The 51562-nt window shown below is 66.4% G+C and carries 49 protein-coding genes, 1 tRNA gene and 2 pseudogenes (1 of these 52 cut by a window edge); 32 read left to right on the top strand and 20 right to left on the bottom strand.

The window, feature by feature from the left end; all coding sequences use genetic code 11:
• Nucleotides 1-416, bottom strand: a pseudogene (locus ACP69S_RS05145) (IS481 family transposase); the annotation flags it as partial.
• Between the two features lie 219 nt (nt 417-635).
• On the opposite strand from ACP69S_RS05145, the gene ACP69S_RS05140 reads away from it, so the two are divergent.
• From ACP69S_RS05140 to ACP69S_RS05120, 5 genes are all read left to right on the top strand, one after another.
• Entirely contained in the window at nt 636-1022 is a 387-nt protein-coding gene (locus tag ACP69S_RS05140; RefSeq protein WP_425995484.1) for an IS630 transposase-related protein, read from the top strand.
• A gap of 53 nt (nt 1023-1075) precedes the next feature.
• Nucleotides 1076-1441 carry a transposase gene (locus ACP69S_RS05135; RefSeq protein WP_425995483.1) on the top strand — a complete coding sequence of 122 codons (366 nt, stop codon included), beginning with the start codon at nt 1076-1078 and terminating at the stop codon, nt 1439-1441.
• Nucleotides 1442-1858: 417 nt separating this feature from the next.
• Entirely contained in the window at nt 1859-2086 is a 228-nt protein-coding gene (locus ACP69S_RS05130) for a hypothetical protein (RefSeq protein WP_425995482.1), read from the top strand.
• A 78-nt stretch (nt 2087-2164) separates the two neighbouring features.
• Entirely contained in the window at nt 2165-2590 is a 426-nt protein-coding gene (locus ACP69S_RS05125) for an Hsp20 family protein (protein ID WP_425995481.1), read from the top strand.
• 97 nt (nt 2591-2687) lie between these two features.
• A complete protein-coding gene (locus tag ACP69S_RS05120; RefSeq protein WP_425995480.1) occupies nt 2688-2957 on the top strand; it encodes a DUF1150 family protein in 270 nt (89 codons plus the stop codon).
• Between the two features lie 49 nt (nt 2958-3006).
• Here ACP69S_RS05120 and ptsN read toward each other — a convergent pair whose 3' ends face one another.
• The 9 genes from ptsN to ACP69S_RS05075 all read right to left on the bottom strand — a co-directional run bounded on the left by ptsN (nt 3007) and on the right by ACP69S_RS05075 (nt 9467).
• Nucleotides 3007-3471, bottom strand: a complete 465-nt coding sequence (gene ptsN, locus ACP69S_RS05115) for a PTS IIA-like nitrogen regulatory protein PtsN (RefSeq protein WP_425995479.1) — start codon at nt 3469-3471, stop codon at nt 3007-3009.
• A gap of 83 nt (nt 3472-3554) precedes the next feature.
• Nucleotides 3555-4187: a ribosome hibernation-promoting factor, HPF/YfiA family gene (gene hpf, locus ACP69S_RS05110; RefSeq protein ID WP_425995478.1), complete on the bottom strand. Its 633-nt coding sequence runs from the start codon at nt 4185-4187 to the stop codon at nt 3555-3557.
• A 50-nt stretch (nt 4188-4237) separates the two neighbouring features.
• Nucleotides 4238-4849, bottom strand: a complete 612-nt coding sequence (locus ACP69S_RS05105; protein ID WP_425995477.1) for an exopolysaccharide biosynthesis protein — start codon at nt 4847-4849, stop codon at nt 4238-4240.
• A gap of 76 nt (nt 4850-4925) precedes the next feature.
• The gene (rpoN, locus tag ACP69S_RS05100; RefSeq protein WP_425995476.1) at nt 4926-6425 is read right to left on the bottom strand and encodes an RNA polymerase factor sigma-54; all 1500 of its coding nucleotides are present in this window, start codon (nt 6423-6425) and stop codon (nt 4926-4928) included.
• A gap of 180 nt (nt 6426-6605) precedes the next feature.
• A complete protein-coding gene (gene lptB / locus ACP69S_RS05095) occupies nt 6606-7367 on the bottom strand; it encodes an LPS export ABC transporter ATP-binding protein (protein ID WP_425995499.1) in 762 nt (253 codons plus the stop codon).
• A gap of 16 nt (nt 7368-7383) precedes the next feature.
• Nucleotides 7384-7932 (bottom strand): LptA/OstA family protein, encoded by a 549-nt coding sequence (locus tag ACP69S_RS05090; RefSeq protein WP_425995475.1) that lies wholly within the window; start codon nt 7930-7932, stop codon nt 7384-7386.
• 49 nt (nt 7933-7981) lie between these two features.
• Nucleotides 7982-8584, bottom strand: coding sequence for an LPS export ABC transporter periplasmic protein LptC (lptC, locus tag ACP69S_RS05085; protein WP_425995474.1), 603 nt, complete (start codon nt 8582-8584; stop codon nt 7982-7984).
• A gap of 20 nt (nt 8585-8604) precedes the next feature.
• Nucleotides 8605-9222, bottom strand: a complete 618-nt coding sequence (locus ACP69S_RS05080; protein WP_425995473.1) for a ribonuclease D — start codon at nt 9220-9222, stop codon at nt 8605-8607.
• Nucleotides 9223-9380: 158 nt separating this feature from the next.
• A tRNA-Leu gene (locus ACP69S_RS05075) sits at nt 9381-9467 on the bottom strand.
• A 144-nt stretch (nt 9468-9611) separates the two neighbouring features.
• Here ACP69S_RS05075 and ACP69S_RS05070 point away from each other — a divergent pair.
• The gene (locus tag ACP69S_RS05070) at nt 9612-10577 is read left to right on the top strand and encodes a complex I NDUFA9 subunit family protein (RefSeq protein WP_425995472.1); all 966 of its coding nucleotides are present in this window, start codon (nt 9612-9614) and stop codon (nt 10575-10577) included.
• Nucleotides 10578-10653: 76 nt separating this feature from the next.
• On the opposite strand, the gene ACP69S_RS05065 is transcribed toward ACP69S_RS05070, so the two are convergent.
• The gene (locus ACP69S_RS05065) at nt 10654-11454 is read right to left on the bottom strand and encodes an undecaprenyl-diphosphate phosphatase (RefSeq protein WP_425995471.1); all 801 of its coding nucleotides are present in this window, start codon (nt 11452-11454) and stop codon (nt 10654-10656) included.
• 247 nt (nt 11455-11701) lie between these two features.
• Between ACP69S_RS05065 and ACP69S_RS05060 the strand changes: the two genes are divergently transcribed.
• Both ACP69S_RS05060 and gltB read left to right on the top strand, forming a co-directional pair.
• A complete protein-coding gene (locus ACP69S_RS05060) occupies nt 11702-13150 on the top strand; it encodes an NAD(P)-dependent oxidoreductase (protein WP_425995470.1) in 1449 nt (482 codons plus the stop codon).
• A gap of 5 nt (nt 13151-13155) precedes the next feature.
• Nucleotides 13156-17673, top strand: coding sequence for a glutamate synthase large subunit (gene gltB / locus ACP69S_RS05055; protein ID WP_425995469.1), 4518 nt, complete (start codon nt 13156-13158; stop codon nt 17671-17673).
• 124 nt (nt 17674-17797) lie between these two features.
• Here gltB and ACP69S_RS05050 read toward each other — a convergent pair whose 3' ends face one another.
• A complete protein-coding gene (locus tag ACP69S_RS05050) occupies nt 17798-18946 on the bottom strand; it encodes a citrate/2-methylcitrate synthase (RefSeq protein ID WP_425995498.1) in 1149 nt (382 codons plus the stop codon).
• Nucleotides 18947-19022: 76 nt separating this feature from the next.
• Here ACP69S_RS05050 and ACP69S_RS05045 point away from each other — a divergent pair, with 76 nt between their 5' ends.
• The 5 genes from ACP69S_RS05045 to queG all read left to right on the top strand — a co-directional run bounded on the left by ACP69S_RS05045 (nt 19023) and on the right by queG (nt 24497).
• Nucleotides 19023-20108 (top strand): citrate synthase/methylcitrate synthase, encoded by a 1086-nt coding sequence (locus tag ACP69S_RS05045; RefSeq protein ID WP_425995467.1) that lies wholly within the window; start codon nt 19023-19025, stop codon nt 20106-20108.
• Nucleotides 20109-20152: 44 nt separating this feature from the next.
• On the top strand, nt 20153-21082 hold the full coding sequence (locus ACP69S_RS05040) for a cation diffusion facilitator family transporter (RefSeq protein ID WP_425995465.1): 930 nt from the start codon (nt 20153-20155) through the stop codon (nt 21080-21082).
• Between the two features lie 37 nt (nt 21083-21119).
• Entirely contained in the window at nt 21120-22577 is a 1458-nt protein-coding gene (gene rfaE1 / locus ACP69S_RS05035; RefSeq protein ID WP_425995463.1) for a D-glycero-beta-D-manno-heptose-7-phosphate kinase, read from the top strand.
• Between the two features lie 119 nt (nt 22578-22696).
• Nucleotides 22697-23383, top strand: coding sequence for a glutathione S-transferase family protein (locus tag ACP69S_RS05030; protein ID WP_425995461.1), 687 nt, complete (start codon nt 22697-22699; stop codon nt 23381-23383).
• Entirely contained in the window at nt 23364-24497 is a 1134-nt protein-coding gene (gene queG, locus ACP69S_RS05025; protein ID WP_425995459.1) for a tRNA epoxyqueuosine(34) reductase QueG, read from the top strand. The genes ACP69S_RS05030 and queG overlap by 20 nt, the downstream gene beginning before the upstream one ends.
• 15 nt (nt 24498-24512) lie before the next feature.
• On the opposite strand, the gene ACP69S_RS05020 is transcribed toward queG, so the two are convergent.
• A complete protein-coding gene (locus tag ACP69S_RS05020) occupies nt 24513-25385 on the bottom strand; it encodes a UTP--glucose-1-phosphate uridylyltransferase (RefSeq protein WP_425995458.1) in 873 nt (290 codons plus the stop codon).
• A 166-nt stretch (nt 25386-25551) separates the two neighbouring features.
• Here ACP69S_RS05020 and ACP69S_RS05015 point away from each other — a divergent pair, with 166 nt between their 5' ends.
• The gene (locus ACP69S_RS05015; RefSeq protein ID WP_425995456.1) at nt 25552-26028 is read left to right on the top strand and encodes an FKBP-type peptidyl-prolyl cis-trans isomerase; all 477 of its coding nucleotides are present in this window, start codon (nt 25552-25554) and stop codon (nt 26026-26028) included.
• A gap of 28 nt (nt 26029-26056) precedes the next feature.
• Here the strand turns inward: ACP69S_RS05015 and ACP69S_RS05010 are convergent, their stop codons facing one another.
• The 4 genes and pseudogenes from ACP69S_RS05010 to rfbC form a co-directional block, all read right to left on the bottom strand.
• A complete protein-coding gene (locus ACP69S_RS05010; RefSeq protein WP_425995454.1) occupies nt 26057-27259 on the bottom strand; it encodes a threonine ammonia-lyase in 1203 nt (400 codons plus the stop codon).
• An 87-nt stretch (nt 27260-27346) separates the two neighbouring features.
• On the bottom strand, nt 27347-28231 hold the full coding sequence (locus ACP69S_RS05005) for an alpha/beta fold hydrolase (protein ID WP_425995452.1): 885 nt from the start codon (nt 28229-28231) through the stop codon (nt 27347-27349).
• A gap of 18 nt (nt 28232-28249) precedes the next feature.
• Nucleotides 28250-28352: pseudogene (locus ACP69S_RS05000) on the bottom strand (hypothetical protein); the annotation flags it as partial.
• Nucleotides 28353-28366: 14 nt separating this feature from the next.
• Entirely contained in the window at nt 28367-28924 is a 558-nt protein-coding gene (gene rfbC, locus ACP69S_RS04995; RefSeq protein ID WP_425995450.1) for a dTDP-4-dehydrorhamnose 3,5-epimerase, read from the bottom strand.
• Nucleotides 28925-28956: 32 nt separating this feature from the next.
• On the opposite strand from rfbC, the gene ACP69S_RS04990 reads away from it, so the two are divergent.
• Nucleotides 28957-29988 carry a glycosyltransferase family 2 protein gene (locus tag ACP69S_RS04990; RefSeq protein WP_425995448.1) on the top strand — a complete coding sequence of 344 codons (1032 nt, stop codon included), beginning with the start codon at nt 28957-28959 and terminating at the stop codon, nt 29986-29988.
• A 151-nt stretch (nt 29989-30139) separates the two neighbouring features.
• On the opposite strand, the gene argE is transcribed toward ACP69S_RS04990, so the two are convergent.
• Entirely contained in the window at nt 30140-31315 is a 1176-nt protein-coding gene (argE, locus tag ACP69S_RS04985) for an acetylornithine deacetylase (RefSeq protein WP_425995446.1), read from the bottom strand.
• 189 nt (nt 31316-31504) lie between these two features.
• Here argE and purU point away from each other — a divergent pair, with 189 nt between their 5' ends.
• The 7 genes from purU (at nt 31505) to ACP69S_RS04950 (ending at nt 39582) form a co-directional block, all read left to right on the top strand.
• Entirely contained in the window at nt 31505-32347 is an 843-nt protein-coding gene (purU, locus tag ACP69S_RS04980; RefSeq protein WP_425995444.1) for a formyltetrahydrofolate deformylase, read from the top strand.
• Between the two features lie 69 nt (nt 32348-32416).
• Nucleotides 32417-33481, top strand: coding sequence for a dTDP-glucose 4,6-dehydratase (rfbB, locus tag ACP69S_RS04975; protein WP_425995442.1), 1065 nt, complete (start codon nt 32417-32419; stop codon nt 33479-33481).
• Nucleotides 33481-34380, top strand: a complete 900-nt coding sequence (rfbD, locus tag ACP69S_RS04970) for a dTDP-4-dehydrorhamnose reductase (protein WP_425995440.1) — start codon at nt 33481-33483, stop codon at nt 34378-34380. Before rfbB ends, rfbD (ACP69S_RS04970) begins: the two co-directional genes overlap by 1 nt.
• A gap of 98 nt (nt 34381-34478) precedes the next feature.
• A complete protein-coding gene (gene rfbA / locus ACP69S_RS04965) occupies nt 34479-35348 on the top strand; it encodes a glucose-1-phosphate thymidylyltransferase RfbA (RefSeq protein WP_425995438.1) in 870 nt (289 codons plus the stop codon).
• Nucleotides 35349-35589: 241 nt separating this feature from the next.
• On the top strand, nt 35590-36387 hold the full coding sequence (locus ACP69S_RS04960) for an ABC transporter permease (RefSeq protein ID WP_425995436.1): 798 nt from the start codon (nt 35590-35592) through the stop codon (nt 36385-36387).
• 4 nt (nt 36388-36391) lie between these two features.
• Nucleotides 36392-37138, top strand: a complete 747-nt coding sequence (locus tag ACP69S_RS04955) for an ABC transporter ATP-binding protein (protein ID WP_425995434.1) — start codon at nt 36392-36394, stop codon at nt 37136-37138.
• Nucleotides 37135-39582, top strand: a complete 2448-nt coding sequence (locus ACP69S_RS04950) for a glycoside hydrolase family 99-like domain-containing protein (RefSeq protein WP_425995432.1) — start codon at nt 37135-37137, stop codon at nt 39580-39582. The genes ACP69S_RS04955 and ACP69S_RS04950 overlap by 4 nt, the downstream gene beginning before the upstream one ends.
• A 33-nt stretch (nt 39583-39615) precedes the next feature.
• Here the strand turns inward: ACP69S_RS04950 and tkt are convergent, their stop codons facing one another.
• Entirely contained in the window at nt 39616-41580 is a 1965-nt protein-coding gene (tkt, locus tag ACP69S_RS04945; protein WP_425995430.1) for a transketolase, read from the bottom strand.
• Nucleotides 41581-41746: 166 nt separating this feature from the next.
• Here tkt and ACP69S_RS04940 point away from each other — a divergent pair, with 166 nt between their 5' ends.
• Complete coding sequence (locus ACP69S_RS04940) at nt 41747-43783, top strand: NAD(+) synthase (protein WP_425995428.1); 2037 nt, start codon at nt 41747-41749, stop codon at nt 43781-43783.
• 102 nt (nt 43784-43885) lie between these two features.
• On the top strand, nt 43886-45178 hold the full coding sequence (locus ACP69S_RS04935) for a mannose-1-phosphate guanylyltransferase/mannose-6-phosphate isomerase (RefSeq protein ID WP_425995426.1): 1293 nt from the start codon (nt 43886-43888) through the stop codon (nt 45176-45178).
• Here ACP69S_RS04935 and ACP69S_RS04930 read toward each other — a convergent pair.
• The gene (locus tag ACP69S_RS04930; RefSeq protein ID WP_425995424.1) at nt 45162-46319 is read right to left on the bottom strand and encodes an AGE family epimerase/isomerase; all 1158 of its coding nucleotides are present in this window, start codon (nt 46317-46319) and stop codon (nt 45162-45164) included. The genes ACP69S_RS04935 and ACP69S_RS04930 overlap by 17 nt on opposite strands.
• 100 nt (nt 46320-46419) lie before the next feature.
• Between ACP69S_RS04930 and ACP69S_RS04925 the strand changes: the two genes are divergently transcribed.
• From ACP69S_RS04925 to ACP69S_RS04890, 8 genes are all read left to right on the top strand, one after another.
• Entirely contained in the window at nt 46420-46956 is a 537-nt protein-coding gene (locus ACP69S_RS04925; protein WP_425995422.1) for a D-glycero-alpha-D-manno-heptose-1,7-bisphosphate 7-phosphatase, read from the top strand.
• Entirely contained in the window at nt 46953-47834 is an 882-nt protein-coding gene (gene rfbD, locus ACP69S_RS04920; RefSeq protein ID WP_425995420.1) for a dTDP-4-dehydrorhamnose reductase, read from the top strand. Before ACP69S_RS04925 ends, rfbD (ACP69S_RS04920) begins: the two co-directional genes overlap by 4 nt.
• A gap of 76 nt (nt 47835-47910) precedes the next feature.
• On the top strand, nt 47911-48564 hold the full coding sequence (fsa, locus tag ACP69S_RS04915; RefSeq protein ID WP_425995418.1) for a fructose-6-phosphate aldolase: 654 nt from the start codon (nt 47911-47913) through the stop codon (nt 48562-48564).
• 131 nt (nt 48565-48695) lie between these two features.
• The gene (locus ACP69S_RS04910; RefSeq protein WP_425995416.1) at nt 48696-48929 is read left to right on the top strand and encodes a hypothetical protein; all 234 of its coding nucleotides are present in this window, start codon (nt 48696-48698) and stop codon (nt 48927-48929) included.
• A gap of 150 nt (nt 48930-49079) precedes the next feature.
• Nucleotides 49080-50489, top strand: coding sequence for a pyridoxal-phosphate dependent enzyme (locus tag ACP69S_RS04905; RefSeq protein ID WP_425995414.1), 1410 nt, complete (start codon nt 49080-49082; stop codon nt 50487-50489).
• Nucleotides 50490-50545: 56 nt separating this feature from the next.
• Nucleotides 50546-50818 carry a type II toxin-antitoxin system ParD family antitoxin gene (locus ACP69S_RS04900; protein WP_425995412.1) on the top strand — a complete coding sequence of 91 codons (273 nt, stop codon included), beginning with the start codon at nt 50546-50548 and terminating at the stop codon, nt 50816-50818.
• A gap of 12 nt (nt 50819-50830) precedes the next feature.
• Nucleotides 50831-51139, top strand: a complete 309-nt coding sequence (locus ACP69S_RS04895; RefSeq protein ID WP_425995497.1) for a type II toxin-antitoxin system RelE/ParE family toxin — start codon at nt 50831-50833, stop codon at nt 51137-51139.
• A gap of 14 nt (nt 51140-51153) precedes the next feature.
• Nucleotides 51154-51562: the start of a trans-sulfuration enzyme family protein gene (locus tag ACP69S_RS04890; RefSeq protein ID WP_425995410.1), read on the top strand. Its footprint extends 767 nt past the window's final position; 409 of the gene's 1176 nt are visible here — the first part of the coding sequence; it begins with the start codon at nt 51154-51156; its stop codon lies off the right edge, out of view.

Here is a 51562-nt window from a genome sequence, read left to right as displayed (position 1 = left end):
ATGTCGATGTGAAAGTAGCCGATCGGATAGGTCTTGAACTTGCGCCAGTTGGGCTTGTCACCCTCGACCTGCGGCAGACGGGAGATGTCGTGACGCTGCAGGCAGCGATGCAGCGACGAGCGCGTCAGATGCGGGATGGTCGGCTGCAGGGCATACAAGCAGTCGTCCAGCGGCAGCAGCGTGTGCCGCCGGAAGGCGACGATGATCGCCTCCTCTTCGACCGTCAGGACCGTCGACCTGGGATCCTTCGGTCCGGTTCGCAGATCTTCAACCGAGGCCCGTCCCTTCCACTTGGCGACGGTCTTGGGGTTGATCCCATGACGCTTCGCCAGGCCCCTCAGGCTCTCTTGACTATGCTGTATCGCTCGACGGACCGCCGCTGTCGTTGTGGCGCTCCCGTGGTGTACCTGCCCCATAGCGCATCCTTCCAACCATCGGAAAACAGTGCACCATCAAAGTCCGGGACCAAACATCTCTAGAGCAGAAGACAACCGCCCGGTCGGCGTGCTGCATGTCCACGACCTGCTTCGGGCCGGGATTATCTAGAGCATTCCCCGAGCTGATTGGATCGCCGGGGATTCCCAAGGAGCTGGCTTTCTGATTCAAGCTCTGTGCTGGATAGGAGGCCAGCATGGATGAGCAAGGCGCTTTCTCTGGATCTTCGCAAGCGGGTGATCGCCGCGATCGACGGTGGGCTGTCGTGCCGCGCGGCGGCGGCGCGGTTTGGGGTTAGCGCGGCCAGCGCGATCCGATGGCGGCAGCTCATCGTCAAGCAGGGAGACGCGCGGCCCGGTCCGTTGGGCGGCGATCGTCGCTCCGGCTACATCGAGAAGCACGCCGATCTCATCCTGACGCTGATGGACGCCAAGTCGGACATCACCCTGGCCGAACTCCAGGCGGCCCTGGCCGAGCGCGGCGTGGGTGTCAGCGGCGCCTCGCTCTGGCGGTTCTTCGACCGTCGGCGGATCACGCTCAAAAAAAGTCGGCGCACGCGGACGAGCAGAACCGGCCCGACATCCTGAAGCGCCGGCAGGCCTGGTTCGACGGGCAGCTGGATCTGGACCCGGCCAAGCTGGTGTTCCTCGACGGGACAGGGGCCACTACCAAGATGGCTCGCCGCCATGGCCGCGCCCCGCGCGGTGAGCGCCTACGCTGCAGCGTGCCGCACGGGCACTGGAAGACCACCACCTTCATCGGCGGCTTGCGCCTATCGGGCATGACCGCGCCGATGGTCTTGGACGGCCCGATGACCAGCGCCTGGTTCCTGGCCTATGTCGAGCAGATCCTGGTCCCGACCCTGCGGCCCGGAGACATCGTCATCCTCGACAATCTGGGCGCCCACAAGAGCGCCGCCGCCCGCCGCGCCATCGAGGCGGCCGGCGCCAGCCTCCTCTTCCTGCCGCTCCTCGACCGCCCGGTTGAACCAAGCCGCCGTGCCTAAACCATCGGAATGAGGGGTCCCTTTTAGGCGCCTATCACCCCGCTAAGGGGGTCCTTCTTCCACGCCGCTGCACAGCTCCGACCTCGAACGAGCACGATCCAAAGGCGTCCGGCTCGGTCGGCCAACCATTCCACCGATCCGCATCTAAAAGGTCGAACAGGGCCTTCAGGCTGGAGGGTCTATCCGGGTGGTAACAAAAGCGACCGGCGTGTCCACGGCCACTGTGATGAAGGTGAAACGGTCCATGCAAACGGTCCAGGGTGACCGTGACGAGACCGGCGCGACAGCGTGATCCAGATTTAACGGCCGTTAAATCGGCCCGGTCGCTATGACGCCGACCCCAACATCATTGACCTCGACCCAGACAGATCGGCAGCCTGACGGCCAATCCAGAACCTGAGTCTAAGAGGTCCAAACATGGCCGACGACGCCATCATCAACGCTACCGCAGGCACGGTTCAGGACGGTCAGGCTGCACCGTTGGGCGACCATGCTGGCCATCCGCTAAGCTCCACCAAGACGGCCGCTTCCCTAAAGGGAGCGGCCGTTTCCATGTCGGGCTTCGGCTGCGCTCGCACCTCTCCGCAGAGATTGTCAGATCGGCATTCCACCGCCTTGAACGGCGCCGCTCAAAACGCCACCTAAGTCTGGCGTCGCGCAGCTTGAGCGCCCATCAGGGGCTGAAGCTGCGCGGACGAAGTCGCTTAAGCGAAGGACTTCGCGATGACCCGGACCATCCTGTTCGACAGCCCCTTTCTGCTGGGCTTCGAGCACACCCGAGACCTGATCGAGCGCGCCGCCAAGGCGGCGTCGGAAAGCTATCCGCCCTATAATGTCGAACAGGACGACGAAGGTGGGGTGCGCATCACCTTAGCCGTCGCCGGCTTCTCGCCCGAGCAGCTTCACGTCACGGTCGAGGGCGGTCAGCTGATCGTCGCTGGCAAGCGCGAGGCTGAGGCCAAGCCCGAAACCGACCGCGCTTTCCTGCATCGCGGTATCGCTGCCCGAGGCTTTGTCCGCACCTTCGTGCTGGCCGAGGGCATCGAGGTGACGGCGGCGACTCTGGAGCACGGACTGCTCCACATCGACCTGGCCCGTCCGCGTCCAGAGCGACTGGTCAAGCGCATTCCTATCCGCTCGATCGCCTGACACGGTCGGCCTTTTCACGCCCCATCCCGTTGCGTCGTCAAATGCTCGCTGAACCGGGCCGGACCCGGCGCGTTCCCTATCCAAGGAGGTGGTCAACATGACACCTGGTATCCCTAACTCAGTCTTTACGGCGGAAGCCTTCGCGGCGCTCGGCGCGCCCGATCTGGTCTATGTCCGCCCGATAAAGGCGGCCGAGATTCTGGCCGATGCGCCCGTGGGCGCGGCTGACGACTTCGACCTGCTGCCCGATCAAACACTCTACGCCGTGTGCCGCGCCGACGGCGCGCGCCTGGCGGTAATGGTCGATCGCGACACAGCGATCGCCGCCGCCCTCGCCCATGAGCTGGCGCCGGTCTCGGTGCACTGATCGACGGAGCGGCGGCCTGAACGGCCGTCGCATCCGACCCTTCCGAAAATCAGGCTGCCGTGCTGGTCGCTTCTTGCGCCAGCAGCACGTGTACGGCGTCGGCCGAGCGAGCCTGGCGCAGATGCTCGCGCAGCTCGGGTCGACGCATCATCCGCGATACGCGAGCCAGGGCTCGCAAGTGCTGGGCGTTAGCGTCGCGCGGCGCGAACAGGGCGACCAGAAGATCGACGGGCTTGTCGTCTACCGCATCGAACGCCACCGGCGTCTCCAGGCGTACGAAAACCGCGCGGATACGATCCAGGCCGTCGATCCTGGCGTGGGGAATAGCCACACCCTGACCAACGCCGGTGGAGCCGGCGGCCTCGCGCTCGAGCAGGCCGTCGAGGACGGCGGTGGCGTCAACGCCGAGCACCCGCGCGGCGACGTCGGCGATCACGCCGAGAACCTGCCGCTTGCCTGGAGCGCTGACGCGCAGCGCCACCGCTCCAGGATCCAAAAGATCGCCTATAGTCATGGACTTAACCGCTCGCTCGCTGTGGCCACCGCAACGCCCTCGCTGGGAGCCGTCCAGAACGTCCAGGATCCTGACAGGATCCCTTAGCTCGCGGTTGACCCGTTCCCGTTAAGCGACTTGGTGCGTTCGGGATCGATCCAGCCGATATTTCCGTCTGGCCGCCGGTACACCACGGACAATCCGTCATGGGCGGCGTTCCTAAACACGATTGCCTGGGACTCGGTCAAGTCCAGTTCCATGACAGCCATGGAAACAGTCATTACCTTCAGCGACGACTGCGTTTCGGCGATGATCATGGCCGAGGGTGCGCCGGCGGGGTGAGCGTCGTCGCCGCCCCAGTCGTCGTCCTCGTGATCATCGACGTCCGGCGCCCGCAGAACATACATCGAGGCGTTCTCGGCCTGCTTGGCCGTGGCCGCGATGGAGTGGCTTTTTAATCGTCGCTTGTAGCGACGTATGCGCGTCTCGATCTTGGCCAAGGCGGCGTCGAACGCCGCATGGGCGTCGCCGCCCGCTCCATGGCTAAGAAGCTGCTGGCCCGAAGCCAGCTTTACGGAACAGTCGGCCCGGAAGGCGTGGCCCTCCTTGCTGATGACCACGTCGGCGTTACCGCCGCGGTCAAAATACTTGCCGATGCTCAGGGTGATTTCGTCGGAGACTCGCGCTCGCAGAGCCTCGCCAACGTCGACATGCTTGCCGGAGATTTGGACTTGCATGCCGTAACAACGCGCCTGTCCCGGGTCGGTGTCAAGCGGCGCTAGTGGGTTCAGAAAAAGCCTGAAAAAAGACCGATCAACTTGTGAACGGCGGCGGTCACGACACCCGCGCTGACGAACAGCAGACCCAGGCTGATCAGAGCCATCAGATAGCCTAGCAGGGCGAGCAAACCGTCTCTTTGCAGCAGGGCCAAAGACAGCACCGCCACCGTCGCCCCGGGGGCCAGGTTGCCCAGGGGAATGGGCAGGATCAGCACCAGGGCCAGCAGGGTGCAGACCACGCCGATCATCCGCTCGCCCAGCGGCGTGAAGATCCAGGTCAGGCGCGGCCGCGTGACGAGTTCCATGTATTTGACGATCGGAGTCAGCTTGCGAAACAGGCCGCGCAGGTCGTCGCGTTTCAGGGGCCGCTCGACCATCTTGCGCGGCAACCACGGGGCATCGGCGCCCAAAGCCACCTGAGGGGCCAGCAGCAGGATCGGCAGGCTCAGAATCGTCGATGACCCCGGCGGCAGCGGCAGGGTGTTTAGCGCGCCGAACACGAACAGCATCGCTCCGAAAGCGCGGCTGTCGAAGGCGTCCAGCATTTCACCGACGGTCAGGGAAGGACGCGCGTCCTCGCCAAAGCCCTCGATTACATTGGACAGACTGACAACCGCCATGCGTGCTCCTCGTCGGTCCGACTATAACGCCGTACCGTGAGGAAAGTGTGGCCTATCCGCGATGAACGGGAGCCTTTCAGCACGCTTCTTTCATCAAACGCCGGCGTTCCACCGATGAGGGGATACGCATGGCTTCGCGATATTTGGCCACGGTGCGGCGAGCAATGTCGACGCCGGCCGTCTTGAGGATCTCGACGATCGCGTCGTCGGAATGAACATCGGCTTCGCGGCGCTCGGCCTCGACCAGACCCTTGATCTTGTGGCGCACACTGGCGGCCGAGTGGGCCTCGCCGCCTTCCGACGACTGGATGGCCGAGGTGAAGAAGAACTTCAGCTCGAACACGCCGCGCGGGGTTGCGATGTACTTGTTGGAGGTCACCCGGCTGACCGTGCTTTCGTGCATGCCGATGGCGTCTGCGACGGTCTTCAGGTTCAGGGGCCGCAGGTGCTCGACGCCGAAGGCCAGGAAGCCATCCTGCTGACGCACGATCTCGCTGGACACCTTGAGGATGGTCTTGGCGCGCTGATCGAGGCTTTTGACCAGCCAGTTGGCGGTTGCCATGCAGTCGGAGACGAAGGTCTTTTCCTGGTCGGTGCGCGCCCCCTTGGAAACCCGGGCGTGATAGCGCTGATCGACCAGAACCCGGGGCAGGGTGTCGGTGTTGAGTTCCACATGCCACATGCCGCCCAGGCCCTCGCGGACATGAACGTCGGGCACCAGGGTCTCGGCGGTCTCGCTGGCATAGGCCGCGCCGGGGCGCGGGGTCAGGGAGCGGATCTCGGCGATCATCTCGCGCAGATCCTCCTCATCGACACCGCAGACCTTGCGCAGGCCGTTCATGTCGCGGCGGGCCAGCATGTCGAGATTGTCGAGCAGAGCGGCCATGGCCGGGTCGTAGCGGTTCTGGTCCTTCAACTGCAGGGCCAGGCATTCGCGAACGTCGCGGGCGCAAACCCCGGTCGGCTCGAAGCCCTGAAGCACGGTCAGGACGCGCTCGACCATCGTCTCGGCGCAACCCAGTCGCTCAGCGGTCTCGGCCAGATCCAGGCGCAGATAACCGCCCTCGTCGACGCCGTCGATCAGGACATTGGCCACCAGCTGCTCGGTCGCCGACAGGCCCGACTGAGCCAGCTGGCTTTGCAGATGTTCCGACAGGGTCGGGATCGCCGTCAGGGCGCCTTCATAGTCGCCGTCGTGTTCGAAAGAGCCGCCGCCGCCCGCGCGGGACCAGTCGATCTGACCGCCGGCTTCCTGGGCCTGCTCGCCGTCGCCCGAGGCGCGCTCGCCTGGCGAGACATCGTCTGGCGTAGCGTCCATCTCGGAATTGGCCGAGCCGTCGGCCACCACATCGACGCCCAGGTCGCTGGCGACCGGCTCACGCTCGATCTCGGCTGGCGCTTCGCTCTCGCCCTCGCCCTCATCGCGCTGCAGGAGCGGATTGCGTTCCAGCTCGGCCTCGACGAAGGCGTCGAGCTCGATGTTGGACAATTGCAGCAGCTTGATCGCCTGCTGCAGCTGCGGCGTGATGACGAGGCCCTGGCCTTGCCGAAGTTCCAATCTGTGGCCGAGAGCCAAACCGCCCTCCTGGGCAAAATCGAAATGTTCGGTCCCCATTGAAGGCCAACTAGGTTAACGGCTCGCCAACGCGTGCAATATCCGGGCCGGTGCGACTTTCAGTCCTGTCGCCTGACAACGAAAACCCCGCGAAGCCGGAGGGCCGCGCGGGATAAGTCGTTCGTTCAAAAGAGATTTTCTTTAGACGCGCTCGGCGAAATGATCGCCCAAATAAACTCGGCGCACTTCCGGATCCTCGATGATTTCCTTCGGGGAGCCCTCGAACAGCACTTCGCCCGCGTGAATGATTGACGCGCGATCGATGATATCCAGCGTCTCGCGGACATTGTGGTCGGTGATCAGAATGCCGATTCCACGCTTCTTCAGATAGCCGATGACCTCGCGGATATCGGCGATGGCCAAGGGGTCGATGCCGGCGAAGGGCTCGTCCAGCAGCATGAAGGACGGCTCGCTGGCGAGAGCCCGGGCGATTTCCACCCGGCGGCGCTCGCCGCCCGACAGGGCCACGGCCGGCGACTTGCGGATATGGCTGATCCGCAGTTCCTCAAGGATGTTGGTCACCGTCTCGGCGGCGGCCCGCTGGTTCTTCTCGCGCATCTCGACCACGGCCATGACGTTCTGCTCGACGGTCATGCCGCGGAAGATCGAGGCTTCCTGCGGCAGATAGCCGACGCCGAGGCGGGCGCGCTGGAACATGGGCTGGGCGGTGATGTCTTCGCCGTCCAGATAGATCGAGCCATAGTCGACGGCGATCAGGCCGGTGATCATGTAGAAGCAGGTGGTCTTGCCGGCCCCGTTGGGGCCCAGCAGGCCCGCGACTTCGCCGCGCTTCAGGCGCAAGGAGACGCTCTTGACCACCGGGCGGTCGCCGAACGACTTGCCGACGGCGTCTACGAACAGGCCGTCGGCTTCAGGGCGATCGGAACCGCCAAGGGGCGTCATCTTCATTCGAACGAGCCTAGCGGTTGGCCGGAGCCGGGGTCGGGGACTTTTCGGGGTAGATCACCGAGCGCACGCGCCCGGCCTTGCCCCGTCCCTTGGCGTTGGATTCCAGCTTCACGTCATTGGTCTTGGTGTTGACCGTCATGCGGTCGCCGCGCGCCACGTCCTGGCCGCGCACGACAATGACATTGCCGGTGATGACGATGGTGTCGTTGGCATAGGTGAAGACGGCGCGGTCGCCCCGGACCGTCTGGGCCTGGTTGACGAAATAGACGTCGCCTTCGGCTTCCACGTGATCGACATCGCCGCAGGCGTTGGCGCCGGCCTGGGCGCCGGGCTTGCGGGTCGAGTAGGCGTTGACCACGCTGGCCCGCAGCCGGCTCTTGTCCTGCAACATCTCGACATTGCCGCGGAAGATGGTCCGGCACTGGCTGTTGATGTTCTCCTGCTCGTCCGCGGAAATATCCACGGGCGCGCTGGAGTCGCTGGCGACCTGAGCGAAGGCCGCTCCGCCGCTCGCCAGGATCAGTGCGGTCGTCGCCGCCGCTGCAATCCAACGCTGCATCAAGTCAGAGTCCTTATCTGCGAAGCGCGGCCATGCCGCGCGCCTCTACTTACTTCCGTTCGAGCCGGGTGCGAACCCCACCCCTGAACACGATGCGATCACCCTTGTCATATACGGTGTAGGCGTTGGATTTCACCTGCCCCGTCGGACCTTCGCCCAACATTGCCGTCTCACCGCTGATATTTCCGGTCTTGGTGTCGACCACCGCCTCTTCCGACGCGAAGCGATAACCGCTGCCGTCGTCGATGCGAACATCGCCGCTGAGGGACAGTTTCATGGTGTCCTCGCGATAGATTCCCGACTTGGCCGTCACCCGACTGGGCTGGGGTTCGTCGAAACCCAAGGTCAAGGTTGGAGAGTCGAGACGAACGTTCATGAGGTCGTTGTCGTCCCTCAAAGCTGAACGTGCGGTGATCATGAAACTGCGACCATCGCCGGACTGGCCGTAAAAGCGCGGCGCGATCATGCGGATGTGGGTCTTGGCCTCAGCCGGCGGCCGGGCAGCGGCGCGCATCGAGCGCCAGCCGACCTGGCCGCCTACGCCGATCAGGATCACGGCGATCGCCGCCGGCAGCACCACGCGCATCAACCGAACCCGGCGCGAGCGCCGGCGCCACCGCCCCAGATCCTGAGCGATAGATCGTCCAGCCATGGTCGCGGCCGCGGTCATCCCTAGGTGTGCGCGAAGATGTCGACGTCTTCCCAACCGGCCAGGTCAAGCGCGGCGCGATGGGGCAGGAAATCGAAGGAGGCCTGGGCCAGCGCCATGCGGCCCTCGCGAACCAGCATGGCGTTCAACTTGTCGTGCAGGCCGTGCAGGTGCAGCACGTCCGAGGCCGCATAGGCGATCTGGTCGGGGCTGAGCGTCGCCGCGCCCCAGTCCGAGCTCTGCTGGGCCTTGGAAAGCTCCACGCCCATCAGTTCGCGCGTCACGTCCTTGAGGCCGTGGCGATCCGTATAGGTGCGGGCCAGCTTGGAGGCGATCTTGGTGCAGTAGACGGGCGTGGTCATCACGCCCAGATGCAGCAGGAACATGGCGATATCGAAGCGGCCGAAGTGAAAAAGCTTCAGGATCTGCGGGTCGGTCAACAGGCGCTTCAGGTTCGGGGCGTCATAGGCCTCGCGGTCCAGCTGAACGAGATGCGCGTCGCCGTCGCCGCTCGACAGTTGCACGACGCACAGCGGATCACGGCCCAGGCGCAGGCCCATGGTTTCCGAATCGATGGCGATCGCGGTCGCGCCGGCGAAGGCGCCGTCGGGCAGGTCGCCCACATGAACAAAATTGGCCAAGGTTTCAGAGCTCTCCGGCGACACGCCTGACGACAGTCGTCGCCGAGGCTCGCGCGCCCAAACAGGTGCGCGCGACACTATAATCACGATGAACGAGATATCTATTCGGAAGGATCTATCGGCGCCACCCCGACCTTCTTTCGAAGGTTGGTAGGGGGTGGTGCCCAGGAGAGGACTCGAACCTCCACGACCTTACAGTCACTGGCACCTGAAGCCAGCGCGTCTACCAATTCCGCCACCTGGGCCCGCAGAGCAATCCGTGGATCGCCGCGAGGCGGGGACGTTTATGCAAAGGTTCCGGCCCCGTCAATCGGCAAATCGCGCATTTCGTTGCGAACGCTCGCGCGGTCGTCTATCCCCGGCGTCAACGCAAGCGTCGAGGATTGAGAATGCAAGGTCTGGTCACGGTGTTCGGCGGCTCCGGCTTCGTCGGCAGCCAGGTCGTGCGGCAGCTCGCCAAGGCGGGTCACCGCGTTCGGGTGGCGGTGCGCCAGCCCAACCTCGCCTACAAGATGCGCATGCTCGGCGATGTCGGGCAGATCGAGGTCGTCCAGGCCAATGTCCGCAACGTCGCCTCGGTGACGCGAGCGCTGGAAGGCGCCGAGGCCTGCGTGAATCTGGTCGGGCTCCTGTGGGAGAACGGCCGCCAGAAATTCCAGGCCGTCCATGTCATGGGCGCCAAGACCATTGCCGAGCGCGCCAAGGTCGCTGGCGTCACCCGCTTCGTGCAGATCAGCGCCATCGGCGCCGACGTCAGCTCCGAAGCCAAGTACGCCCGCACCAAGGCCGAGGGCGAAGCCGCCGTCCGCACCGTGTTTCCGGGCGCCGTGATCGTCCGCCCGTCGGTGGTGTTTGGTCCCGACGACAGCTTCTTCAACAAGTTTGGCCAGATGGCCGCGATGAGCCCTGCCCTGCCGCTGGTGGGCGGCGACACGCGCTTCCAGCCAGTATTCGTCGGCGACGTGGCCGCCGTGATCGCCAAGGCCGCCAGCAATCCGGCCGCCGAGGGCGTGACCTACGAACTGGGCGGCCCCGGCGTCTATACGATGCGCGAGATCCTGCAGCTGATCCTGACCGAGACCGGTCGCGACCGCGTCCTGCTCCCCCTGCCGTGGTTCGCCGCGTCGCTTCTGGGCCAGGTCGGCGACGTGATGGCCGGCCTTCTCCCTATCGCGCCGCCGATCACCAGCGATCAGGTCGAGATGCTGAAGTCCGACAACGTCGCCGACAAGGGTCTCCCGGGCCTGGCGGAAGCCGGCGTCGTTCCGACCAGCATCGAGGCTATCGTGCCGTCCTACCTCTATCGCTATCGCAAGGGCGGCCAGTACGCGCCAACCCCGACGGGGGCGTACTAGGCTCGCAGAGCGCGAATGAAAAAAGGGGCGGACACCGTGGCGTCCGCCCCTTTTCTTTTGACCGCACGCCGAAAGGTCAGCGCGGAACGTAAAGCAGTCCCAGTCCCACCACGCCCACGGCGATCCGCCACCAGGCGAACGGCGCGAAGCCGTGCCGGGTGATGAAGTCCAGCACCGTTCTGACCACGAAGACGCCGGAGACCAGCGCCGCCAGAAAGCCCAGGCCGATCAGGCCAAGGTCGTTGGTGCTCAGCTTGTCGATGTTCTTGTAGAGGTCATAGGCAAACGCGCCGGCCATCGTCGGCATGGCCAGGAAGAAGCTGAACTCAGCCGCCGAGCGCTTGTCGCACTTCAGCAGCAGGGCCCCGGCGATGGTTGCGCCAGAGCGCGAGACCCCCGGCACCAGGGCCAGGCACTGGAACAGGCCGATGATGAAGGCGGTCTTCAGCGGATAATCGGCCACATCGGTGTGCTGCGGCTCGATCTTCATCCGGTCGAGGGCCAGCAGGGCGAAGCCGCCCACGATCAGGGTAATGCAGACAAGGGTCGGCGACTCGTAGAGCACCGTCTTGATGTAGTCGTGCGCCAGCACCCCGACGAAAACCGCCGGCAGGAAGGCCAGAAGGACGCCGAGGATGAAACGGCGCGAGCCAGGATCGGTCGGCGCCGTGGTCAGCAGTCCCCACAGGCGGCCGAAATAGACGCCGGTAATGGCCAGGATCGCACCCAGCTGGATCAGGACCTGAAAGGTGTTGCCCGGACTGTGGAAGCCCAGAAAATGCCCGACTAGCAGGAGGTGTCCGGTCGAGGAGACGGGAATGAATTCGGTCAACCCCTCGATCAGGCCCAACACGATCGCGATCAGCCAATCCGGCATCGGCACTCCCCCAAGACACAGGCCCTCGGCGTGCGCCCGACACGGTAAACAAGGCGTTCATCCACAAAGTGGACTAATATGAGGCTGCATTGCGAGAGCTTCGCAATAACCCCGCGGCGGATCGGGATATAACTGTCAATTATTTTGACCACCGCATTCTTCTTGCCCCAAAGAGTCCGTATGAGGCCGCCATACGCAATTTTTCTCCCAAACACGGGGGGCCAAAACTGAAGACTGGGGAAGTCGCATGGCCGAGCGCATGCTGAAATTCACCACGGTGGCCCGCAAGACGCCCGAAAAGCGTGCGGCGGAAGCCCGCAACGGTGACTTCCACGAGATCTATGCCGACTTCATCGATGCGAAAGCGACTGAGCAGTCCTCGCGTTGCTCGCAATGCGGCGTGCCGTTCTGCCAGACCCACTGCCCGCTGCAAAACAACATCCCCGACTGGCTGCGGATGACCGCCGAAGGCCGGATCCAGGAAGCCTATGAGCTGTCGCAGGCCACCAACTCGATGCCCGAGGTCTGCGGTAGAATCTGCCCTCAGGATCGTCTCTGCGAAGGCAACTGCGTCATAGAGAAATCGGGTCACGGCACGGTGACGATCGGTTCGGTCGAGCGCTACCTGTCCGACAAGGCCTGGGAGATGGGCTGGGTGAAGCCGCTGGTCGCCGGGCCCGCCACCGGCCAGTCGGTCGGCATCATAGGCGCGGGTCCCGCCGGCCTCTCGGCCGCTGAGCTTCTGCGCGAGCGCGGCCACGAGGTCGTGGTCTATGACCGCCACGACCGCGCCGGCGGCCTGCTGATCTACGGCATTCCCGGCTTCAAGTTGGAAAAGGACGTCGTGGAGCGCCGCACCTCGCGCCTGGCCGATGGCGGCGTCGAGTTCCGGATGAATTTCGAGGTTGGCCGCGACGCGACGCTGGAAGACCTGCGCGGCAAGCACAACGCCGTGCTGATCGCCGTCGGCGTCTATGCCGCGCGCGACCTGATCGCGCCGGGCGCCGGCAGCCAAGGCGTGGTTCCGGCCCTCGACTATCTGACCGCCTCGAACCGCACGGGTCTGGGCGACGTCGTTCCCGAATACGAGAACGGCACACTGAATGCGTCAGGCAAGGACGTGGTCGTGGTCGGCGGCGGCGACACCGCCATGGACTGCGTTCGCACCGCCATCCGCCAGGGCGCGACCTCGGTCACCTGCCTCTATCGCCGCGACAAGGCCAACATGCCGGGCTCCCTGCGCGAAGTGGCCAATGCCGAGGAAGAGGGCGTGACCTTCGAATGGCTGGCCGCGCCCCGCGCGCTTAGCGGCGATGCCGACGCGGTAACCGGCGTGCGCGCCATCCGCATGCGCCTGGGCGCGCCCGACGCTTCGGGTCGTCAGTCGCCGGAAGAGATCGACGGCGGCGACTTCGACCGTCCCGCTCAACTGGTCGTCAAGGCGCTGGGCTTCGAGCCCGAGAACTTGCAGGAAGCCTGGTCGGCCCCCGACCTGAAGACGACGCGCTGGGGCACGGTGAAGGCCGATGTGCGCAACCAGATGACCAATCTGGACGGCGTGTTTGCCGCCGGCGACATCGTCCGCGGCGCCTCCCTCGTGGTCTGGGCGATCAAGGACGGCCGCGACGCCGCTGACGCCATGCACCGCTATCTGAAGTCCAAGGTCGGCGCCCCGGCGCTGATCGCGGCGGAGTGAAGATCATGAGCCAAGACATCCAGCACTATCTGGCCAACCGCCAGCGCCTGATCGACGGTCACGCCTATGACCCCACCACCGAGCGCGACGCCTGCGGCGTCGGCTTGGTCTGCGCCATCGACGGCAAGCCGCGCCGCGAAGTCGTCGAACTGGCCATCAAGGCCCTGAAGGCCCTCTGGCACCGGGGCGCGGTCGACGCGGACGGCAAGACCGGCGACGGCGCCGGCATCCTGCTGTCGGTCCCGCAAGACTTCTTCACCGACCAGGTCCGCCGCACCGGTCACGCCCTGCGTCACGGCGCCATCGCCGTGGGCCAGATCTTCCTGCCGCGTACCGATCTGGGCGCCCAAGAGGCCTGTCGCACCATCGTCGAGGCCGAGGCCCTGCGTTTCGGCTTCTACATCTATGGCTGGCGCCAGGTTCCGGTGAACACCGCCGTAATCGGCGAGAAGGCCAACGCCACCCGTCCCGAGATCGAGCAGATCATGCTGGCCGCCCCGGCCGGCCTGGAAGGCGAGCCGCTGGAGCGCGCCCTGTTCCTGTGCCGCAAGCGGATCGAAAAGCGCGTTCACGCTCAGAACCTGTCGGGATTCTATATCTGCTCGCTGTCGGCTAAATCGCTGATCTATAAGGGTATGTTCCTAGCCGAGGCCATCGACGAGTTCTATCCCGACCTCAAGGACGAGCGCTTCGCCGCAAACGTGGCGATCTTCCACCAGCGCTATTCGACCAACACCTTCCCCGAATGGCGCCTGGCCCAGCCCTTCCGGATGCTCGCCCACAACGGCGAGATCAACACCATCAAGGGCAACGTCAACTGGATGAAGTCCCACGAGATCAGGATGGCCGCTCAGGCTTTCGGCGAGTTCGGGGATGACGTGAAGCCGGTGATCCAGCCCGGCGGTTCGGATAGCGCCAGCCTGGACAACACCTTCGAGGTGCTGGTCCGCGCCGGCCGCGACGCGCCAATGGCCAAGGCCCTGCTGGTGCCGGAAGCCTCAGGCCCAAGCCTCTCAGACTCGCATCAGGCCCTCTATTCCTACTGTAACGCTGTGATGGAGCCGTGGGACGGCCCGGCCGCCCTGTGCGCCACCGACGGCCGCTGGGTGGTGGCGGGCAAGGACCGCTCGGGCCTGCGCCCGCTGCGCGTGGCCTATACCGACGACGGTTTGGTGATCATGGGTTCGGAAGCCGGCATGTGCGGCGTCGCCGAGAGCCGCATCACCCGCAAGCTGGCCATCGCCCCGGGCCGAATGATCGCCATCGATCTCGCCGAAGGTCGCCTGTATGGCGAAGACGAAATCATCGATGAGTTGGCCACCCGCCATCCCTATACCGAGTGGCTAGGCAATATGGTCGATCTCGAAAAGGAGATCGGCCCCGGCCCCGAGCCCCGCAAATATGGCCGCGAGGAACTGACCCGCCGTCAGGCCGCCGCTGGTTTCAGCCTCGAAGACCTCGAGATGATCCTCGCCCCCATGGTCGAGGACGGTAAGGAAGCCGTCGGTTCGATGGGCGACGACAGCCCGCTGGCCGTGCTGTCGGAAAAGTATCGTCCGCTCAGCCACTTCTTCCGCCAGAACTTCAGCCAGGTGACCAACCCGCCGATCGATCCGCTGCGGGAAACCAACGTCATGAGCCTGAAGACCCGGTTCAAGAACCTGGGTAACATCCTGGCTCAGGACGCGGCCCAGGCCGATGTCTATGTGCTGCAGAGCCCGGTCCTGACCACCGGCATGTACGAGCGCATCCAGGGCCTGCTGGGCGCCAAGAATGTTGTCGTCATCGACTGCACCATGCCTCTGCCCGCCGGCGAGGCCAGACCAGGTGACGCCCTGCGCGCCAATCTGGACCGGATCCGGGCCGAGGCCGAGGACGCCGTCCTGCGCGGCTGCGGCGCCATCGTTCTGACCGACGAGAACAGCCGTGAAGACCGCGTCGCCCTGCCGATGATCCTGGCCACGGGCGGCGTCCACAGCCACCTGGTCAACAAGGGCCTGCGCTCCTACGTCTCGATCATCGTTCGCTCGGCCGAGTGCCTCGACACCCACTATTTCGCGGTGCTGGTCGGGGTCGGGGCCACAGCGGTCAACGCCTATCTGGCCCAGGAAAGCTTCCAGGATCGCCTGGACCGCGGGCTGATCGGCGACAAAACGCTGAAAGAGGTTTGCCTGAACTTCAAGGGGGCCATCGAGGCGGGCCTGCTGAAGATCATCTCCAAGATGGGCATCAGCGTCATCTCGTCCTATCGCGGCGGCTACAACTTCGAAGCCGTCGGCCTGTCGCGCGCCCTGGCCGCCGAGTTCTTTCCCGGCATGCCCTCGCGCATCTCCGGCATCGGCCTGGCCGGCGTCGAGAGCAAGGCGGTCGAGCTGCATCGCAAGGCCTGGGGCCCCACGGCGGTCACCCTGCCGGTCGGCGGCCTCTACAAGCTGCGCCGCTCGGGCGAGGCCCACGCCTTCGAGGCGCGGCTGATCCACACCCTGCAAAGCGCCTGCGACACCGGCGACTACGAGCTCTATCGCCGCTGGTCCAACGGGCTGCGGACCCAAAAGCCGATCCAGCTGCGCGACCTGCTCGACTGGCGCTCGGACCGCAACCCGATCTCCACCGACGACGTCGAGAGCGTCAACGAGATCCGCAAGCGCTTCGTCACACCCGGCATGAGCCTCGGCGCCCTGGGTCCAGAAGCCCATGGCATGCTGAACATCGCCATGAACCGTATTGGGGCCAAGTCGGTCTCGGGCGAGGGCGGCGAGGACAGCGCGCGCTACAAGCCCCTGCCCAACGGCGACAACCCCAACAGCGCCATCAAGCAGGTCGCCTCGGGCCGGTTCGGCGTCACCGCTGAATACCTCAACGAGTGCGTCGAGCTGGAGATCAAGGTCGCCCAAGGCGCCAAGCCCGGCGAGGGCGGCCAACTTCCTGGCTTTAAAGTCACGGAGATGATCGCTCGGCTGCGCCACGCGACGCCCGGCGTCATGCTGATCAGCCCGCCGCCGCACCACGACATCTATTCGATCGAGGATCTCGCCCAGCTCATCTACGACCTGAAGCAGATCAACCCGGTCGCCCGGGTGACGGTGAAGCTGGTCGCCATGACCGGCATCGGCGCGATCGCGGCGGGCGTGGCCAAGGCCAAGGCCGACGTGATCCTGGTCGCCGGCGGCGTCGGCGGCACCGGCGCCTCGCCCCAGACCTCGGTGAAATATGCCGGCGGTCCGTGGGAGATGGGCCTGTCGGAAGCCAACCAGGTGCTCACCCTGAACAACCTGCGCCACTCCGTGGTCCTGCGGGCCGACGGCGGCATGCGCACGGGTCGCGACATCGTCATTGCCGCCATGCTGGGCGCCGAGGAGTTCGGCATCGGCACCGCATCCTTGGTGGCCATGGGCTGCATCATGGTGCGCCAGTGCCATTCCAACACCTGCCCGGTGGGGGTCTGCACCCAGGACGAGGCCCTGCGCGCCAAGTTCACCGGCACGCCGGACAAGGTCATCAACCTCTTCACCTTCATCGCTGAGGAAGTGCGCGAGATCCTGGCCGGCCTGGGCTTTAAGTCCCTGCTGGAAATCGTCGGACGCACCGATCTGCTGGCCCAGGTCAGCCGCGGCGGCGAGCACCTGGACGACCTTGACCTGAACCCCCTGCTGGTTCGCGCCGATCCCGGCCAGAACAAGCCCTACAACACCGTGGTCGGCCGCAACGAAGTGCCCGACACCCTCGACGCCCAGATCGTCCGCGACGCCGCACCCCTGCTCGAACGCGGCGAGAAGATGCAGCTGACCTATACGGTCCGCAGCACCGCCCGCTCGATCGGCTCGCGGACCTCCAGCCACATCGTGCGCAAATACGGCATGAAAGGCCTGCCCGCCGGCCACCTGACCGTCCAGCTCAAGGGCTCGGCCGGCCAGAGCCTGGGGGCCTTCGCGGTCCAGGGTCTGCGCATCGAACTGACCGGCGAGGCCAATGACTATGTCGGCAAGGGCCTGTCTGGCGCGACCATTGTCATCAAGCCCTCGCGCCATCTGGCGTCGCCGGAAAGCAACGCCCTGATCGGCAACACCGTGCTGTTTGGCGCCACCTCGGGCCGGCTGTTCGCTGCGGGTCAGGCCGGCGAGCGCTTCGCGGTTCGTAACTCGGGCGCCACCACGGTGGTCGAGGGCTGCGGGGCCAATGGCTGCGAATATATGACCGGCGGTCAGGTGGTGATCCTGGGTCCGACGGGCGGCAACTTCGGGGCCGGCATGACCGGTGGTATGGCCTTCGTCCTGGACCAGCACGGCCGGTTCGAAGCCAACATCAATCCCGACAGCATCGTCGTCCAGCGTCTGGCCTCGCCCTATTGGGAAGGCGTGCTGCGGTCCCTCGTGGCCGAACACGCCCGTGAGACCGACTCGGCCTTCGCAGGCAGCCTGCTGCGAGATTGGGACCGGGTGCGGGACCTGTTCTGGCAGGTCTGCCCAAAGGAGATGGTCAGCCGTCTGCCGCAGCCGTTGGTGGCGGAAGAAGTCGCGGCCTAACTGTTCGTGGGCGCGGAGGACTTGCCCCCTCCGCGCCTTCCCCGGAAGGGGGAAGGCAATCTCATCTGCCCCCTCCGGGGGCGGACGACCGCGAAGCGGTCAGGTGGGGCAATCTGGTGGTCCCTTACCCCAAAGCCTCGCCGACATACCGCGCCCGAGGGCGGATCAATCGCCCCGTCTGGCCCTGCTCGATGGCATGGGCCAGCCAGCCCGCCGTGCGGGCAACGGCGAACAGGATGAAGGGCGCGTCGGTCGGCAAGCCCTGCGCCCGCGCCAGACCCACCAGGGCGAAATCGATATTCGGCAGCTGCCCCGTCGCCGCCTCGGTTTCGCGCCACAAATCGACCAGCAAGGCTGGCGGCTCGAACGCCTCTAGCAAAACCCGCGCCCGGGGATCCCCATCCGGATAGAGCGGGTGGCCAAAGCCCGGCATGGCCGAGCCCTGCGCCAATCGCGCCGACACCGCCCTCGCTGCGCTGGTCCGGTCGGCCTCGGCGACGAAGGCTTCGACCCTGGCGGCCATGCCGCCGTGCAGTGGTCCCGACAGCGCCGACAGGCCCGCCAGCGCCGCCGCCGACAGGGATGCGCCGGTCGAGGCCGCCACCCGCGCCGCGAAGGTCGAGGCGTTCAGTTCATGGTCGGCCAGCAGCACCAGCGCCATCCGCAGTAGGTCCGCGCCCGCCGCATCGACGCCCCAAGCCCGCGCCAGCCGTCGATGAGCCGGACCTTCGGTGACCTCGCCCGCCGCGGCGTCGACGACGGCGTCGAGCAGGCTGGCAGCCTCCATGGCCAGGGCCAGCGGCGCCCGCCCCCGAGCCGGGGCCTCGCTTCCCGCCCGGACAGCCAGGACGTTGAACAATCTCGCCCGCGCCGTGTCGCCCGCCACCACACCGGCTCCTCGCCCCGCCTTCAGCGCCGCGCCATGGCCGCCGCGCAGCAGCCGCGCGGTCTGCTCCAGGGTATGGTCGCAGGCCAGAGCAGCCGCGTCGCGGCCCCGGTACCAGAGCTTGCCGCCCGACACCGTGGTGATCGCCGACGCCAGCACAGGCTCGCCCCAGGCGATCGCTTCAGCCGCAACGTCGGCGGCACGCCGTCCCCTGACCTTGCGCGCGTGCAGGGCCGCAACGTCGGAAGCGCGATAGAGGCTGCGGCGCGGATCGGCGGGATGAACGGCGGCCTCGATCCGGCCCCGGCTGACATAGGCGTAGAGGGTCTGCGGCCGGATCCCCAGCCGTTCCAGCACGCGATCCGCCTCGAGCCAGTCGTTTGTCATGGACATTGATTATATTGATCAAGATTGACGATCAAGTACGACAAGCGCGGGCTGCGGGTCGAAAGGAGACCTGCATATGTCCGAAGGTCTTGAAGGCGTGATCGCCGCCCGCACCGTTCTATCCGACGTCGACGGCGCCAACGGCCGTCTGATCATTCGCGGCTACGCCGTCGAGGATCTGGCCGGCCACACCCCCTACGAACAGGCCGCCCACCTGCTGTTCGACGGCTTCTTCGACGACGCTCCGGCCGACCTGGCGCCCGCCCTGGGCGCGGCCCGGGTCAAGGCGTTCGCCGAGGTCGGTGCGCTCGACGAGGAGCTGGCCAAACGCGATCCGGTCGAGGCGATGCGCGCCCTGCTGGCCCGTCTGCCCGACGGCGATGACCTCTCCACCGCCCTGCTGTTGATCGCTGCCCCGGCCGTGTTTACCCCCGCCGTGCTGCGCGTCGCCGCCGGTAGAGCCCCGGTCGCCCCCGATCCCGCCCTGTCACACGCCGCCGACATCCTGCGGATGACGCGCGGCCAGCCGGCCAGCGACGCCGAGACCCAAGCGCTGGACGCCTATCTCGTCACGGTCTGCGACCATGGCCTCAACGCCTCGACCTTCGCGGCCCGGGTGATCGCCTCGACCCGGGCGGGCCTGACCTCGGCGGTACTGGGCGGGCTCTCGGCCCTGAAGGGTCCGCTGCACGGTGGCGCGCCCGGGCCGGTGATCGACATGCTCGACGCCATCGGCACGCCGGAGAACGCCCGGCCCTGGATCGAAAATGCCCTGAAGCGCGGCGACCGGCTGATGGGCTTTGGCCATCGCATCTATCGCGTCCGCGACCCGCGCGCCGACGCCCTGAAGACCGCCGTCCGCAAGCTTACCGCCAGCAGCAAGACCCTGCCCGGCCGCGTCGCCTTCGCCGAGGCTGTCGAAACGGCGGCCCTGGCCATACTGCGCGAGCACAAGCCCGACCGGCCGCTGGACACCAATGTCGAGTTCTACACCGCCCTGCTGCTGGAGGCCCTGGGCCTGCCGCCGGCCAGCTTCACCTGCGTCTTCGCGATGGGTCGCACCGCCGGTTGGATCGCCCATGCCCGCGAGCAACTGGCGGGCGGCAAGCTGATCCGGCCGCAGTCGGTCTATGTGGGACCGGGGGTGCGGGAGGCGGCCTGATCCTCACGTTTGGGGAAGGCGGGGAGCGCTGCTAAACAGAGTTCATGTCTCTCTCCGCCACCTCGCCCGAAGCCCTGGCCGCCACGCGTCGCGTCACAGCCCTGTCGGTGGCCGTCGCGGCGATCCTGATCGTGGTCAAGAGCTTGGCCTGGATCGCCAGCGGCTCTGTGGCCATGCTGGCTTCGTTGTCAGACTCCGGCCTCGACCTCGTCGCCTCGCTGATCACCTTCTTCGCGGTGCGCTACGCGGCTGTACCGCCTGACGCCGAGCACCGGTTCGGCCACGGCAAGGCCGAGGCCTTTTCCAGCCTGATGCAGGGCGGTCTCGTCTTCGCGTCCGGCGCCCTGATCGGTCGCGAGGCGATCCACGCCGTCTTCAATCCGCGCCCTATCGAGCAGGGCCTGCTCGCCATGGGCGTGATGGGCGTGTCGATCGGCCTGACCCTGGCCCTGATCATCGCCCAGTCGAAGGTGCTGAAGTCCACCGGCTCCATCGCGATCTCGGGCGACCGGGCGCACTACGCCGCCGATCTGGGCTCCAACGCCGTCGCCCTGGTCGGGATCGGCGCGGCCGCGTCCCTCGGCATTGGCTGGATCGACGCCGTCGCCGGCCTGATCGTGGCCCTGTGGCTGATCTGGGGCGCCATCGGCGTATTCCGCGAGGCCGCCAGCCAGCTGATGGACCGCGAACTGCCTGACGCGGACCGCGCCCGCATCGTCGCCCTCGCCACGGAAGACCCGCGCGTCTTGGGCGTCCATCAGCTACGCACCCGGGCGTCTGGTCCCTATATCCACATGCAGATGCACGCCGACCTCGAAGCCGGCATCTCGCTGGCCGAGGCGCACGTCATCATGGTGGCAGCAGAGAACCGGCTGCTCAGCGCCTTTCCAGCCGCCGACATCATCATCCACCCTGACCCGCGCGGAAAAGCCGAGAGCCATGGCGGGCTGTTCGCCGAGGCCCAGCACGGCTAGTAAGCGTCTGACCTCCTTCGAGACGAGCCGCCGCTTCATGGACGACACCCTGGCCCAACTGCCCCACGCCTTCGCCGGGAAGACCGTGCTGGTGCTGGGCGATGTGATGCTGGACCGTTTCATCTATGGGGCCGTCGATCGCATCTCGCCCGAGGCCCCGGTGCCGGTGATCGCCGTCGAGCGTGAGACGGCCATGCTGGGCGGGGCGGGCAATGTCGCGCGCAACGTCGCGGCCCTGGGCGGCAAGGCCGTGCTGATCGGCCTGATCGGCGACGACGACGCCGGCCGCGCCCTGACCGCCATGCTGGGCGACGAGGCGGGCGTGGAGGCTCATCTGGTCACTGACGCTTCGCGCCGAACCACAGAGAAAGTTCGCTACATCTCCGGTTCGCACCAGATGCTGCGGGTCGACCGGGAGGATCGCGGCCCGGCCGAGCCCGCCGCCCTGTTTGCCGCCTTCATCGAGCGCCTCCCCGCCGCCGACGTGGTGGTGCTGTCTGACTACGCCAAGGGCGTGCTGACCGACGCGGTGACACGCGAGGCCATCGACGCCGCCCGCGCCGCCGGCAAGCCGGTGATCGTCGATCCCAAGAGCCGCAACCTGGCCCGCTATGACGGCGCCACCCTGGTCAAGCCCAACCGCAAGGAAGCCGCCGAGGCCACGGGTGTCATCGATGATAGCGACGAGGCCTCCGAAGAGGCCGGCGCCGCGATCCTGGCCATGGCGCCGGGCCTCCACGCGGCCCTGATCACCCGGGGCGGCGCGGGCATGACCCTCAGCGTGCGCGGTGAGCCGCCCGTGCGCCTGCCGGCCACCGCCGTGGAAGTGTTCGACGTCTCTGGCGCCGGCGACACCGTGGCCGCGACCCTGGCCCTGGCCGTCGCCGCCGGCGCGTCCCTGGCCGATGCTGCACGCCTGGCCAATCTCGCCGCCGGCCTTGTGGTGGCCAAGCTGGGCACCGACGTCGTCACCGCCGCCGAACTGACCGCCCTCGCCCGTTCCGAAGCGGGCGAGCCGGCCGAGGTCAAGATCGCCGACCTGCCCCACGCTTTGGAGATCGTCGCCGGCTGGCGCGCGCGCGGCCAGACCGTGGGCTTCACCAATGGCTGTTTTGACCTGCTGCACCCCGGCCACGTCTCGCTGCTGGACCAGTCCAAAGCCGCCAGCGATCGGCTGATCGTGGGGCTGAACACCGACGCCTCGGTTTCCAAGTTGAAGGGCCCCACCCGGCCCGTGCAGCAAGAGCACGCCCGCGCGGTCGTCCTGGCCTCGCTGTCGTCGGTGGATCTGGTGGTGCTGTTCGATGAGGACACGCCGCTGGAGCTGATCAAGGCCTTCCGTCCGGACGTGCTGGTCAAGGGCGCCGACTATACGGTCCAGACCGTGGTCGGCTCCGACGTGGTGCTGGGCTATGGCGGCAAGGTGCTGCTTGCCGAACTCAAACAGGGCCAGAGCACCACCGCCCTGATCGGCCGGATGAACGCGGAAAACTGAGCGTTGCTATAATAATAGCCACGCAAACGCCTGCTTTCCTTGGGTTAACAGCGTTCAGCAACAGGTTGTTAAGCAAACCGGCGCATCGCTCTTTCGATGCAGCCTGAGCGCAAATGGGCATGAGCGTCGATCGCACCCTTCACCATTTCCCCCTGGACCCCGCCTCCCGGCAGGTGCGTCTGGCTTTGGGAGAAAAGCGTCTGGCCTTCGCCGAGGTCCAGGTTCGCTATTGGGAAGGTGCGGCTGACTTTCTGACCCTGAACCCCTCGGGCGTGACGCCGGTGCTGGTCGAGATCCGCAACGAGCGCAAGACGGTGGTCTGCGAGGTTCGCGCCATCCTCGAACACATCGAGGAGCAGGAACCCGAGCCGGCCCTGCTGGGTCGCGACGCCAGCGAACGCGCCGAGGCCCGTCGCCTGCTGCAATGGTTCGACCGCAAGTTCGACAACGAGGTCAACGGCTTTCTGCTGCACGAGAAGATGGAAAAGCGCCTGCTGCGGCTGGGCGCGCCGGACCTCTCGTCGCTGCGGCGCGGTCGCGAGGCGCTGCGCCACCATCTGGCCTATGTCGACGGCCTGCTGCAGACCCGCGACTGGCTGGCCGGCCGCCGGATGAGCCTGGCCGATTTCGCCGCCGCCGCGCACCTTTCGGTGATCGACTATTTCGGCGATGTGCCCTGGCAGGACTTCCAGACAGCCAAGACCTGGTACATGAAGCTCAAATCGAGGCCCTGCTTCAGGCCTATCCTGGCCGATCGCTGGCCCGGCCTCGCGCCGGCCGCGCATTATGACGACCTCGACTTCTAGTCACCCGAACCAGCTTCTGAAGGACGAGATCCGCGCCGAGGCCCTGCGGCTGGGCTTCCACGCCTGTGGTTTCGCCAACGCGGCCGCGACCTGGCCCAACGGCGCCTGGCTGGCCGACTTCATAGCCGAGGGCTTCCATGGCGACATGGGCTGGATGGAAGAGACGCTGGAGCGCCGCAGCCACCCCACCGCCATGTGGACCGACGCCCGCTCCGCTGTCGTGCTGGGCATGAACTACGGTCCCGACCACGACCCTCTGACGATTCTGGGCCAGACCGACCGCGCGGCGATCTCGGTCTATGCCCAGGGCGACGACTATCATGACGTGGTCAAGAAGCAGCTCAAGCTGCTGGCGGGCTGGATGCACCAACGCTTCGGGCAGGAGGTGAAGGTGTTCGTCGACACCGCGCCCCTGATGGAAAAGCCGCTGGCCCAGCGCGCGGGTCTCGGTTGGCAGGGCAAACACACCAATCTCGTGTCGCGGCCGTTCGGCTCGTGGCTGTTCCTGGGCTCGGTGCTGACCACTCTTGATCTGCCCCCGGACCCGCCCGAGACCAACCACTGTGGCTCATGCCGGGCGTGCCTCGACATCTGTCCGACCAACGCTTTCCCGGAACCTAACCGGTTGGATGCGCGGCGTTGCATTTCGTACCTGACCATCGAGCTGGCCGGTCCGATCCCGGTGGAGTTTCGGCCCGTTATGGGCAACCGCATCTACGGCTGCGACGACTGTCTGGCGGTCTGCCCTTGGAACAAGTTTGCCCAAGTCTCCAGCGAGGCCAAGTTCCATGCCCGCGAGGCGCTGAAGGGACCGGCGCTGGCGGACTTGGCGAGACTGGACAATCCGTCCTTCCGGGCTCTGTTTTCCAAGAGCCCGGTCAAGCGCATCGGCCGCGACCGCTTTGTACGCAACGTCCTCTACGCCATCGGCAACAGCGGCGATGTGGCGCTGATGGGCGTGGTCGAGCCGCTGATGCGCGACCCGGCGCCGGTGGTGCGCGGCGCGGCGGTCTGGGCGGCGCGGCGGCTGGCGGCGGAACGGGCGGTGGCATTGCGGGGGCCGGAGGATGATCCCGAGGTACTGGCCGAATGGTCGCAAATCCTCCCCCGCTAGGGAGAGGATCTTCAACTAGAGCTTCAGCAGATCCTCGATCGCCGTCCGCGCCGCCGAGCCCAGCTCGGGATGCGCCAGCGCCAGGGCGACATTGGCCCGCAGCAGGCCGATCTTGTCGCCGCAGTCGTAGGTGATCCCCTCGTACTCGAGAGCGTGGAACTCCTGCGAGCCCATCAGCTTCAGCATTGAATCCGTCAGCTGGATCTCGTTGCCCGCGCCCTTTTCCTGCGACGCCAGCAGGTCGAAGATTTCGGGCTGCAGGATGTAGCGGCCCGAAATGAACAGGTTGGAGGGCTCCGTTCCCTTCTCCGGCTTCTCGACCATGCCGGTCATGCGATTGAGGCGGCCGTTCTGGCCGTCCAGCGCGACTATGCCGTACTGGTGAGCCTGGCCCGCCGGGCAGGGCTCGACCACGACGATATTACCGCCGACCTGATCATAGGCCTCGATGGCCTGGGCCAGAGCTGAAGTCTTGGCGTGCATGACCATGTCGGGCAGCAGCACAGCGAAGGGCTCGTCGCCGATGATGTCGCGGGCGCACCAGACGGCGTGGCCCAGGCCCAGCGGGGCCATCTGCCGCACGAAGCTCATCTCGCCGGGCTTGGGCAGTTCGTCCAGCAGTTCGTTGAGCAGGTCGGTCTTGCCCTTGGCGGCGAGCGCGGCTTCCAGTTCGACCTGATGGTCGAAATAGTCCTCGATCGCGTTCTTGTTGCGACCGGTGACGAAGACGAAGTGCTCGATGCCGGCGGCTCGGGCTTCCGCCACCACATAGGACAGGATCGGCCGGTCCACGACGTTCAGCAGTTCCTTCGGCGTCGTCTTGGTGCCCGGCAGCACGCGGGTGCCGAAGCCGGCGACGGGAAGGACTGCCTTGCGGACGGGTTTCATGAGCGCCTCATGGGTTTCGCTTGGGGGAGGGTTCTAGGGGGGCAAGTCGCGGAACGCCACCATCGTTCGATGAAATCATGGCTGGCGCGGGGGTTCCGACACGCGGAAGATTGATCTTCGCGCGGGGCCTGCTAGCTGAACCGCCAGATCAGTTCCGGAGGCCTCCATGCATCGCCGCGCCCTTCTCACCCTTCTTGCCGCTGGAGCGACCGTTTCGCTCGCCGGCTGCGGCAACAAGAAAGCCGCCGAGAACCTCGTCGCCGCCGACGCCTTCATGGCCAAAAACGCCAAGGAGCCCGGCGTCGTCACCCTGCCCGAGGGCCTGCAGTACAAGGTCGTCCGCTCAGGTCCGAACGGCGGCATGCACCCGACCCGCGCCGACGAGGTCAAGGTCCATTACGAGGGCAAGCTGGTCGATGGCACGGTGTTCGACAGCTCCTACGAGCGCGGCGCGCCAGCCTCGTTCCCGTTGGACGGCCTGGTGCCGGCCTGGATCATCGCCCTGCAGCGCATGAAAGCCGGCGACGAGTGGATGCTCTATGTGCCGCCGGCCCTGGGCTATGGTGCGCAGGATAAGGGACCGATCCCCGGCAACAGCGTGATGATCTTCCGGATCGAGCTGATCGACGTGCTGAAGCGGTAGATCCTCCCCCCTGAAGGGGAAGATCTGGCTAGACCGACCGGGGCGGGTAGCCCTTGTCGCGCAGGGCGTCGATGATTTCCTGGGTGTGTTGGGCATCGCGGGTTTCGATGGTGATGTCGAATTCCGCGCCCTTGGCCGGCACGTCCAGGGCCAGGCGGTTGTGGTTGACCTCGATGATATTGGCGCCCATCGAGCCGATCACGTGGGCCACGGTCGACAGCAGGCCCGGCCGGTCGTCGCCGACGATGCGCAGGGACACCAGGCGCTGGGCGCGGACCAGTTCGCGGGTCAGGACCGAGGCCAGCAGGCGGGTGTCGATATTGCCGCCGCACAGGATCAGGCCGCACTTCTTGCCCCGGAAGCGTTCCGGATAGGCCAGCAGCGCCGCCAGCGAGGCCGCGCCCGCGCCCTCGGCAATGGTTTTCTCGACGTTGCAATAGAGCGCGACCGCCTGCTCGATATGCGGCTCTTCCAGCAGCAAAACATCGTCGATCAGCGGCCGGGCGACGCCATAGGTCAGCTCGCCCACCGTCTTGACCGCCACGCCCTCGGCGATGGTCTGGCCGCCGCAATGGGCGGTGATGCCGCGCATCTTGGCGGTGAACGAGGGGTACATAGCCGGCTCGCAGCCGATGATGCGGATGTCGGGCTTTAGCGCCTTGGCCGCCGTGGCGACGCCGCTGATCAGGCCGCCGCCGCCGATCGGCACGGGCAGGACCTCAAGATCGGGCACGTCTTCCAGCATCTCCAGGGCGATCGTGCCCTGGCCCGCCATGATGTCGTAGTCGTCGAAGGGGTGGACGAAGGTCAGGCCCTGTTCCTCGCGCAGCTTCAGCGCGTGGGCGTTGGCGTCGTCGTAGGTCTCGCCCTCGATGATCACCGTCGCGCCGAAGTCGCGGGTGTGCTGCACCTTCACGAACGGCGTGGTCCTGGGCATGACGATGGTCACCGGCACGTTCAGGCGCGCGCCGTGATAGGCCAGGCCCTGGGCGTGGTTGCCGGCGCTGGCGGCGATGACGCCCTTGGCGCGCTGGGCGTCGGAAAGCAGCATCAGCTTGTTGAGCGCCCCGCGCTCCTTGTAGGCGGCGGTGAACTGCAGGTTCTCGAACTTAACCCACACCTCGGCGCCGGTAATCTTCGACAGGGTCTTGGAATAGCGGCACGGGGTGCGCTCGATATGGCCCTGGAGACGGCCGGCGGCGGCCTGGATGGCGGCGAGGTCGAGAGTCATGGACAACCTATCTGGACGCGGAACAACAGCGGCGGAAGGGGGGCGTCGGGGCGCGTCTAGCACATAAGGCCAAGCCTCGGCACGCCCTTAGGGCGCAAGGTCCAGCAGGTTTTCTATTGCCGCCCACGCCTCCGGCTCGGACAGCATCGGCGCATGGCCGACGCCCGGAACCTCGACAGAGGCCATGTCAGGCGCGGCGGCGCGCATGCGCTCGACGATGGGCGGGTCGACGAGGTCGGAGATTGCGCCGCGCACCAGCAGCACCGGCCGGTCCTTGGTCAGGGCGCGGAACAGCGGATACATGCCAGGCGCCAGGGCCGAGGCTCCATCCTTGTTCGCGGCGGCCGCCGCCTTGATCGGGGCCGAGATGTCGGGATCGCAGGCCAGGACGTAGCCGCCGTCCTTCTCGTCGAAGGACCGCCGGGCGAAGCGATCCCAGTCGACATCGCCATAGGCCGGGAAGGCCGCCTGGTTGATGCGGCGGGCATAGGCGACAGCCTCATCCCAGGTCTCGAACCGGCTGGCCCCGCCGGCATAGGCGGCGATGCGGGTCAGGCCGACGGGCGACAGTTCCGGTCCTACATCGTTGAGCACCACCGCGGCGATGGCCTCCGGCTTGAACGCGGCCAGCACCATGGTGATCAGCCCGCCCATGCTGGTGCCGATAAACACCGCCCGCTCGATCCCGGTGGCGGCCAGCAGGGCGACGATGTCACCGGCATAGGTTCCCGGGTGGTAGTTCAGCGGCTGCGGGTCCCAAGCCGACAGGCCCCGGCCGCGCACATCGACGGCCAGGACGCGACGGCCCTTGGCGGCGATGTTTGGCGCCAGATCCTCGAAGTCGCGCGCGTTGCGGGTCAGGCCATGGATGCAGATCACGGGCAGGCCAGTAACCTCGCCCACTGGCGCATAGTCGCGGGCGTGCAGCGGCAGGCCTTCGCCGGAGGTCCAGAAGAGGTCGGTGAAGGTCATGCGCGGTTCCTCTTTCAAGATCCTCCCCCTAACGGGGGAGGTGTAGGCGAAGCCGACGGAGGGGGAAGTAGCGGCCTGGTCATTGCCGACTTCCCCCTCCGACCTTCGGTCGTCTCCCCCTTCAGGGGGAGGATCTCAATACGTGAAAGGCGAGTCGATCTCGCTGAGCAGCGGCGCCGCCTCGTCGCGGGCGTTGGCCCCGATCTCGGCGTTGGGGATCATCCAGTCGATGCCGATGGCCGGGTCGCTCCAGCGCACCGCGCCCTCGGCGGGCGGGGCGTAATAGTCGGTGCACTTGTAGAGCACCTCGCACTCCTCGGTCAGGGTGCAGTAGCCGTGGGCGAAGCCCTGCGGCACCAGCAGTTGCTGGCGGTTCTCGGCCGACAGCTCGGCGCCCACCCATTGGCCGTAGGTCGGCGAGCCTTTGCGGATGTCGACGGCCACGTCGAAGATCGAGCCGACCACGCAGCGCAGCAGCTTGTCCTGGGCGTGGGGCGGCTTCTGGTAGTGCAGGCCGCGCTGAATGCCGCGCTTGGTCGAGCGCACGTGGTTGTCCTGCACGAACGGGCGGGTGAAACCGGCCTCATCCAGCGCCGACTGGCGGAAGGTCTCCGAAAACCAGCCGCGCTCGTCGCCATGACGGGCGGGCGTGATAAGCAGGACCTCGGGAATCGCCAGGGGCGTGATTTTCATGATCGCAATCTCCAGGGACAAGCTCGCCACCGATGCCTTCCGCGACCGCCGATGACAAGAGCGCCCAGAGCGCCAATGTGGCCGTCAGCGTGATCATCGTCTCGTATGAGAGCGGTCCGACCCTGGAACGCTGCCTGGCCGGGCTAAAAGCCCAGGCCTTCACCGACTTCGAGATCCTGCTGATCGACAACGCTTCGACCGACGGCGCGCCTCAGGCGGCGGTCGCGGCTGACCCCTCGATCCGCTTCCTTGAGCCCGGCGCCAATCTGGGCTTCGCAGCTGGCAACAATCTGGCGGTGAAGCAGGCGCGGGGCCGCTGGCTGGCCCTGCTCAATCCCGACGCCTATCCCGAGCCGGGCTGGCTCGCCGCCCTGATGGATGGTGTGGCGCGGCATCCGACTGTCGAAAGCTTCGCCTCGCTACAGACTTCGGCCGACGATCCGAACGTGCTGGACGGCGCTGGCGACAACATGACCTCGGCGGGCATTCCGTTTCGGGGCGGTTATGGCCGCAAGCTGCCGGCGAACCCGCCCGAAGGCGAGGTGTTCTCGGCCTGCGGCGCGGCCATGCTGATCGACAGGACGCTGTTCGAGGACCTCGGCGGCTTCGATGAGCGGTTCTTCTGCTACTGCGAGGACGTCGACCTGGGCTACCGCCTGCGCCTGACCGGCCGGACGACCCTGCTGCTGCCGAACGCCCGCGTGGCCCATGTCGGTTCGGCCAGCACCGGCGTGCGTTCGGACTTCGCGATCTTCCACGGCTCGCGCAACCGCGTCTGGACCTTCCTGAAAAACACGCCGCCGCTGCTGCTGTGGCTGACCGCGCCGCTGCACGTTGCGGTGACCTGCGCCCTGCTGCTGCTGCACCTGCGCCGGGGCGACGCCGGGCCGGCTGTGAAGGGGATCAGGGCGGCGCTGAAACAGCCGGCGCTCGATGCGGTGATGGTCGACCGCAAGGCGGTTCAGGCGCGGCGCAAGGTCGGGTCCGGCGCAATCCTGCGGGTGATGTCGATCGACCCGGCGGCGTTCATCGGGCGGCGGTTCGTGATTAGGAAGATGCGCTAAGACCACGTCCCGCTCTTCCCGGCGAAGGCCGGGACCTAGATACAGCCCGAGCGGTTGCGGATGATGCGCCTTCTGACCACGCCAAAGTCAACTATCGCTCAGGGTTCGATCCAGATCCCGGCCTTCGCCGGGAAGATCGGACCTTTTGGGGCTAGATCGAAAGATCCTCGATCAACCGCGCCATGAAGGCCGCGCCGCGCTGCATCTGGCTGATCTCGACAAACTCATCCGGCTGGTGGGCCTGGTCGATAGAGCCCGGCCCGCAGATCACCGTCGAAAAGCCCGCCCCCTGGAACTGCCCGGCCTCGGCGGCGTAGGGCACGACCCGCGCCGGGCCATTGTCGCCGGCCATGCGGCGGGCGAAGGCCTCGGCGACGCCGTCGATCTCGGGGGCAAAGGACGGCGTCAGCGAGCGGCGCTCGACCTTGACGCCGGCCTCCGGCGCGCGGGCCTTCAGCTCGGCGTCCATGGCGGCGGCTCGCGCGAAGAAGTCAGACAGGATCGTCATCGGATCCATGCCCGGCGGGGTGCGCAGGTCGAAGATGAAGACGCATTCGCGGGCCAGGATATTGACGGCCGTGCCGCCATTGACCTGACCGACGGTCAGGGTCGCGCCCTTGGGCGTGAACGGCGAGGCGGGATCAGCCTCGCGCTCCAGCTTTTCGGACAGCTCGACCAGTCCCGCCATCAGCTTGATCGCCGCCATATTGGCCGAGACACCCAGATGGGTGAGGCTGGAATGGGCCTCGCGGCCGGAGACTATCACCCGGAACGAGGCGATGCCCTTGTGACCGCTGACCGCGACCATGTCGCTGGGCTCGCCGACCACCACCAGGGCGGGGCGCGGCAGGTCGCGGGCGATGACCTCGATCATGTCGGGGGCGCCCAGACAGCCCACCTCCTCGTCATAGGAGAAGGCCAGATGCACCGGCCTGGAGAGCGTCGCAGCCGCCAGATCTGGCACAGCGGCCAAGGCTAGGGCCAGGAAGCCCTTCATGTCACAGGTCCCGCGCCCGTAGAGCCTGCCTTCCTTCTCCGTCAGCACAAACGGATCGGTCGACCAGGGCTGGCCGTCGACCGGCACCACATCGGTATGGCCCGACAGCACCACCCCGCCCTCGGTCCCCGGGCCGATGGTCGCCAGCAGGTTGGACTTGGTCCCGTCGGCATTGGGCACCCGGCAGGAGGGCACGTTCAGATGGGCCAGATAGCCCTCGACCCATTCGATGAGTTCGAGATTGGACAGCCGCGAGGTGGTGTCGAACGATACCAGCTTGGCCAGGAGGTCGATGGCGCGGTCGGACAGCGCTTCGGAGGAGGATGCCATGAGACGAGCCTAGACCCGTCCGCGCGCCGCTGCCTAGCCGGGCGCGACAAGATCGCTGACCTTGTTGAGCCACGAGGCATGCTCGTGCCCAAACCTGGCTGATTTCCGCTCCCGGCGAGCGATTTCATCCTCGCGCGGCGGGGCTCACCGCTTTTCTTCGGCGCGCCGAGCCTCTAGAGGGAGCGGACCATGATCCTGACCCTCTCCTGTCCCGACCAGCGCGGCATCGTCGCCAAGGTGTCCGCCTTCCTGTTCGAGCGCGGCTGCAACATCCTTGACGCTCAGCAGTTCGACGACCAGGAGACCGGTCAGTTCTTCATGCGCGTGGTGTTCGACACCAATAACGCCGACCGCGACGGGCTGCGGGCCGACTTTACGATCGTGGCTACGGCCCTGTCGATGAAATGGACGCTGCGCGACCGCACCGACCGCTATCGCGTGCTGATCCTGGCCAGCAAGTTCGACCACTGCCTGGCCGACCTCGTCTATCGCTGGAAGATCGGCGAGCTGCCGATGGACATCGCTGGCGTGGTGTCGAACCACCCTGCCGAGACCTACGCCCACGTCGACCTGACGGGTTTTCCCTTCCATCACCTGCCGGTGACCAAGGAGACCAAGTTCGAGCAGGAAGCGGCGCTCTGGAAGCTGATCCAGGAAACCAGGACCGACATCGTCGTTCTCGCCCGCTACATGCAGGTGCTGTCGGACGGCCTGTCGGCCAAGCTGGCCGGGCGCTGCATCAATATCCACCACTCGTTCCTGCCGGGCTTCAAGGGCGCCAAGCCCTATCACCAGGCCCATGCGCGCGGCGTGAAGGTGATCGGCGCCTCGGCCCACTATGTGACCGGCGACCTCGATGAAGGCCCGATCATCGAGCAGGACGTCGAGCGCATCAGCCACCGCGATACCCCTGAAGACCTGATCCGCAAGGGTCGCGATATCGAACGCCGCGTCCTGGCCCGCGCCCTGCGCTATCGCCTGGAAGACCGGGTGCTGCTGAACGGCCGCAAGACGGTGGTGTTCACAGACTAGGCTTGGCGGGTTGCGCCAAGAGGGATTTGTGAGCTACGGGGCGAGCTTAAGTCGTTTCCGGAACCTGGCATGTCTCGCAATCTTCGTATCATGGTCACCGGCGGCAGCGGCTTCATCGGCTCGGCGGTCTGCCGCTATCTGGCCAGCCTGGGCGACGCGGCGATGCTCAATTTCGACGCCATGACCTATGCGGCGTCCGAGGCCAGCCTCGCCGACCTGCGCGGCCACAACAGCTATACCTTCGTGAAGGGCGACGTAGCCGACGCCTCCGCCGTCGCCCAAGCCATCGCCGAGTTCAAGCCGACCCACATCATGCACTTGGCGGCCGAGTCGCACGTCGACCGCTCGATTACCGGTCCCGGCGCCTTCATCCAGACCAATGTCATCGGCGCCTATGTGATGCTGCAGGCGGCGCTGGAATACTGGCGGACGCTCGATAGCGCGGCCGCGCAGGCCTTCCGCTTCCACCACATCTCGACCGACGAGGTGTTCGGCAGCCTGGGCGCCGAGGGGCTGTTCTCCGAGGCCACGCCCTACGATCCCCGCTCGCCCTATTCGGCGTCGAAAGCCTCGTCCGACCACATGGTCCGCGCCTGGCATCACACCTATGGCCTGCCGGTGGTGGTCTCCAACTGCTCCAATAATTACGGCCCGTATCACTTCCCCGAAAAGCTGATCCCGCTGGTCACGCTGAACGCCCTCGAGGGCAAGCCGCTGCCGGTCTATGGCAAGGGCGATAATGTCCGCGACTGGCTCTATGTCGACGACCACGCCAAGGCGCTGGTGCTGATCGCCACGAAAGGCGTGGTCGGCGAAAGTTACAATGTCGGCGGCCGTAATGAGCGCACCAACCTGGAGGTCGTCGAGACGATCTGCGATCTGCTCGACGAGCTGCGCCCGCAAGCGGGGCTGAAGCGCCGCGACCTGATCACCTTCGTCCACGACCGCCCCGGCCACGACGCTCGCTACGCCATCGACGCCACCAAGCTGGAAACCGAACTGGGCTGGAAGGCCGAAGAGAACTTCGACACCGGCCTGCGCAAGACCGTCGAATGGTATCTGGACCGCGAGGACTGGTGGCGACCGCTGCGTGAACGCTATGACGGCCAGCGCCTGGGCCTGAAGACCGCGTGATGCCCTCCCGCAACAAGAAGGGTCCCCGGATCGCGCTGTTTGGCGCCAACGGTCAGCTGGGCCAGGACCTGTCGGCCATCGCCGCGACGCGCGGCCTCGATCTGATCGCCCTGCAACGTCCGCGGTTCGATGCGACCGATCTGGCCGGACTGCACGCCGCCCTGGCGGATCTGGATTTCGATATCGCCGTCAACAGCGTCGCCGTCACCCGCGTGGACGACTGCGAGAAGGACCCGGCTCCGGCCGTCGCCATCAACGCCCATTTCGCGCAGGCGCTGGCCAAGGCGTGCGCCGCAAGGAAGGCCCGGCTCGTCCAGGTTTCGACCGATTATGTGTTCGGCGGTCAGGCCTCGCGCGCGCCCCTGGACGAAGACGCCGCGCCGGCTCCGATCAATGTCTATGGCGAGACCAAGCTGCTGGGCGAAACCCTGGCCCGCCAGGCGCACGATGACGTCATCGTCGCCCGCGTGGCCTCGCTGTTTGGCGTCGCTGGCGCCAGCGGCAAGGGCGGCAATTTCGTCGAGACCATGATCCGTTTCGGCCGCGAACACGGGGCGCTGAAGGTGGTGGCCGACCAGATGATGTCGCCGACCAGTTCGTGGGACGCGGCCGAGGCGATCCTGGACCTGATCAGGATCGAGGCCACGCCCGGTCTTTATCACGTGGTCAATTCCGGCGCGGCCAGCTGGCACGCATTCGCCAGCGCCATCATCGACCGGGCGGGCGTTTCCGCGACTGTTTCGCCGATCCCCACCACCGAGTTCCCGACCCCGGCCCGACGCCCGCCCTACAGCGTCCTGGCCAACGCCAAGGTCGAAAAGGCGCTGGGCCGATCCATGCCGGCATGGCAAGACGCTCTCGACAAATATTTGACGGCCAAAGGTCACCGACAGACGTGACCGGCCCTCTAAGTAGATGAATTAGAGCCTTTTTAGACGCTTCATATGATTCCATATGAAGCTAAAAGGCTCTGCGGGGCAGTAGGGGTACTATTTCCATGAAGGGCATCATCCTGGCGGGCGGCTCGGGCACGAGGCTGCATCCGGTGACTCTGGGCGTCAGCAAGCAGCTGCTGCCGGTCTTCGACAAGCCGATGATCTATTACCCGATCTCGATCCTGATGATGGCGGGCATCCGCGATATCATGATCATCAGCACGCCGCGCGACCTGCCGCTGTTTCAGGGCCTGCTGGGCGACGGCTCTGGCTGGGGCGTCAATTTCGTCTATGCGGTCCAGGCCGAGCCCACCGGTCTGGCCGACGCCTATCGCATTGGCGCGGAGTTCGTCGGCAATGGTCCCTCGACGCTGATCCTGGGCGACAACCTGTTCTACGGGGCCGGCCTTGGCCGGATGCTGGAAGGCGCGGCGACCCGCGCCCAGAACGGCGCATCCGTTTTCGCCTATCTGGTCAAGGATCCCGACCGCTATGGGGTCGTCGAGTTCGACGACAACAACCGCGCCGTCAGCATCGAGGAAAAGCCGGCACAACCGCGCTCCAACTGGGCGGTGACCGGTCTCTACATGTACGACAACAAGGTCGTGGACTACGCCCGCGACCTGAAGCCGTCGCCACGCGGCGAGCTCGAGATCACCGACATCAACCGTATCTATCTCGAAAACGGCGCCCTGTCGGTGGAGCGCATGGGCCGGGGCTTTGCCTGGCTCGACACCGGCACCCACGACAGCCTGCTGGAAGCCTCCGAGTTCGTGCGGGCCATCGAGCATCGCCAGGGCTTGAAGATCGGCTGCTGCGAGGAGGTCGCCTACCAGAACCGCTGGATAAACACTGACCAGCTGCTGGGCCTGGCGCACGACCTGCAGAAGTCGCCCTACGGCGCCTATCTGCGCTCGATCGCCGAGAGCTGAACACAGGTCTTCTGGCCGCGTCGGAGCTCGCCATTGGCCGTTGTTCCAGGCGCGCGAAAGGGCTGAAACACCGAGAAGAATCAGCGGGCGGGGGCCGCCGGATGAGATGTTTCCCAAGCTTCAAAGGCCTGTTAAGAAGGCCCCCGCTTCGACGGAGTGGAATATTGGTGCGCTCGGTTCGCCGCCACCCTGTTTGCGAGAGTTTCCGGATTTGTCTGCCGTCAACAGGAATGACTTCTGAATGAGCCTCTTCGGAAGTTTCAAGGCCGCCGCGCTGGACCTGTATCGTGGCGTTCTGCTGGCGCCCCTGTGGTGGCGGGTCAGCGTCGAGCAGACCGTGACGCGCTACCGGCGCAGCCTGCTGGGTCCGGTCTGGATGGCCAGCACCACCCTGGCCACCGCCTTTTCCCTGGCCATCGTGTTCGGCTCGATCTTCGGCGGCAACACCGCCGACACCCTGCCCTTCATCATGATCGGCGTGGTCGGCTGGTCGATCACCGGCGGCATACTGCCGGAGATGGCCAATACCTTCGTCAACGCTGCGGGCGTGATGCAGGTGCGCAGCCTGCCGCTGAGCTTTCACGCCTTCCAGCAGATGAGCAAGATCTTCATCAACTTTTTGCACCAGATCGTCGGGCTCTGGCTGGTGCTGATCGCCATGAAGCTGGCTGTGGTTCCGCACTGGACCCTGCTGTTGAACATGCCGATCGCTCTGCTGACCGGCCTGTTCGTCAGTATCCCGCTGGGCATGATCTCGGTGCGTTTCCGCGATATCAACTATATGGTGTCCTTCATCGCCCAAGGCCTGTTCATGCTGACGCCGGTGTTCTGGCGTCGCACCCAGGTCTCCGAGGAGATGCGCTGGATCGTGGACTTGAACCCCTTCGCTCACCTGCTTGAGATCGTCCGTCAGCCGTTGCTGGGCAATCCGGCGCCGATGCACGACATGCACGCGTCGCTGGCGTTCCTCGGCGTGGCGGCGGTGATCACGTTGATCAGCCTGACCCTTGTCCGCACCCGCGTCGTGTTCTGGCTCTAAGCACATGAACAGTTCCATCGAACTCACCGACGTCACGCTCGACTACAACCTCTACAGCGTGCGCGCCCAGTCGCTGCGCAACACCGTTCTGAACATGGCTGTCGGCGGCCGCCTGATCCAGGCCGGCAAGGACGTGACCTACGTCCGGGCGCTGTCGAATGTCAGCCTCAAGCTGGGGGACGGCGATCGCCTGGCCGTGATCGGCCACAACGGTTCGGGAAAGACCTCGCTGCTGAAGATCCTGGCCGGCATCTATTCGCCGACCCAGGGCAAGGTGGACGTCCGTGGGCGGATCAGCTCGATGATCTCCATCTCGGTCGGACTGGATATCGAGGCCTCGGGCCTGGATAACATCCGCAACCTGGCCATGATGCAGATGATGTCGGACCGCGAGATCAAGCGCCGCATGCCATCGATCGTGGAATTTTCCGGCCTGGGCGCCTTTGTCCACATGCCGCTCAAGACCTATTCGGCCGGCATGGTCGCGCGCCTGACCTTCTCGGTGGCCACCCAGGTCGACGCCGACATCCTGATCATGGACGAGTGGATCAGCGCCGGCGACGCCGACTTCCAGAAGCGGGCGGCCGACCGCCTGAACAACATGGTCGACTCGGCCAAGATCGTCGTTCTGGCCACCCACGACTACAAGCTGGCCGCCAAGGTCTGCAACAAGGTCATGACCATGGAGTCCGGCGTGCCGACCTTCCTTGGGACCACCGAGGAATGGCTCGCGAGAAGCAGCGCCGCGTGAGCGAGCGGCTTCCCGCGCCCCGGAAGGCCATCGAGCCGACCGGATCGCCCGGCCAGTTCAGGGCCCAGACCTCCGACGCGGAGATGCTGTTTCGCCTGACCCGGGCCGAGCAGCCCAGGTTCGACGACATCGCTTCGGTCCGCGTGACCGTGAAGATCCGCGCGCTTGACGGTCAGATCGACGCTCCGGCCATCCTGGTCGACTGGGGCGACGGCCTGGCGCTGGCGACTCCCATGGCGCTGAAGCGGCTCGGTGAGGACGCCTATGTCGTGGTGGCTCACACCAATGCCGGCGCCCTGAGCCAGATCGTGCTTCGCCCGTCCAGCACGCCTTGCGTGTTCGAACTGACCGCATTCCAGGTCGAACCGGCGGCGGAACCGGCGGCGGGCGCCCCTAGGCTGTCGGCGCCCCGCCAGCTGCTGCGGGCCGCGCTTCGCCGACTGTCGCCCGGCGCCGCACGCGGGGTGCGAGTTGTCTTGAGGACGCTGCGCGATCCGAAAAACACGATGCGCCTGGCCCGTCAGACGATGAGAAACCGTCGCCAAGACCCTTGGCGCGACTCCTACCAGCACGCCTTCAACGTAGCGCGCCACGCTTTCAGCTCTCAATTCGCAGCCCCCGCGCTGACCCCCCCGCCGCGTGCAGATGCTGCGCCCAAGGTTCTCGCCTTCTACCTGCCGCAGTACCACCCCTTTCCAGAGAACGATCAGTGGTGGGGCAAGGGCTTTACCGAGTGGACCAATGTCGCCAAGGCGACGCCGCAGTTCGTGGGTCACTACCAGCCCCGCCTGCCCGGCGAGCTGGGCTTCTATGACCTTCGCGTGCCGGACGTGCTGCGGGCCCAGGCGACTATGGCCGGGAACGCCGGCGTGGACGCCTTCTGCTTCCACTACTACTGGTTTGGCGGAAAGCGCCTGCTGGAGCGCCCCCTCGACGCCTTCGTCGCCGATGCCGAGATCGATCTGCCGTTCGCCCTCTGCTGGGCCAACGAGAACTGGACGCGGCGCTGGGATGGCGACGAGAGCGACGTTTTGATGGCGCAGAACCATTCGCCGGAAGACGACCTGGCTCTGCTCGACGATCTGGCCCGCTACATGGCCTCACCGCGCTATGTCAGGGTTGGCGGCAAACCCCTGCTGATCGTCTATCGCCCCGACATACTGCCCGACGCCGCAGCCACGCTGGAGCGCTGGCGTGTACGGGCGCGCGAGCTCGGCATCGGCGAACTGTTCGTCCTGTGCACCAACGCGTTCGGCTTCTCGGCCTATCGCGACGCCGGCTTCGACGGTCTGGTCGAGTTTCCGCCCCACGCAATATCGCGGAACGAGATCACCGAGACGGTCGAACGCCTGAACCTCGATTTCGCTGGCCGGATCTACGACTACGACGCTGTCGTCGAGGGGCGAATCGAAACCCTGGAGCGTCGCGAGGATCCTCGGATCTATCCCGGCGTGATGCCTTCCTGGGACAATGAGGCCCGCAAGCCCGGCTGCGGCAATATCTTCCATAACGCGACGCCGCAGCGGTTCCACGACTGGGCGACCGCCGCCCTGGCCTGCACCACCCGTCTAGCGCCGCCGGACGAGCGGCTGGTCTTCGTCAACGCCTGGAACGAGTGGGGCGAGGGCGCCTATCTGGAGCCCGACCGCTGGTTTGGTCACGCTCCGGCCCAGGCCCTGCGCAGCGCCGTCGCCAACCAGGCGCCGGCCACGGCGCGTCAGCATCCCGCCGTCCTGGCGTCGCGAGAGGCGCCCAGGGTCCATGACGCGGTCGTGCTGTTCCACATCTTCTACGCGGACCTGATCGACGATCTGGCCGAACGCCTGGCGGCGTTGCGCGACAGGCTGGACGTCATCATCACCTTCCCGGACCAGTGGCCCGGCGCGACGGTGGACGCCCTGGCGCGCGCCGTACCCGGCGCCGTCCTGGTCCCGACGCCCAATCGCGGACGCGACGTCGAGCCCTTTCTGGTGGCGCTGGAAACGGCCCGGGCGAAGGGTCACACCATCTTTTGCAAGGCGCACACCAAGAAGTCGCCGCACCGCTCCGACGGGGCGGCGTGGCGCGATCGGTTGCTCAATGGCCTGATGTCGCGCGAGAAAGCGCAGGCGGCCCTGGCGGCGTTCGCCGGGAACCAGCGGCTGGGGCTGTCGGCGCCGGCCAGCAGCCGCATGACTTTCAACGAACCGGGCGTCATGACCCACAACACCGATGGCGTGGCCGGTCTTTCGCGCCACCTGGGCTTCGACTACGGGCCCGACACCGCCTTCCCGGCCGGGACGATGTTCTGGGGCCGGGTCGCGGCGTTTGGCGTTCTGGCGGGCCAGACCCTGTCGTTCGAACCCGAGCTTGGCCGGGTCGATGGCACGCTGGCCCACGCCCTCGAGCGCGCCATGGGCGCGATCGTGGAGGCGGCGGGCTATCAGGTCAGCTGGGACCTCTGAGATTGAGGCGGCTCGAAGCCGCCCCGCTCAGGATCAATTGGCGGCTGCGGCGGCCACAGCCTCGGCGGTGATGCCGAATTCCTTATAGAGTCGCTCGAACGGGGCGCTGGCGCCGAAGCCGGTCATGCCGATGAAGGCGCCGTCCTCGCCGATGAAGCGCTCCCAGCCCTGACGGATGCCCGCCTCGACCGCGACGCGCTTGGCGGCCGAGCCGATCACCGCCTTGCGGTATTCGGCTGGCTGTTGGTCGAACAGCTCCCAGCACGGAACCGAAACCACGCGGGTCGGCTTGCCCTGGCCTTGCAGGATGTCGCGCGCGGCGACGGCTACGCCGACCTCGGTGCCGGTGGCGAAGATCGTCACCGCCGCTTCACCGCCCTCGGCGGCCAGCAACTCGTAGGCGCCCTTGGCTGACAGGTTCTCGCCGGCCGAACCGCGCACGCCCGGAGTCTTCTGGCGCGACAGGGTCATGACCGACGGCGTCGCGGTCTGTTCCAGGGCCAACTTCCAGCACTCGGCGGCCTCCACCGCGTCGGCGGGACGGAAGACCAGGAGGTTCGGAATGGCGCGCAGGGAGGCCACGTGCTCGACCGGCTGGTGGGTCGGGCCATCTTCGCCCAGGCCGATGGAGTCGTGGGTCATCACGTGGATGACTTTCGCGCCCATCAAGGCGCCCAGGCGGATCGCCGCGCGGCTGTAGTCCGCGAAGGCCAGGAAGGTGCCCGAATAGGGAATGACGCCGCCATGCAGGGCCATGCCGTTCATCGCCGCGGCCATGCCGAACTCGCGCACGCCGTAGTGGACGTAGCGGCCTGCATAGTCGGGCGTATCGAACGCCTTCATGCCCTTGACAAAAGTGTTGTTGGAGCCGGTCAGGTCGGCCGAGCCGCCGATCATCTCCGGGATCGAGGGCGTCAGCTGCTCCAGCGCCGCGCCGGAATGAACGCGCGTGGCGTTGGCCGGCTTGGTCGCCGCCATGTTGGCGATGTGGGTGTCAACGGCCTCGAAGGCGTTGTCCGGCAAGGCGCCCGACATGGCGCGCGTAAACTCGGCGGCGTTGGGCGAGGCCTTCAGGCCCGCCTCCCAAGCCTTGCGGACGCGGGCGCCGCGACGGCCAACGCTCTTCCAGGCCGCAGCGATGTCGTCCGGCACCGTGAACGGGTGGGCGTCCCAGCCCATGGCGACGCGGGAGGCGGCGATCTCGCTGTCAAACAGGGTGTAGCCGTGGCTGTGAGGATCGCCTTCCTTCGGACCCGCGCCTTTCGAGATCAGCGTCTTGCACGCGATCATGGTCGGGCGGTCCTGCCGGGTCGCCCAGCGCAGGGCGGCGGTGATCTTGCCGTGGTCGTGGCCGTCGACGACCTTGACCGCCCAGCCGGCGGCCTTGAAGCGCGCGACCTGATCGCCGGTCTCGGAGATGGTGGCGACACCGTCGATGGTGGTGTTATTGTCGTCGAAGAGGACCGTCAGGTTGGACAGCTTCAGGCGGCCGGCGATGCTGATAGCCTCATGGCTGACGCCCTCCATCAGGCATCCGTCGCCGGCGATCACCCAGGTGCGGTGATCGACGATGTCGGAACCGAAGCGCGAGGCCAGATGCGCCTCGGCCATGGCCATGCCGACCGCGGTGGCCAAGCCCTGGCCCAGCGGGCCGGTGGTGCACTCGACGCCGGGCGTGTGGTGCACTTCTGGGTGGCCGGGGGTCAGCGAGCCCCACTGACGGAAATTCTCGATCTCCTTCATCGTCACGGCCTTGAAGCCGGTCAGGTGAAGCAGGGAATAGATCAGCATCGAACCGTGGCCCGCCGACAGCACGAAGCGGTCGCGGTCGGCCCAGTCGGGCTTGCTGGCGTCGAACTTCAGGAACTTGCCCCACAGAACGGTCGCCACATCGGCCATGCCCATCGGCATGCCCTGGTGTCCGGACTTGGCCTTGTGGACCGCATCCATGGAAAGGACGCGGATCGCGTCGGCCATTTTGATGGGCGAAACGGGCATGGGCGGTGTCTTTGTTCGTTATGTTTTGCAGGGCTGCGCGAGGCGCGAGGTCGCACGATGACTCCCGTGGGTCAAGACGCGCGGCGCTAGGCAAGACCGTCCGGACACGTTATAGCTGGACCCAGACTTATGCTCAATTTCAGCATAACCTCGAAAGGTCGCCCGCTTGACGAACCTCCCGTTCTTCTCGCCCTACCGCCACGGCTTTGTGCGGGTCGCCACGGCGGTGCCGAAGGTCAAGCTGGTCGATCCGGCCGCCAACGCCGTCAGCGTCCTTGATCTAGTGCGCGAGGCCGACGCGGCGGGCGTGGCCGTGCTGGTTTTCCCGGAACTGGGCCTGACCGGCTATTCGATTGATGACCTGCTGCAACAGGACGCGCTGCTCGACGCGGTCGAGGCAGCCATCGCGACCCTGGCCAGGGCAAGCGCCCAATTGGCCCCGCTGTTCGTGGTCGGGGCGCCGTTACGGGTGGATGGCCGGCTCTACAACACCGCCGTAGCGATCCAGGGCGGCAAGGTGCGGGGCGTGGTCCCCAAGAGCTTCCTGCCCAACTATCGCGAATTCTATGAGCGCCGCTGGTTCACCCCCGGCGCCGGGGTGGTCGGCAAGACCGTGACTTTAGCTGGCGAAGCCGTTCCGTTCGGGACCGATATCCTCCTGCGCTCCGGCGGCGCGGCGCCGTTCACGGTCGGCGTCGAGATCTGCGAGGACGTCTGGACGCCCACCCCGCCCAGCACCGCCCAGGCCATGGCGGGAGCCGAGATCCTGCTGAACCTGTCGGCCAGCAACATCACCATCGGCAAGTCCGAGACCCGCCGCCTGCTCTGCGCCAGTCAGTCGGCGCGGGCCATCGCGGCCTATGTCTATTCGGCGGCCGGGGCGGGCGAGAGCTCGACCGACGTCGCCTGGGACGGCCATGCCGACATCCACGAGATGGGCCACCTGTTGGCCGAGACCCCGCGCTTCTCGACCACCGCGGTGATGGCCATGGCCGATGTCGATGTCGAACGTATCCGCCAGGAACGCATGCGGGTGGTCAGCTTCGGGGACGCCTCGACCCTGGCCCCGCCCGCAACGCCGTTCCGGATCGTCCCGTTCGACTTCACCCCGCCGAAGGGTGAACTGGCCCTGGCCCGCTCTGTCGAGCGCTTTCCGTTCACGCCGTCCGACCCGGCCAGGCTGCGCGAAAATTGCTACGAGGCCTACAATATCCAGGTCCAGGGCTTGGCCCGCCGCGTCGAGGCCTCAGGCTTGAAGAAACTGGTCATCGGTATCTCCGGCGGCCTGGACTCGACCCATGCCCTGATCGTCGCCGCCAAGGCCATGGACCAGTTGGGCCTGCCCCGTACCAACATCCTGGCCTACACCCTGCCCGGCTTTGCGACCTCGGACCGCACCAAGTCCAATGCCTGGGCCCTGATGAAGGCCATGGGCGTCGGCGCCGACGAGATCGACATCCGCCCGGCCGCCGAGCAGATGCTGAAGGATCTCGACCACCCCTATAGCCGGGGCGAGGCGGTCTATGACGTGACCTTCGAGAACATCCAGGCGGGCCTGCGCACCGACTATCTGTTCCGCCTGGCCAACCACAACGGCGGGTTGGTGGTCGGCACCGGCGACCTGTCCGAGCTGGCCTTGGGCTGGTGCACCTATGGCGTCGGCGACCAGATGAGCCACTACAATCCCAATTCGGGCGTGGCCAAGACCCTGATCCAGCACCTGATCCGCTTCGTCGCGGCCTCGGGCGACGTGGATGAAGCGACCGCCGACTTGCTGGAAGACATCCTCAATACCGAGATTTCGCCGGAGCTGGTGCCGGGCGAGCAGGTGCAGGCCACCGAGAGCTTTGTGGGGCCCTACGCCCTGCAGGACTTCAACCTCTATTACCTGACCCGTTACGGCATGAGCCCGTCGAAGATCGCCTTCCTGGCCTGGACCGCCTGGCACGATGCCAGCGCCGGCGGCTGGCCGGTCGGCACGCCGGACGCGCCCCGCAAGGCCTATGACCTGGCGGAGATCAAGCGCTGGCTGGAGCTGTTCCTGAAGCGGTTCTTCGCCAACCAGTTCAAGCGCTCGGCCATGCCCAACGGCCCCAAGATCTCGTCCGGCGGCGCCCTGTCGCCGCGCGGCGACTGGCGGATGCCCTCGGACGCGACCGCCGACATCTGGCTGGCCGAACTGCACGCCAATACGGCGGTCTGACGAAAACCGGCCCCTCGCGCGCCTGCGTCGGAAGATCGTTAAGATACCCGTGCTAGTTGACCGTCAGGCCTCGGATGCGGGGCGAGCAAGGTTGGGGGCTTTGTGAGCGCGATCTATCCTGTGATCCTTTGCGGCGGTTCGGGCACGCGGCTGTGGCCAGCGTCCCGCGCCGACCAGCCCAAGCAGTTCCTGAAGCTGATCGGCGAGACGTCCAGCTTTCAGGATACCGTCCTGCGCGTGAAGGACCTGCCCGGCCGCGCCGAGATCGTCGTCGTCACGGGCGAGGCCATGACCGCCTTCGTCCTGGCCCAGACCGCCGAGATCGGCGTCGAGGTCACCGTGCTGATCGAGCCAGAAGCCCGCGATTCCGCGCCCGCTGTGGCGGCGGCCGCCGCCTATGTCCAGTCGCGCGATCCGGAGGGCGTGGCCCTGATGCTGGCCGCCGATCACTATATTGCCGAGCCGGAGATCTTCGCTGAAGCCGCTGTAACGGCCGCCCGCGCCGCGTCCGCGGGCTGGATCGTCACCTTCGGAGTGAAGCCCACCAGCCCCGCCACCGGTTTTGGCTATATCCGTCCGGGCCAGGCCTTGCTGGACGGCAGCGTCAGCGCCGTCGCCGCCTTTGTCGAGAAGCCCGACCGCGCTACAGCCGAACGCTACGTCGCCGACGGCTATCTGTGGAACAGCGGCAATTTCGCTTTCAAGGCCGGCATGCTGCTGGGCGAACTGGACGCCTTCGAGCCCACCGTCTCGAACGCAGCCCGCGCCTGCGTCGCCGCCCTGAAGCTCGACGACGGCGTCGCCCGCCTGGACAAGGCCGCCTTTGGCCAGGCCGCCAAGATCTCGCTCGACTATGCCGTGATGGAGCGCACCCAGAAGGCCGCCGTGGTCCCCGCAGTCTTCTCCTGGTCGGACCTGGGCGCCTGGGACGCGATCTGGGATGCGGCGTCGCGCGACGCCGCCGGCAACGCGGTCTTCGGCGACGGGACCCTGATCGACAGCCGCAACGTGCTGATCCGCTCGACCGGCCCCTTCGTCGGGGTGATCGGCTGCGAGGACCTGGTCGTTGTGGCCGAGCCTGACGCCATCCTGGTCTGCCGCCGCGACGCCAGCCAGTCGGTCAAGGCCCTGGTCGATGGCCTCAAGCGTGACGGGCGATCCATCGCCAGCGGCCGTGACCGCGAAGGCGCGCCGCGACGCGTTCTGGCCACCGCGACGGGCGTCCAAGTCGAGCAATGGACGCTGAAGGCCGGCGAGACCGTCGAACTGCCCATCGGAGCCGTTCAGGTGCTGGACGGCGAGGTGGCAGGCGTCGGCGCCTATGCGGCCTTCGCTGCCGCCACCACCGCGACGGCCACAACCGCCGCCACCCTGCTGGTCACCCGGCGGCTGTGACCGCCCGGTCCAGCTCGGCGATGGCGCAGACGATGTGGTAGAACGAGGAGGCTGGGGCGGCCTCCTCGACGAAGGCGCCATCGGGCGTCAGCTTGTCGCGCCACAGGCCCGGCAAAGGCGTGCGCAGATATTGCAGCAACCCTTCCGCACCCTCGACCGCCACGCCCCACCAGCGATCCTCGCCGGTGATCTCGGCGGCCAGAACCCCGGCCTTGATGCGCTCGGTCTGGGGCCACAGGCGGGCGCCGTTGTCGTGGGCGGTCATGTCGTCAAGCAGGGCGTTGATGGCCACGCCGCGTTCGGCATCACAGCCCACCCGCTCTGCCAGATCGATCATCCGCAGCGCCGCCGCAGCGGCGTCGGGACGGTCGGCCAGCTTGGCCCAGCGCAGCAGCAGCCATCCCCATTCGTACTGGTGACCCGGTTCCCAGATGCGGCCCTCGACGCCGGGGGCGGAGCCCCATTTGTCGTCGAAGAACTCGCGGAGGGCGCCGGTGTCGGCGGCGATGAATTTGGACAGCGCCAGCTGCGCGATCATATCGGCCAGATCGCGCCATTCGGGATCGTCGCCATCGATTTCCGTCCAAGCCAGGCTGGCCTCGAACAGGTGCATGTGCGGGTTGGACTGCAGCGGCAGGGTCGGCGGCGCGGTCTCGTTGAAGCCGCCCAGCGGATGGCGCAGCGTGGCGTTCAGCCGGTCGCGCACCGAGATGGCGATGGCCTTGAGGTCCTCGCGGCCCGTCACCGCAAAGGCGTTGGCCAAAGCAAACAGCGCGAAGGCCTGGTCATAGAGCGGGGCTGTGTCATCCAGCACGATACCGCCCGAGCCGACGAGAGTGCGGAACAGACCATCGGGTTTGCGATAGGCCTCCAGATAGTAGGCCAGGCCATGTTCCACGGCCTTTTTCCACGGTCCGGTCCAGCCCAGCTTGCCGGCGGCCGTGAACGCATAGATCTGGCGCGGCAGCACCCGGCCCCGACGGGGCGAGTCCGGCGCTTCGCCGGACTGCTCGATCTTCTCGAAAAAGCCGCCGCCCTTGTGATCCGCCCCGACCTTCCACCACAGCGGAAAGGCGGTTTGCAGCGCCCAGGTCTTCAGCAGGTCGCGAAGGCGAACGGCGTCGTTGAAGGCGTCAGTCATCTCGGGCGCTCCGGCTGAAGGGGTTTTCTAGGACAAGTCCTAGGGCCGCGCCAAGACAGCGACTTGTTGCAAAGCCCGCAGAAGCGATAAAGCTCGCTGCATGGACACTCCGCCGCCCCTCCGCGCCATCTTCTTCGACCGGGACGGCGTGCTCAATATCGATCACGGCTATGTCGCCGATCCGTCCAGGCTGGACTGGATCGACGGCGCGCGCGAGGCGGTGGCCGCCCTGACCAAGGCCGGCCTGAAGGTGATGGTCGTCACCAACCAGTCGGGGATCGGCCGGGGCTTTTTCGAGGAGGCGGCCATGCACGGCTTCCACGCCGAGATGCAGGCCCAGCTCGAACCGCTGGGCGGCCGGATCGACGCCTTCTATTTCGCGCCTCATCATGAGAACGCCGCCATCGACGCCTATCGCGTCACCGACCACCCCGACCGCAAGCCCAATCCCGGAATGCTGTTGCGAGGCCTGGCCGAATTTGACTTGGCGCCCGCCGAGGCGGTGATCATCGGCGACAGGTCCAGCGACGTCGAAGCCGGCCGCCGGGCCGGCATGCCGGGCCATCTGTTCCGCGGCGGCGACCTGCACGCCTTCGTCGTCTCGGTGCTGGGCGACCGCGTCCCAAGCCTGAAATGACCCTGAAGGTCCTGCAGTTCGGCGCCACCGGCCAGGTCGGCCAGGCCCTCACCGCAGCGGCCAGCGACGCCATTGAACTCACCGTCCTGTCGCGAGCCGAGGTCGATCTGGCCGACCCCGCCGCCATCCATGCCGCGATCCTGGCCGCCGACTGCGACCTGATCTGGAACGCCGCCGCCTTCACGATGGTGGACACGGCCGAGGCTGAACCCGAGGCCGCCTTCGCGGTCAACGCCGCTGCGCCGGAAGCCATGGCGCAGGCCTGCGCCGAACGCGGCATTGCCTTCGTCCACCTATCGACCGACAGCGTGTTCGACGGCGAGACAGACCGCCCCTATGTCGAGACCGACGCCGCCGAGCCGATCAGCGTCTATGGCCGCTCGAAACTGGCCGGTGAACAAGCAGTGCTGGCTCGACCGAAGACGACCGTGCTGCGCGTCTCCTGGGTGTTCTCCCCGTATGGCCGGAACTACGTGTCGTTCATGCTGAACCTGGGTCGCACACGCGAGGTGCTGAAAGTCGTCGCCGACCAGTATGGCAGTCCGACCGACGGCGAAGCCCTGGCCGGTTTCATGGTCGCCAGGGCCGCCCGCTGGGCCAGCTCCGAGCCGGCGGATCCAGCCTTCGGCCTGTTCCACTTCGCCAATGCCGGCGAGACCAGCCGCTACGACTTCGCGAAAGCCGCCATCGCCCGCGATCCGCTGACCCACGCCCGGCTGGAACCGACCACCCAGGGCGCCTTCGCCGAGGCCGCCGCCCGCCCGCCACGCTCGCCGCTGGACAGTTCGAAGCTAGCCGCGACCTTCGGTTTCATGCCCCAGTCCTGGAAGCCGGCCGTCGAGCGGGTCGCCGACCAGCTGGTCCGCAACGGCTTTTGAAGTCTCCAATGCTGGCGCGCAGCGGCCCGTCGCGATAAACCGGGCCAAACCCCATAAAATTCAGCGCAAGAGTCCCATGCAGATCTTCCTCGACAGCACCGACACCAAGGTCATCGCCGACCTGGCCTCCACCGGCCTCGTGGACGGCGTGACCACCAACCCGACCCTGATCGCCAAGTCGGGCCGGCCGATGCTGGAAGTGATCGCCGAGATCTGCGACCTGGTGCCCGGCCCGATCAGCGCCGAAGTCGCCGCCACCACCGCCGACGCCATGATCGCCGAGGGTCAGAAGCTGGCCGGCATCGCGCCGAACGTGGTCGTGAAGATCCCGCTGACCCGCGACGGTTTGATCGCTTGCGCGGCCTTCGCCGGCGAGGGCATCTCGACCAATGTCACCCTGTGCTTTTCCGCCACCCAGGCCCTGCTGGCCGCCAAGGCCGGCGCGACCTACATCTCGCCCTTCATCGGCCGCCTGGACGATTACGGCTTCGACGGCATGGACCTGATCCGCGACATCCGCACGATCTACGACAATTTCGGCTACGAGACCGAGATCCTGGCCGCCTCCGTGCGCCATGTCGCCCACGTCAAGGACGCCGCTATCGTCGGCGCCGATGTCGTCACGATCCCGCCATCGGTGTTCAGCGACCTGTTCAAGCACCCGCTGACCGACAAGGGTCTCGAGCAGTTCATGAGGGATTGGGCCGGCACCGGACAATCCATCCTCTAGGGCGATCCATAGGGCGGCGCTGGGTTCGCCTGGCGCCGTTCATATGATCACTGATTATTTCGCTCACGCGAACTGTGTTCGCATTTGCGATCTCGTGCGTTAGGGTGATGTCAGCCACAGGGGAGACCGTCATGGTCCCGACCGACGCCACCGCCGAGATCCGCCTCGCCGACTCCGACGAGGCCGCCAGCTTCTCGGCCTTCGTCCAGGGCTTCCTGTCGGCCAACGGCTTTCCGTTCGTGATCATTCACGACGCGCCCCAGATCGCCGGCCAGATGCGCCGCGTGGTCTTCGAGGACGCCGGGACCAGCCGCAAGTTCGCTCAGGAATGGGTGCGCCTGCGCGGCACGCTGGGCCAAGCCTAGGCTTTTTCCGAACGGAAAAGGCTCCTCCGGGCATTGAGCGCTTCCTGGTCGCCGAACCGGGGCTGCTTGGGCGGGAAGCGCTCCCTTCCATTCTTTCGCGAACCGCGCCTATCTAGGGAAAATCGTTTCTTCTTGACGCGGAGCTGCGCCATGAACGACCCCAAATCGGCTGTTCCCACCCCCTATCTTCCCCCTGTCGTGGGTTCCGCCCTCGACCTGATCGGCAATACGCCGATGGTCGAGGTCAAGAACCTCGACACCGGCCCCTGCCGCCTGTTCCTGAAGCTGGAAAACCAGAACCCCGGCGGCTCGATCAAGGACCGCGTGGCCCGCGCCATGATCGAAGCGGCCGAGGCCGACGGCCGGCTGAAGCCCGGCGGCACGATCATCGAGGCCACGGCCGGCAATACGGGCCTGGGCCTCGCCCAGGTGGCGATGCTGAAGGGCTACAAGCTGATCCTGATCGTTCCCGACAAGATGGCGCGGGAAAAGATCCTGCATTTGCGGGCCATGGGCGTGGACGTGCGCCTGACCCGCAGCGACGTCGGCAAGGGCCACCCGGAGTATTACCAGGACATGGCTCAGACCGTAGCCCAGTCGATTCCCGGCTCGCTCTACGCCAACCAGTTCGAGAACCCGGCCAATCCCCACGCCCACGAAACCACCACCGCCCCCGAACTGCTGACCCAGATGGGCGGCGACATCGACGCCATCGTGGTGGGCGTCGGATCAGGCGGAACCCTGACGGGCGTCGGCCGGTACATGCAGAAGCACTCGCCGAAGACCCAGATGGTGCTGGCCGACCCGGTCGGCTCTATCCTTTGCGACTATGTGGCCACCGGGACCTTCGGCGAGGCCGGCAGCTGGATCGTCGAGGGCATCGGCGAGGACTTCATCCCCGACAATGCCCAGATGGACCTGGTCTCCAAGGCCTATTCGATCAGCGACCGCGAGAGCGTCGACACCGCCCGCCTGCTGCTCAAGAAGGAAGGCATCCTGGCCGGCTCGTCGTCGGGCTGCCTGCTGGCGGCGGCGCTACGCTATTGCCGGGAACAGACCGAGCCGAAGCGCGTGGTGACGCTCGTCTGCGACACTGGCTCCAAGTACCTAACCAAGATGTTCAACGACTTCTGGCTGGCGGCCCACGGCTTCGACGGCCGCGAGATGCATGGGGATCTGCGCGACCTGATCGCCAAGCGCTATGTCGACGGCGGGGTGGTGGCCATCGGTCCCGACGACACCTTGCTGACCGCCTATAACCGCATGCGCTCCAGCGACGTCAGCCAGCTGCCGGTGGTCGATCATGGCAAGCTGGTGGGCATTCTCGACGAAAGCGACATCCTGGCCGCGGTCGAGGACGACGACCGCGACCTGCGGTTCAAGACACCGGTGGGCAGCGCCATGACCCGCGCGGTCAACACCCTGCAGTCCACGCGAGGCGTGGACGCCCTGCCCGAGGTCTTCGACCGCGACGAGGTGGCCCTGGTCTGCGAGGGCGAGCAGTTCCTGGGGGTGATCACCCGGGTGGACCTGATCAATCACCTGCGGATGGCGGGGTGACTGTTGCGGACATGTTCTCGCGGAGTCATGCTAGGATGAGGATCGGAGAAGGTTGCATGTCCCTGCAAGTCCAGTTGCCGCCCGCCCTGGAAAAATTCGCCCAGGATTGCATCGCCGAAGGCCGCTACGACGATGTCGATGCTGTAGTAAAATCCGGTCTGCGCCTGCTTCAAGTTCAGGAAGAGCGCCGGCGACGTCTGAATGCCTCACTCGATGAGGCGATCGCCGAGTCAGACCGCGACGGCTATGTCACGATGGAACAGATGATGGCGGAAATGGACGCGATCATCGAGGCGGCCGAAGCCGCTGAATTGCTCGAAGCCAAGTAGGCGCCTCCGGCGATCCTGACGCGCCACGCGCAGCGGGACATGTTGGCGGCGACCCATTTCATCGCCGGCGACGGCCCGCGAGCCGCACGTAAATTTCAGGCGACGATTGGAGCCTTGCTCGTACGCATCGGTGATTTTCCAGACATTGGTGTTGAACGTGCAGATCTTGTCCGATCGCCTTACCGGGTCGCGATCATTCATGGATTTCCCTACCTGGCGATCTATCACCCCGCCCATCGACCGCCACGGATCGCCCGAATTATTCATGGCTCCCAGGATTTGACGACGATCCTTGAAAGCCTGCCGCTGAACGACGCCTAACCCGAAAGCTCCGCATGACCGACATCCCTGGCAAGAACCGACTGGCCTTCGACACCCGCACGATCCATGGCGGCCAGTTCCCCGACCCGACGACCGGCGCGGTGATGGTGCCGATCTACGCGACCTCGACCTATGTTCAGTCCAGCCCCGGTGAGCACAAGGGTTTCGAATATAGCCGCAGTCACAACCCGACCCGGTTCGCTTTCGAGCGCTCCATCGCTGATCTGGAGAGTGGGACGGCGGGCTTCGCCTTCGCCTCGGGACTGGCGGCGGCCTCGACGATCCTCGAAACGCTGGACAGCGGCGCGCATGTGATCGCCAGCGACGATCTCTATGGCGGCTCGTTCCGGCTGTTCGACAAGGTGAGGAAACGCTCGGCCGGGCTGAAGTTCAGCTTCGTCGACATGGGCGACCTGGCAGCCA

Origin of the sequence: Caulobacter sp. DWR1-3-2b1 (genome assembly GCF_049895765.1) — a bacterium.
In the GTDB taxonomy this organism is placed as follows: Bacteria; Pseudomonadota; Alphaproteobacteria; order Caulobacterales; family Caulobacteraceae; genus Caulobacter.
This window is presented reverse-complemented; position numbering and strand designations above follow the sequence as displayed.

What these genes read in the sequence shown, in the direction of transcription:
- ACP69S_RS05140 (WP_425995484.1), top strand. Translation starts at nt 636, where the DNA reads ATGAGCAAGGCGCTTTCTCTGGATCTTCGCAAGCGGGTGATCGCCGCG.
- ACP69S_RS05130 (WP_425995482.1), top strand. Translation starts at nt 1,859, where the DNA reads ATGGCCGACGACGCCATCATCAACGCTACCGCAGGCACGGTTCAGGAC.
- ACP69S_RS05125 (WP_425995481.1), top strand. Translation starts at nt 2,165, where the DNA reads ATGACCCGGACCATCCTGTTCGACAGCCCCTTTCTGCTGGGCTTCGAG.
- ACP69S_RS05120 (WP_425995480.1), top strand. Translation starts at nt 2,688, where the DNA reads ATGACACCTGGTATCCCTAACTCAGTCTTTACGGCGGAAGCCTTCGCG.
- ptsN (WP_425995479.1), bottom strand. Translation starts at nt 3,471, where the DNA reads ATGACTATAGGCGATCTTTTGGATCCTGGAGCGGTGGCGCTGCGCGTC.
- hpf (WP_425995478.1), bottom strand. Translation starts at nt 4,187, where the DNA reads ATGCAAGTCCAAATCTCCGGCAAGCATGTCGACGTTGGCGAGGCTCTG.
- ACP69S_RS05105 (WP_425995477.1), bottom strand. Translation starts at nt 4,849, where the DNA reads ATGGCGGTTGTCAGTCTGTCCAATGTAATCGAGGGCTTTGGCGAGGAC.
- lptB (WP_425995499.1), bottom strand. Translation starts at nt 7,367, where the DNA reads ATGACGCCCCTTGGCGGTTCCGATCGCCCTGAAGCCGACGGCCTGTTC.
- ACP69S_RS05090 (WP_425995475.1), bottom strand. Translation starts at nt 7,932, where the DNA reads ATGCAGCGTTGGATTGCAGCGGCGGCGACGACCGCACTGATCCTGGCG.
- lptC (WP_425995474.1), bottom strand. Translation starts at nt 8,584, where the DNA reads ATGGCTGGACGATCTATCGCTCAGGATCTGGGGCGGTGGCGCCGGCGC.
- ACP69S_RS05070 (WP_425995472.1), top strand. Translation starts at nt 9,612, where the DNA reads ATGCAAGGTCTGGTCACGGTGTTCGGCGGCTCCGGCTTCGTCGGCAGC.
- ACP69S_RS05065 (WP_425995471.1), bottom strand. Translation starts at nt 11,454, where the DNA reads ATGCCGGATTGGCTGATCGCGATCGTGTTGGGCCTGATCGAGGGGTTG.
- ACP69S_RS05060 (WP_425995470.1), top strand. Translation starts at nt 11,702, where the DNA reads ATGGCCGAGCGCATGCTGAAATTCACCACGGTGGCCCGCAAGACGCCC.
- gltB (WP_425995469.1), top strand. Translation starts at nt 13,156, where the DNA reads ATGAGCCAAGACATCCAGCACTATCTGGCCAACCGCCAGCGCCTGATC.
- ACP69S_RS05050 (WP_425995498.1), bottom strand. Translation starts at nt 18,946, where the DNA reads ATGACAAACGACTGGCTCGAGGCGGATCGCGTGCTGGAACGGCTGGGG.
- ACP69S_RS05045 (WP_425995467.1), top strand. Translation starts at nt 19,023, where the DNA reads ATGTCCGAAGGTCTTGAAGGCGTGATCGCCGCCCGCACCGTTCTATCC.
- ACP69S_RS05040 (WP_425995465.1), top strand. Translation starts at nt 20,153, where the DNA reads ATGTCTCTCTCCGCCACCTCGCCCGAAGCCCTGGCCGCCACGCGTCGC.
- rfaE1 (WP_425995463.1), top strand. Translation starts at nt 21,120, where the DNA reads ATGGACGACACCCTGGCCCAACTGCCCCACGCCTTCGCCGGGAAGACC.
- ACP69S_RS05030 (WP_425995461.1), top strand. Translation starts at nt 22,697, where the DNA reads ATGAGCGTCGATCGCACCCTTCACCATTTCCCCCTGGACCCCGCCTCC.
- queG (WP_425995459.1), top strand. Translation starts at nt 23,364, where the DNA reads ATGACGACCTCGACTTCTAGTCACCCGAACCAGCTTCTGAAGGACGAG.
- ACP69S_RS05020 (WP_425995458.1), bottom strand. Translation starts at nt 25,385, where the DNA reads ATGAAACCCGTCCGCAAGGCAGTCCTTCCCGTCGCCGGCTTCGGCACC.
- ACP69S_RS05015 (WP_425995456.1), top strand. Translation starts at nt 25,552, where the DNA reads ATGCATCGCCGCGCCCTTCTCACCCTTCTTGCCGCTGGAGCGACCGTT.
- ACP69S_RS05010 (WP_425995454.1), bottom strand. Translation starts at nt 27,259, where the DNA reads ATGACTCTCGACCTCGCCGCCATCCAGGCCGCCGCCGGCCGTCTCCAG.
- ACP69S_RS05005 (WP_425995452.1), bottom strand. Translation starts at nt 28,231, where the DNA reads ATGACCTTCACCGACCTCTTCTGGACCTCCGGCGAAGGCCTGCCGCTG.
- rfbC (WP_425995450.1), bottom strand. Translation starts at nt 28,924, where the DNA reads ATGAAAATCACGCCCCTGGCGATTCCCGAGGTCCTGCTTATCACGCCC.
- ACP69S_RS04990 (WP_425995448.1), top strand. Translation starts at nt 28,957, where the DNA reads ATGCCTTCCGCGACCGCCGATGACAAGAGCGCCCAGAGCGCCAATGTG.
- argE (WP_425995446.1), bottom strand. Translation starts at nt 31,315, where the DNA reads ATGGCATCCTCCTCCGAAGCGCTGTCCGACCGCGCCATCGACCTCCTG.
- purU (WP_425995444.1), top strand. Translation starts at nt 31,505, where the DNA reads ATGATCCTGACCCTCTCCTGTCCCGACCAGCGCGGCATCGTCGCCAAG.
- rfbB (WP_425995442.1), top strand. Translation starts at nt 32,417, where the DNA reads ATGTCTCGCAATCTTCGTATCATGGTCACCGGCGGCAGCGGCTTCATC.
- rfbD (WP_425995440.1), top strand. Translation starts at nt 33,481, where the DNA reads ATGCCCTCCCGCAACAAGAAGGGTCCCCGGATCGCGCTGTTTGGCGCC.
- rfbA (WP_425995438.1), top strand. Translation starts at nt 34,479, where the DNA reads ATGAAGGGCATCATCCTGGCGGGCGGCTCGGGCACGAGGCTGCATCCG.
- ACP69S_RS04960 (WP_425995436.1), top strand. Translation starts at nt 35,590, where the DNA reads ATGAGCCTCTTCGGAAGTTTCAAGGCCGCCGCGCTGGACCTGTATCGT.
- ACP69S_RS04955 (WP_425995434.1), top strand. Translation starts at nt 36,392, where the DNA reads ATGAACAGTTCCATCGAACTCACCGACGTCACGCTCGACTACAACCTC.
- tkt (WP_425995430.1), bottom strand. Translation starts at nt 41,580, where the DNA reads ATGCCCGTTTCGCCCATCAAAATGGCCGACGCGATCCGCGTCCTTTCC.
- ACP69S_RS04930 (WP_425995424.1), bottom strand. Translation starts at nt 46,319, where the DNA reads ATGACTGACGCCTTCAACGACGCCGTTCGCCTTCGCGACCTGCTGAAG.
- ACP69S_RS04925 (WP_425995422.1), top strand. Translation starts at nt 46,420, where the DNA reads ATGGACACTCCGCCGCCCCTCCGCGCCATCTTCTTCGACCGGGACGGC.
- rfbD (WP_425995420.1), top strand. Translation starts at nt 46,953, where the DNA reads ATGACCCTGAAGGTCCTGCAGTTCGGCGCCACCGGCCAGGTCGGCCAG.
- fsa (WP_425995418.1), top strand. Translation starts at nt 47,911, where the DNA reads ATGCAGATCTTCCTCGACAGCACCGACACCAAGGTCATCGCCGACCTG.
- ACP69S_RS04910 (WP_425995416.1), top strand. Translation starts at nt 48,696, where the DNA reads ATGGTCCCGACCGACGCCACCGCCGAGATCCGCCTCGCCGACTCCGAC.
- ACP69S_RS04905 (WP_425995414.1), top strand. Translation starts at nt 49,080, where the DNA reads ATGAACGACCCCAAATCGGCTGTTCCCACCCCCTATCTTCCCCCTGTC.
- ACP69S_RS04900 (WP_425995412.1), top strand. Translation starts at nt 50,546, where the DNA reads ATGTCCCTGCAAGTCCAGTTGCCGCCCGCCCTGGAAAAATTCGCCCAG.